Source organism: Variovorax sp. RA8, from assembly GCF_901827175.1.
Lineage (GTDB): Bacteria > Pseudomonadota > Gammaproteobacteria > Burkholderiales > Burkholderiaceae_C > Variovorax.
Window position 1 is genome coordinate 1447938 of record NZ_LR594662.1, and the last position, 56465, is coordinate 1504402.

Annotated in this window: 49 protein-coding genes (2 of these 49 cut by a window edge); 13 read left to right on the plus strand and 36 right to left on the minus strand. The window is 68.7% G+C overall.

Going from position 1 to position 56465, the window contains the following annotated elements; genetic code table 11:
- Window positions 1-1304 carry the 3' portion of an amidase family protein gene (locus tag E5P3_RS06925; protein WP_162585304.1) on the plus strand. It extends 232 nt beyond the left edge of the window, so only the last 1304 of its 1536 coding nucleotides appear in the window; its start codon lies beyond the left edge, outside the window; it ends in the stop codon at window positions 1302-1304.
- Here the strand turns inward: E5P3_RS06925 and E5P3_RS06930 are convergent.
- The 5 genes from E5P3_RS06930 to E5P3_RS06950 all read right to left on the minus strand — a co-directional run bounded on the left by E5P3_RS06930 (window position 1199) and on the right by E5P3_RS06950 (window position 5520).
- The gene (locus tag E5P3_RS06930; RefSeq protein ID WP_162585305.1) at window positions 1199-1690 is read right to left on the minus strand and encodes an H-NS family nucleoid-associated regulatory protein; all 492 of its coding nucleotides are present in this window, start codon (window positions 1688-1690) and stop codon (window positions 1199-1201) included. The two genes, E5P3_RS06925 and E5P3_RS06930, sit on opposite strands and share 106 nt — an antisense overlap.
- 160 nt (window positions 1691-1850) lie before the next feature.
- On the minus strand, window positions 1851-2471 hold the full coding sequence (locus E5P3_RS06935) for a DAK2 domain-containing protein (RefSeq protein WP_162585306.1): 621 nt from the start codon (window positions 2469-2471) through the stop codon (window positions 1851-1853).
- Complete coding sequence (locus E5P3_RS06940) at window positions 2447-3445, minus strand: dihydroxyacetone kinase subunit DhaK (RefSeq protein ID WP_162585307.1); 999 nt, start codon at window positions 3443-3445, stop codon at window positions 2447-2449. The genes E5P3_RS06935 and E5P3_RS06940 overlap by 25 nt, the downstream gene beginning before the upstream one ends.
- Window positions 3446-3448: 3 nt before the next feature.
- Window positions 3449-4429: a Bug family tripartite tricarboxylate transporter substrate binding protein gene (locus tag E5P3_RS06945; protein ID WP_162585308.1), complete on the minus strand. Its 981-nt coding sequence runs from the start codon at window positions 4427-4429 to the stop codon at window positions 3449-3451.
- 200 nt (window positions 4430-4629) lie between these two features.
- Window positions 4630-5520: a dihydrodipicolinate synthase family protein gene (locus E5P3_RS06950; protein WP_162585309.1), complete on the minus strand. Its 891-nt coding sequence runs from the start codon at window positions 5518-5520 to the stop codon at window positions 4630-4632.
- Between the two features lie 183 nt (window positions 5521-5703).
- Between E5P3_RS06950 and E5P3_RS06955 the strand changes: the two genes are divergently transcribed.
- From E5P3_RS06955 to E5P3_RS06965, 3 genes are all read left to right on the plus strand, one after another.
- Complete coding sequence (locus E5P3_RS06955; RefSeq protein WP_162585310.1) at window positions 5704-6435, plus strand: GntR family transcriptional regulator; 732 nt, start codon at window positions 5704-5706, stop codon at window positions 6433-6435.
- A gap of 107 nt (window positions 6436-6542) precedes the next feature.
- Window positions 6543-7511 (plus strand): AraC family transcriptional regulator, encoded by a 969-nt coding sequence (locus tag E5P3_RS06960; protein ID WP_162585311.1) that lies wholly within the window; start codon window positions 6543-6545, stop codon window positions 7509-7511.
- Between the two features lie 46 nt (window positions 7512-7557).
- The gene (locus tag E5P3_RS06965; protein ID WP_162585312.1) at window positions 7558-8301 is read left to right on the plus strand and encodes an autoinducer binding domain-containing protein; all 744 of its coding nucleotides are present in this window, start codon (window positions 7558-7560) and stop codon (window positions 8299-8301) included.
- 33 nt (window positions 8302-8334) lie between these two features.
- Here E5P3_RS06965 and E5P3_RS06970 read toward each other — a convergent pair whose 3' ends face one another.
- The 11 genes from E5P3_RS06970 to E5P3_RS07020 form a co-directional block, all read right to left on the minus strand.
- Entirely contained in the window at window positions 8335-9675 is a 1341-nt protein-coding gene (locus tag E5P3_RS06970) for an ATP-grasp domain-containing protein (RefSeq protein WP_162585313.1), read from the minus strand.
- On the minus strand, window positions 9675-10910 hold the full coding sequence (locus tag E5P3_RS06975) for an MFS transporter (RefSeq protein ID WP_162585314.1): 1236 nt from the start codon (window positions 10908-10910) through the stop codon (window positions 9675-9677). Before E5P3_RS06975 ends, E5P3_RS06970 begins: the two co-directional genes overlap by 1 nt.
- Complete coding sequence (locus E5P3_RS06980; RefSeq protein ID WP_232073024.1) at window positions 10907-11155, minus strand: 2OG-Fe dioxygenase family protein; 249 nt, start codon at window positions 11153-11155, stop codon at window positions 10907-10909. Before E5P3_RS06980 ends, E5P3_RS06975 begins: the two co-directional genes overlap by 4 nt.
- Complete coding sequence (locus tag E5P3_RS06985) at window positions 11152-11661, minus strand: aminotransferase class III-fold pyridoxal phosphate-dependent enzyme (protein WP_162585315.1); 510 nt, start codon at window positions 11659-11661, stop codon at window positions 11152-11154. The genes E5P3_RS06980 and E5P3_RS06985 overlap by 4 nt, the downstream gene beginning before the upstream one ends.
- Window positions 11662-11784: 123 nt before the next feature.
- A complete protein-coding gene (locus E5P3_RS06990) occupies window positions 11785-12999 on the minus strand; it encodes a PP2C family protein-serine/threonine phosphatase (RefSeq protein WP_162585316.1) in 1215 nt (404 codons plus the stop codon).
- Between the two features lie 19 nt (window positions 13000-13018).
- Complete coding sequence (locus tag E5P3_RS06995) at window positions 13019-13513, minus strand: Rab family GTPase (protein ID WP_162585317.1); 495 nt, start codon at window positions 13511-13513, stop codon at window positions 13019-13021.
- 11 nt (window positions 13514-13524) lie between these two features.
- Window positions 13525-15387, minus strand: coding sequence for an OmpA family protein (locus E5P3_RS07000; protein ID WP_162585318.1), 1863 nt, complete (start codon window positions 15385-15387; stop codon window positions 13525-13527).
- Between the two features lie 103 nt (window positions 15388-15490).
- Window positions 15491-16114, minus strand: coding sequence for a hypothetical protein (locus tag E5P3_RS07005; protein WP_068677680.1), 624 nt, complete (start codon window positions 16112-16114; stop codon window positions 15491-15493).
- Window positions 16115-16200: 86 nt separating this feature from the next.
- Window positions 16201-16644 (minus strand): ATP-binding protein, encoded by a 444-nt coding sequence (locus E5P3_RS07010; RefSeq protein WP_162585319.1) that lies wholly within the window; start codon window positions 16642-16644, stop codon window positions 16201-16203.
- A gap of 7 nt (window positions 16645-16651) precedes the next feature.
- On the minus strand, window positions 16652-17002 hold the full coding sequence (locus E5P3_RS07015; protein WP_162585320.1) for an STAS domain-containing protein: 351 nt from the start codon (window positions 17000-17002) through the stop codon (window positions 16652-16654).
- A 193-nt stretch (window positions 17003-17195) separates the two neighbouring features.
- On the minus strand, window positions 17196-18188 hold the full coding sequence (locus E5P3_RS07020) for a GlxA family transcriptional regulator (protein ID WP_162585321.1): 993 nt from the start codon (window positions 18186-18188) through the stop codon (window positions 17196-17198).
- A 47-nt stretch (window positions 18189-18235) separates the two neighbouring features.
- On the opposite strand from E5P3_RS07020, the gene E5P3_RS07025 reads away from it, so the two are divergent.
- The gene (locus E5P3_RS07025) at window positions 18236-19399 is read left to right on the plus strand and encodes a DJ-1/PfpI family protein (protein ID WP_162585322.1); all 1164 of its coding nucleotides are present in this window, start codon (window positions 18236-18238) and stop codon (window positions 19397-19399) included.
- A gap of 21 nt (window positions 19400-19420) precedes the next feature.
- Here the strand turns inward: E5P3_RS07025 and E5P3_RS07030 are convergent, their stop codons facing one another.
- From E5P3_RS07030 to E5P3_RS07050, 5 genes are all read right to left on the minus strand, one after another.
- The gene (locus E5P3_RS07030) at window positions 19421-20008 is read right to left on the minus strand and encodes an SRPBCC family protein (protein WP_162585323.1); all 588 of its coding nucleotides are present in this window, start codon (window positions 20006-20008) and stop codon (window positions 19421-19423) included.
- Window positions 19993-20739, minus strand: a complete 747-nt coding sequence (locus tag E5P3_RS07035) for a YceI family protein (RefSeq protein WP_162585324.1) — start codon at window positions 20737-20739, stop codon at window positions 19993-19995. Before E5P3_RS07035 ends, E5P3_RS07030 begins: the two co-directional genes overlap by 16 nt.
- A 10-nt stretch (window positions 20740-20749) precedes the next feature.
- Window positions 20750-21310, minus strand: coding sequence for a YceI family protein (locus E5P3_RS07040; protein WP_162589570.1), 561 nt, complete (start codon window positions 21308-21310; stop codon window positions 20750-20752).
- A gap of 176 nt (window positions 21311-21486) precedes the next feature.
- A complete protein-coding gene (locus E5P3_RS07045) occupies window positions 21487-22089 on the minus strand; it encodes a cytochrome b (protein WP_162585325.1) in 603 nt (200 codons plus the stop codon).
- Window positions 22090-22146: 57 nt separating this feature from the next.
- Window positions 22147-23403, minus strand: a complete 1257-nt coding sequence (locus tag E5P3_RS07050) for an MFS transporter (RefSeq protein ID WP_162585326.1) — start codon at window positions 23401-23403, stop codon at window positions 22147-22149.
- A 97-nt stretch (window positions 23404-23500) separates the two neighbouring features.
- On the opposite strand from E5P3_RS07050, the gene E5P3_RS07055 reads away from it, so the two are divergent.
- The 3 genes from E5P3_RS07055 (at window position 23501) to E5P3_RS07065 (ending at window position 26532) form a co-directional block, all read left to right on the plus strand.
- Window positions 23501-24478: a LysR family transcriptional regulator gene (locus E5P3_RS07055; RefSeq protein WP_174263044.1), complete on the plus strand. Its 978-nt coding sequence runs from the start codon at window positions 23501-23503 to the stop codon at window positions 24476-24478.
- Between the two features lie 90 nt (window positions 24479-24568).
- Window positions 24569-24766: a hypothetical protein gene (locus E5P3_RS07060; protein ID WP_162585327.1), complete on the plus strand. Its 198-nt coding sequence runs from the start codon at window positions 24569-24571 to the stop codon at window positions 24764-24766.
- A 116-nt stretch (window positions 24767-24882) separates the two neighbouring features.
- Window positions 24883-26532, plus strand: coding sequence for an autotransporter family protein (locus E5P3_RS07065; protein ID WP_162585328.1), 1650 nt, complete (start codon window positions 24883-24885; stop codon window positions 26530-26532).
- 48 nt (window positions 26533-26580) lie between these two features.
- Here the strand turns inward: E5P3_RS07065 and E5P3_RS07070 are convergent, their stop codons facing one another.
- From E5P3_RS07070 to E5P3_RS35735, 9 genes are all read right to left on the minus strand, one after another.
- Window positions 26581-31710, minus strand: coding sequence for a malto-oligosyltrehalose synthase (locus E5P3_RS07070; RefSeq protein WP_174263045.1), 5130 nt, complete (start codon window positions 31708-31710; stop codon window positions 26581-26583).
- Window positions 31703-33559, minus strand: a complete 1857-nt coding sequence (gene treZ / locus E5P3_RS07075; protein WP_162585329.1) for a malto-oligosyltrehalose trehalohydrolase — start codon at window positions 33557-33559, stop codon at window positions 31703-31705. Before treZ ends, E5P3_RS07070 begins: the two co-directional genes overlap by 8 nt.
- Window positions 33556-35739, minus strand: a complete 2184-nt coding sequence (glgX, locus tag E5P3_RS07080) for a glycogen debranching protein GlgX (RefSeq protein ID WP_162585330.1) — start codon at window positions 35737-35739, stop codon at window positions 33556-33558. Before glgX ends, treZ begins: the two co-directional genes overlap by 4 nt.
- Entirely contained in the window at window positions 35736-36446 is a 711-nt protein-coding gene (locus E5P3_RS07085; RefSeq protein WP_162585331.1) for a mechanosensitive ion channel family protein, read from the minus strand. The genes glgX and E5P3_RS07085 overlap by 4 nt, the downstream gene beginning before the upstream one ends.
- 43 nt (window positions 36447-36489) lie before the next feature.
- Window positions 36490-39825: a maltose alpha-D-glucosyltransferase gene (treS, locus tag E5P3_RS07090; RefSeq protein ID WP_162585332.1), complete on the minus strand. Its 3336-nt coding sequence runs from the start codon at window positions 39823-39825 to the stop codon at window positions 36490-36492.
- Window positions 39826-39837: 12 nt separating this feature from the next.
- Window positions 39838-41892 carry an alpha-1,4-glucan--maltose-1-phosphate maltosyltransferase gene (locus E5P3_RS07095; RefSeq protein ID WP_162585333.1) on the minus strand — a complete coding sequence of 685 codons (2055 nt, stop codon included), beginning with the start codon at window positions 41890-41892 and terminating at the stop codon, window positions 39838-39840.
- Window positions 41885-43792: a 1,4-alpha-glucan branching protein GlgB gene (gene glgB / locus E5P3_RS07100; RefSeq protein ID WP_162585334.1), complete on the minus strand. Its 1908-nt coding sequence runs from the start codon at window positions 43790-43792 to the stop codon at window positions 41885-41887. Before glgB ends, E5P3_RS07095 begins: the two co-directional genes overlap by 8 nt.
- A gap of 193 nt (window positions 43793-43985) precedes the next feature.
- The gene (locus E5P3_RS07105) at window positions 43986-44888 is read right to left on the minus strand and encodes an NmrA family NAD(P)-binding protein (protein ID WP_197893945.1); all 903 of its coding nucleotides are present in this window, start codon (window positions 44886-44888) and stop codon (window positions 43986-43988) included.
- Window position 44889: 1 nt separating this feature from the next.
- Entirely contained in the window at window positions 44890-45096 is a 207-nt protein-coding gene (locus E5P3_RS35735) for a hypothetical protein (RefSeq protein ID WP_162584098.1), read from the minus strand.
- On the opposite strand from E5P3_RS35735, the gene E5P3_RS07110 reads away from it, so the two are divergent.
- The 5 genes from E5P3_RS07110 to E5P3_RS07130 all read left to right on the plus strand — a co-directional run bounded on the left by E5P3_RS07110 (window position 45095) and on the right by E5P3_RS07130 (window position 47670).
- A complete protein-coding gene (locus tag E5P3_RS07110; protein ID WP_232073028.1) occupies window positions 45095-46000 on the plus strand; it encodes an AraC family transcriptional regulator in 906 nt (301 codons plus the stop codon). The genes E5P3_RS35735 and E5P3_RS07110 overlap by 2 nt on opposite strands.
- A 268-nt stretch (window positions 46001-46268) precedes the next feature.
- Entirely contained in the window at window positions 46269-46658 is a 390-nt protein-coding gene (locus E5P3_RS07115; protein ID WP_162585335.1) for a hypothetical protein, read from the plus strand.
- Complete coding sequence (locus E5P3_RS07120) at window positions 46655-46873, plus strand: RHS repeat-associated core domain-containing protein (protein WP_162585336.1); 219 nt, start codon at window positions 46655-46657, stop codon at window positions 46871-46873. The genes E5P3_RS07115 and E5P3_RS07120 overlap by 4 nt, the downstream gene beginning before the upstream one ends.
- Window positions 46874-46887: 14 nt before the next feature.
- Window positions 46888-47088: a hypothetical protein gene (locus E5P3_RS07125; protein ID WP_162585337.1), complete on the plus strand. Its 201-nt coding sequence runs from the start codon at window positions 46888-46890 to the stop codon at window positions 47086-47088.
- A gap of 225 nt (window positions 47089-47313) precedes the next feature.
- Complete coding sequence (locus E5P3_RS07130; RefSeq protein WP_162585338.1) at window positions 47314-47670, plus strand: hypothetical protein; 357 nt, start codon at window positions 47314-47316, stop codon at window positions 47668-47670.
- Between the two features lie 52 nt (window positions 47671-47722).
- Here E5P3_RS07130 and E5P3_RS07135 read toward each other — a convergent pair whose 3' ends face one another.
- The 6 genes from E5P3_RS07135 to E5P3_RS07160 all read right to left on the minus strand — a co-directional run.
- Window positions 47723-49276, minus strand: a complete 1554-nt coding sequence (locus E5P3_RS07135; protein ID WP_162585339.1) for an amidohydrolase family protein — start codon at window positions 49274-49276, stop codon at window positions 47723-47725.
- Window positions 49277-49401: 125 nt separating this feature from the next.
- Window positions 49402-50910, minus strand: a complete 1509-nt coding sequence (locus E5P3_RS07140; protein WP_162585340.1) for a CYTH and CHAD domain-containing protein — start codon at window positions 50908-50910, stop codon at window positions 49402-49404.
- A 34-nt stretch (window positions 50911-50944) separates the two neighbouring features.
- Window positions 50945-51196: a hypothetical protein gene (locus E5P3_RS07145; protein ID WP_068675619.1), complete on the minus strand. Its 252-nt coding sequence runs from the start codon at window positions 51194-51196 to the stop codon at window positions 50945-50947.
- 102 nt (window positions 51197-51298) lie between these two features.
- Window positions 51299-51682: a hypothetical protein gene (locus E5P3_RS07150; protein ID WP_162585341.1), complete on the minus strand. Its 384-nt coding sequence runs from the start codon at window positions 51680-51682 to the stop codon at window positions 51299-51301.
- 171 nt (window positions 51683-51853) lie between these two features.
- Window positions 51854-54421: a cyanophycin synthetase gene (gene cphA, locus E5P3_RS07155; protein WP_162585342.1), complete on the minus strand. Its 2568-nt coding sequence runs from the start codon at window positions 54419-54421 to the stop codon at window positions 51854-51856.
- 43 nt (window positions 54422-54464) lie between these two features.
- Window positions 54465-56465, minus strand: the 3' portion of a protein-coding gene (locus E5P3_RS07160) for a cyanophycin synthetase (protein WP_232073030.1). It continues 240 nt past the right edge of the window; 2001 of the gene's 2241 nt are visible here — the last part of the coding sequence; its start codon lies off the right edge, out of view — the gene reads right to left on this strand; its stop codon occupies window positions 54465-54467.

Consider the following 56465-nt stretch of genomic DNA (forward strand, 5'->3'; position numbering starts at 1 on the left):
CGCTGCGGGCCCGCGCACCGCAGGAGATGGGGTGCCTTCACGGCGTGCCCATCACGATCAAGCTCAACGTCGACGTGGCGGGGGAGGCGACGACGAACGGCGTTCCCGCTTTCGCCGACCGCATCGCGCCCGCAGACAGCGCCGTGGTGGCCAACCTGCGGCGCGCCGGTGCGGTGATCCTGGGCCGCACGAACGTGCCGCCTTTCTCCTTCCGGTGGTTCACCGAGAACCCGCTGCATGGAAGGACCTTGAATCCCTGGAGCGCGGACATCACCTCTGGCGGCTCGAGCGGTGGCGCGGCGGTCGCCGCTGCTTCGGGCATGTGCGCCTTGTCCCATGGCACCGACATTGCGGGCTCCATCCGCTATCCCGCCTACGTCAACGGGGTGGTGGGCCTGCGTCCGACCCCCGGTCGGATCCCGGCCTATCAGCCCACGGCCGCGACGCGCTTTCTCGGGTTGCAGCTGTTCTCGGCGCAGGGAGTGCTGGCGCGCCGCGTGCAGGATGTCGAGCTGGGCCTGCGCGCCATGGCGGCCGAAGGCGCCAGCGATCCGACCTGGATCGCTGCGCCGCTGGACTTCCCGGACGATGCCGCGCCCGTGCGCGTGGCCTGGGTGGATGAAATCCCCGGCACGCGGCTGGCGCCCGAAGTCAAGGCCGCGATATCGCAGGCTGCGCGCTCCCTCGAGGCAGCGGGCTATCGGGTCGAGCGGGTGGTGCCGCCCGGCATCGACGAGGCCCTGGAGATCTGGCTGGCCGTGGTGATGAACGAGGTGCGACTGGGCATGCTGCCGGCCGTCGAGGCGATGCGTGACGCGAGCATCCTGAGCTCGGTTCGCTCGATGACGGCCTGCGCCCCGGCCCCGGAATTCCACACCTACGCCACGGCCCTGGCGCGGCGCGACGTGCTGCGCCGCGAGTGGAACGAGTTCTTCGAGCGGTATCCCCTGCTTCTCATGCCGACGTCCTGCCGGGCTCCGATGCCATGGGACGAGGACTTGCAGGGGCCTGAAAAGATGCGTGCGCTCCTCACGGATCAATCTCCGTTGATCGCGGTCGCGGCGCTCAGCTTGCCGGGACTCCATGTTCCGACCGGGCTGCAGGCCGGCCTGCCGACCGGCGTGCAGCTGGTCGCTGGAAGCTTCCGCGAACTGCGGCTGCTCGAAGCGGCCCGGATCATCGAACGCGACCCGGTTCGTCAGGCCTGCATTTCCTCGAGCGTCTTCCCCGCGTCCAGCGCCTCTTTCAACCAGCGAGGCTTCGGGCCCATGCCGGACCACGTATGCCCGGCATCGTCCTTGTAGGCAATCTTCGCCTTGCGCTTCTTTGCCGCCTTGCGCTTGCCGCCACCTGTTTCCAGGGAGGGCGCTTGCGTTGCGAATTCCTCGAGTGTCCTGCCGGCGTCGAGTGCATTGCGCAGCCAGCCGGGCCGCTTGCCCATGCCTGACCACGAATTGCCCTGGCCATCGCTGTATTTCGCTACGCGGATGGAGGCTGCTGGCTTCGTCGCCTTTCTCTTCGCACCGTCGGGTGCAGCACCAAAGCCCAGTTGCGCGGCGGAGAGCCCATAGTGCTTGATGGCGACCTTGATACGGGCGACGACTTCATCGATTTCTCGCACGCGAAGCTTTTCAGCCTGGCGCTGGAGAGTCTCGATCTGCTTCTGAATCTGCTCGTAACTCTGAGTCATTCGATTTGAATTCCAGGATGTGAAGAAGACTCGACTTTAATCTTATTGGCGAGCCCTGCAAAACTGGATACCCGGGAAGCGGCAATTCTTCGAGCGAATGTGCTTCGCAATGGGCACGTTGCGAGAACCGATCAATGACCGCTGTGGGGGCGGTCCGCCGTCACAGGCTGTCGATCATGCGCTGCAGGGCCACCATGCCGGGGTCGTCGAGCCCGATGGTCTTCTCGGCGAACATGCGCGCGCGTCCGATGCGGTTCGGCTTGTCTCGAAGCGCGTCCAGTGCGGCACGCGATGCGGCGCTGGCCACGCGGTGTGCATCGGCATCGTCAGGCGAGGACGCGAGGGCAGTTGCGACGGCATGCAGGCCGTCGAGCACGGTCTTGTCGCCCAGGCTTGCGCCGCCGCGTGCGGCGAGCGCCGCAACGACCTCCGTCAACAAGGCGGCGAGGTCCGCGCGGCTGAGCGAATCGACGCCTGCGCAGCGCTTGGCGCAGGTCATGAGGGCCACGGTCAGCAGCGTGCCGAAGCTCGAGCCGGAGGCCTTGGCGCACGCCTGCGCGCAGCGCCTGAAGATGCCCTCGAGGCTGTCGGGCAACTCCGGCAGCGCCGCTTCCACCTGGAAGGCGCACTTGTCGAGCGTGGCTCCGAGGTCCGCGTCGCCGAGGCGGCCGTCGAGCGCATTGAGTTCGGGCGCGGCCGCATGCACGCCGGCGCACCAGCGGGGCAGGGTGGCCGCGAGCCGCGCCGCGTCGAGCATCAACGCACCCTCCAGAAAGGACATTCGGCCGGGGCGGTCCACAGCGCCTCCAGCTCGGCATCGAGTTTCATCACGCTGAGCGAGGCGCCGGCCATTTCCATCGAGGTGGCATAGCGGCCCACCAGCGGCCGGACGATCGCGACCCCGCGTTCGGCAAGTACGGCCGCGACGCGGGGGTACACGATGTAGAGCTCTTCCGCCGGCGTCGCACCCAGGCTGTTCACCAGCACCGCGACGCGATCGCCTGTCGCGAGATCGAGCTCGGGCAGCAGGTGCGAGAGCATCTCGTCCGCGAGCGCATCCGCCCGCTTGAGCGGGCCGCGCCAGATCCCGGGCTCGCCATGGATGCCCATGCCGAATTCGATCTCCTCTTCGCCGATGGCGAAGGAAGCCCGGCCCGACTCGGGCACGACGCAGGGTGTGAGCGCCACGCCGATGGAGCGGCATGCCTCGTTGGCCTTGCGCGCCAGCGCGGCGACCTGGTCGAGCGTTGCGCGCGTGGCTGCCTTGGCGCCCGTCACCTTGTAGACGAGCACCAGCCCGGCCACGCCGCGGCGCTTGTCGCGCTGCGCAACAGGCGCGCTCGCCACGTCGTCCGTGACGCGCACCGAAGCCACCTCCATGCCCTCGAGTTCCAGCATCTCGGCCGCCATGTCGAAGTTCATGCGGTCGCCGCCGTAGTTCCCGTAGAGCTGCAGCACGCCGGCGCCGCCGTCGGCCGCGCGCATCGCCTCGATGCAATCGTCCATGCGCGGGCCGGCGAACACGTTGCCGACGGCGCAGCTGTCCAGCAGGCCCTCGCCGACGTAGCCGAGAAAGACCGGCAGATGGCCCGAGCCGCCGCCCGTCACGACGCCGACCTTGCCGCCGATCGGTCCCCCGCTGCGCACGACCACGCGTGCGCCCTCGCCGCGGCGCCGCAGCTCGGGGTGGGCCAGGCACAGGCCGTCGAGCATCTCGTCGACATAGGCGTCGGGGTCGTTGAGGATCTTTTTCACGGGTCAGTCCGCCTTGAGCCGGCCGTCCTTGGTGGCCTGCGTGGCCAGCGCGTATTCGGTGTCCAGGATGCGCGCGAATTCCTGCGGCGTGCCGGAGAAGGCGACGCTGCCGAGCTCCCGGGCGCTGTTGACAGTCTGCGGGTCCTTGACGGCCTGGGCGAGCGCGGCGGCGAGCTTGTCCTGCACGTCCTTCGGCGTTGCGCTGGGCGCCAGCACGCCGACGTAGGTGGTGCCGTCGAGCTCGCCGAAGCCCTGTTCCGCCACTGTCTGCACGCCCGGCAGCGACGGGTCCTGCGTCGGGCCGAGGACCGCCAGCGGCTGCAGCGTGCCGGCCTTCACATGCTGGAGCGAACTCGTCACCTGGTCGAAGTGCACGTCGACCTGGCCGCCGATCAGGTCGACCAGCGCCGGGCCGGACCCCTTGTAGCTGACGACGGTGAACTTGGTCTTGAGCAGGCTCTCCAGCTGCAGCAGCGCAAGATGGTTCGGCGTGCCCGGCCCGGAGTGGGCCGCAGTCAGCTTGCCGTCGCCCGAGCGTGCATAGGCGGCGAGCTCCCTGAAGTTCTTGAAGCGGGTCTCGTTCTTGCGCGACAGCAGCACCATCGAGCTCTTGTTCACCAGCCCGATCGGCGCGAAGCTCGATCGGCTGTAGCTGGTCTTGACCATCTCCGGCACGGTGACGATGACGCCGGCCCCGCATAGCAGCAGTGTGTAGCCGTCGGGCGCGGCGCGTGCGACCTGCATCGCGCCGATGGAGCCGCCCGCGCCGGCGCGGTTGTCCACGATCACCGACTGGCCCAGCACCTTGCCCAGCGCGACGGCCACCGTGCGCGCGACGATGTCGGTGTTGCCCCCGGGCGCGAACGGCACGACGAGCGTGAGTGGCTTGCTGGGGAAGGCCTGTGCCCAGGCGCTCGTGCCCAGGAGGCTACCGGCGGCAGCGGCCGCCCCGAGGTTCAGCAGTTTGCGACGTTGAATGTTCATGGTTGCTTGTCTCCGATAGCTGTGTCGAGGGAAATTGGGATGCGTATGTCAATGCTCCACCGCGCTTGGCCCGACGCGCGATGCATAACCCGCGCACGCCAGTCGGGGAACACCGCGGAACCGGCTTTGCCGGGCCGCTGGTGTTGCCCCCGGTGAGGGGGTTGGCGGACCACACGAAGTGGGCGAGCCTGGGGGTGAGCCTAGTTCTGGAAGCGCAGGACGTCGTCCAGTGCGCTCTTGATCCTTGCGAGCTGCGCCTCGCTCGTCGGCGGCATCGGGGCGCGCGGCAGGCCCGCGTTGCAGCCTTGCAGCGTGAGGGAGGTCTTCAGGTTCGCGGGCAGGTTGTCGGCCACGATCGCGTTCCAGAACGCCAGCATCGACTTGTGCATCTCCAGGGCCTTGGCATGGTCGCCCGCCTGCACGGCATTCCAGAGCGCGACGCACACGCCCGGCAGCGCGGCCGGGGTCGCGGCGATCGTGCCGTGCGCGCCCAGCGCGAACGACGAGTACAGCAGCGCATCCACCGCCGAGAAGACCTTGCAGCCCTCGGGCACGCCCAGGAGCAGGTCGGCCATGAGCTTGAGGTCGCCCTGGCTCTGCTTGATGCCCTGCACGCCGGGCAGCTCCTTCATGAGCCGGATCATCTGCGCCGGGTTCAGGTAGTTCCACGGCACGACGTTGTAGATGATGACCGGGATGTCGACGGCCTCCGTCAGCGCCTTGAAGTGGCGCAAGGTCGCGTCCTCGTCGGGCTTGAAGAGGTAATGCACCGGCGTGACCTGCAGCGCCGCGATGGGCAGGTGCGAAATCGCCTTGGCGCGGTTGATCGCGTCGCGCGTGCTGTTGGAAATGATGCCGGCAACGATCGGCACGGCGCCCGCGACTTCTTCCGCGGTGATTTCCAGGAGGCGCTTGAACTCGTCGATCGTGAGCGTATGGCCTTCGCCGCTGCTGCCGCCGGGGCACAGTCCGTGCACCTTCTTGTCCAGGTTGAAGCGGATGACCTTGCGGAAGGCGGCTTCGTCGATGTCGCCGCCGGCGGTGAAAGGCGTGACGAGCGGCGGAATGACGCCCGAGAGATCAAGACCCATGAAGAGGCTCCAGGTTTGCGGTGGTGAAAAGGGGTTGGGTGGCGCCGCACGCGATGCGCGGCGCGGTGAGGCCCGTTGCTTGCACCGCACTATAACCCGACTAACATGTCAGATGTAGTATGGTAGTAACCCTAGTGTGTTCATCAGTCGTCGCGGAGTGATGTTTGCCCGTACCATCCGGGCATGAACACCTCCGCCATCGCGCCGCCCGAGTTGCAGAACGCGTCTTCGCGCCGGGGCGCCGAGTCCGAGCCGGTCACGCAGCGAAACCGGGCCTACCAGGGGTTTCGCCAGCAGATCATCGATGCGCGGATCCGGCCCGGGCAATTCGTCTCGCAGCGCGAATTGATGCAGCTACTCCAGATGCCGCTGGCCGCCGTGCGCGAGCTGGTGCCCAGGCTCGAGGCCGCCGGGCTCATCAAGGCGGTCCCGAAGCGGGGCCTGCAGATCGCCACGGTCGACATGAAGCTGATCCGCAACGCGTGGCAGGTCCGTGCCATGGTGGAGCGTGAAGCCGTCCTGCACTTTGCGCGCGTGGCCAGTCCCGAGACCATCGCCCGGCTCATTGCGGACCACGAGGCCATCCTCGAGCGTGCTCTGCAACCTCGGCCCGACGATGCACTCGAGAAAGACGCCCAGGCGGTCGACTGGGGACTGCACGACACCATGGTCGACGCCATCGGCAACGAGATCCTGTCGGAGATCTATCGCGTCAACAGTCTGCACGTCCGCTTGATCCGCTACGACGCGGATTCGATGCGCCCCGTGCAGGTCGTGCCGGCCATGCGCGAACACCTCGAGTTCCTTCGCGCCCTGGCCGACCACGACGCCGAGGGGGCGTTGAAGCACATGATGGCGCACATCGAACAGTCCAAGCACCGGGTGCTCGGCGGCATGCTGCGGGTGGGGCAGTAGCGCACGGGCCCGACGCGGCTTGCAGGATCGTTGCGCATGTTTGCACGATCCTGCAACGCGCAAGCCTCGTTCGAGACAAACGGCGACGAGCTGCTTAAGCTCGGCGCATGCTGACATCCATCCAGAAAGCCCCGCACGAGGACCGCTCCTCCGAGCAACTGCAGGTCACCGTGATGCGGGCCGAGCTTGCCGCGCAGATCGACCGGCTCACCGGCGGTGTCGACGGCCTCTATGAGACGGCGGTTCCGCGATTTCTGCTCGCGCGGGTCTCGCACATGCAGCATCCGGCGCATGTGGTGCACGAGCCGGCCTTCTGCGTGCTCGCGCAGGGCAGCAAGCGCGTGCTGCTGGCCGACGAGGTCTACATCTACGACAGCGGCCAGTACCTCGTGGTGGCGCAGAACCTGCCCGTGTCCGGCCAGGTGATCGACGCCTCGCCGGACGCGCCGTACCTGGGCCTGAAGCTGAGCTTCGACGTCAAGGACATCGCCGCCGCGGCGCTCGAGTTCAGGTTCGGCGAGGCCGTTCCCGCGCGCGCCTCGCCGCGCGGGATCTACACCGGCGAGCTGTCCACGGCAGTGCTCGACCCGGTGCTGCGCCTGGTCAAGCTGCTGGCCTCGCCCGAGGACGTCGCGGCGCTGGCGCCGCTGGTCATTCGCGAGATCCTGTACCGGCTGCTGAGGTCGCCCGACGGTTGGCGGCTGGCGCAGATGGCGATGGTGGACAGCCACAGCCAGCGCATCACCCAGGCCATCAGCGTACTCTCGCGGCGCTTCCAGGAGCCGCTGCGCGTGGAGGCCCTCGCCGAAGAGGTCCACATGAGCGTGTCTTCTCTGCACCACCACTTCAAGGCGGTCACAGCAATGAGCCCGCTGCAGTTCCAGAAGCAGCTGCGACTGCAGGAGGCACGGCGCATCATGATCGGCGAGAACGTGGATGCCGCCACCGCCGGCCATCGCGTGGGCTATGAAAGCCAGTCGCAGTTCAACCGCGAGTACAGCCGCTTCTTCGGCTCGCCGCCGGCACGGGACGTGAAGCGGCTGCGGGAGCTGCAGCTCGGGCGCGTGACCAGTTGACGGGCTGCGCTGCCTTAAGATGCCTCCATAAAGCAAGGAGGCCCGAATGGGGAAGTGGCAGTTCGATTTTCCGCAGCCTGACCATGGAGCGTGGAGCGAGGCGGAAATCCTGAAATGGCTCTCGGGCGCCGCGAGGGCCTTTGAATTCGAATGCTGCTCTATCGGCATCCGATTTCCGCTTCCCTTGACGAGCCCTCGCATCAGCGTCCTCAACAACTATCCGCGCGCATGGTGGGAGAGATACCTGGAGAAGAGCTACCACGCCATCGACCCTTCCGTCGTTCACTGCACCGCATCGCAACGGCCCGTGGTCTGGAGTGACTCCTTGTTTCGGCCAGCGAAAGAGTTCTGGGATGAAGCCCAATCGTTCGGCTTGAGGGTGGGGCGGGCCCAGTCGTGTCGTGATGGATTGGGCATCGTCAGCATGCTCACGTTCTCCCGTTCCAGTGAGCCCTTGAGTGCTGTCGAGCTGGCGTCGAAGGAGCGGGAACTGCGCATGCTCACCGAATGCGCTCATCGGCTGATGCTGCATGCATTCCGCTCCAGGCTGATGGGGGCGATGCGGTCTGCCTTGACGGAGCGAGAGGTCGAGATCCTGCGATGGGCTGCCGACGGCAAGACCGGAAAAGACATCGCGCTGATCCTCGATATCTCGCTTTCAACCGTCAGGTTCCATCTGAAGAATGCCACGAGCAAACTGGACGCGGGCAACATTTCGGGGGCGATCGCTCGTGCCATGGTGCTGGATCTGTTGCAGGGCCCGAGTCCATCCTTGTGCAAGGGCAACTGAGAAGGCCCCTGCTGAGAAGGCTCCAGCGGGCGACTAAGACGCGCGGAGGGCCTGCATGGGAGGCTTCGATGTCTCTTCGATGTACTTGGCCAACTCCACGCCGAGCACGGCGTCCAGCTCTCGCAGAAATTCATCACCTTTCAGCGCTGACGAATGTGGATTGGCGCCATGCACGATCACATGCCCGAGCGCTGAAAGATTGCTTTCGAAGCGTGGCAGCGGCATCCCGGGAGTCAATCTGAGTGTGCAGAACGAGATGCCGTAGCGATGCAAGAGGGCATCGAGTTCTTCCTGCATGAAGTCCTCGGACACAAAGCCTTCACTCTTCGCGCCAATCAGCACCACGGTCGCCGAGCCGCGCAGGGCGTCCTGGTCGACCGCAACATCTTCGGCGAGGTAGAGGCGGAGCAGCATCTCGAACGCATCACGGTCGGAAAGCGCCTGATACACCTGAGGGCCGACGCCACCCATCATGCGGCCATTGATCTCCACCAGGCACGGGCCGTCGTCCGCATACAGGATCTCGACATGGTATAGCCCGAAGTCCAGGGCCAGGCATTTGAATACATCGCTGACATACTGCTCGAGCTTCGCGAGCTTGTGTCCCTCCAGACCCGACGGCATGGAGTAGCCCATCTCAAGCAGATCATTGTGCTGCGAGCGGTAGCGAGTGGTGGTGGCAAAGCACAGCACTTCCCCGTCCTTCACGATCACCTCGGACGAATGCAAGGAGCCCGTGACGTACTCTTCGAGGATGTAGTTGTTGTTGACGATCAGGTTGATCATCGGGTCTGATTGCTTGCGGGCAGCGTCCAGCGTGGCGACGAAAGCAGCAAGTTCCGCATCGGTCTTGCATACCGCGGAGAACTGTTTCCCGAATCCTCGGGTCGGCTTGACGACCAATGGCGCGTGGATGACACGCCCCCGGTCGACCAGCAAATCTGCCTCTGGCAACACCTGGTGACGCGGAGAGCGCAGTCCCGCCTCGGCGAGCTTTTGGCGACAGCGGTCTTTGAAGACGGCGTTCTGCAGCGCCTCTGCATCGGGCGCAGGGAGGCCCAGCGTCTGCGCCGCCTGCGCGACCGGCAGGATGGCGGCTTCCGAGGTCGTGATCAGTGCGTCGATGGCATGTGCCTCGGCAATCTGCCTCAGCTCGTTCACCAGGCGACCGTCCGTGACAGTCGGCACGACCACATGCCGGTCTACGTGGACAAGATGAGGCGTGATGCGATCCCGATCCTTGGTCGAGATTGCCAGGAACGAGGAGTCCTGCGGCTCGACAAAAGTGACTCGGCAGCCAATATCCTTGGCAGTCTTGAACGCCAACAGGCCCGCCAGCGTGCTGTCCACGACAACGACGTGTCGTTCGATCATCAGTTTCTTTCAGGAGATGCGGCGTACAGCGAAGCGCGACTGGCGGCCCGCCACCGGACGAATTGAGCCGCGCCGAAGCCGGTCGCAAAGAGGGCCGCCGTTGCCGCCAACCCGAACCACTTGACCGTGAAGGCGCCAACGAATATGGCCAGCATCATGCCGGCGTAGACCAGTGCGTACTGAAGCGCGGCCACCATCGGCATCTGGTGTTTCGGTGTTGCTGCCATGATGTCCGCCTGCAGCCGAAAGAACGCCAGCTCGAACAGAAAGAAGTAGGCGAAGTACAGCGGATAGCTTTCAGGCCAGCTTCGTCCGATGCAGGCTGCAAACATGGCAGTCGCGCAAGCCGGGTAGATGTAGCGCAGGTCGAACGCCGTGCCTCTCCTGCTCATGAAATAGAAGTACAACGCACCCGCCACCGCGGCCAGGCTGGCGACGATTTGAAGAAGGCCCACGTATTGCTGGGAGAGGCCGAGATGGTAAGCAGGCAACGCCACCCGGGAGATGTTGTAGAAGCCCTGGAAGAAGGAGCCCAGCAAGACAAAACTCACCAGACTTCGGCGCAGCGCGGGCAACTCCCGCACGAGCTGGAGGCCGTTGGCCAGCCGGAAGGAGGCGGCTTGCCCGGGCGGCGTTTTGCCTGCCGAGGGGGGCAGCAGGAAGGTGCAGAGTGCGGCACATGCGAACAGGGAAATGGTGGCGATTGCCGTGGCGCCTGCAGTCATCTGGCTCGGGAAGAATGCCATGATGGCGCCAGCCACTGCGCCCGCAATGAACTGTGCCGTCAATGTCAGAGGCACGGTGAACTTGATCTCGTCGGTCGAGAAGTACTGCTTGATGACGACGATGCGGGCCACCCGCTGGATCGCGTCCAGTGCTCCGATCACGGTGGCCCCGATCAGGATGACCCAGGTGTTCAAGGTGGAGAACTGAAAGAGCACGAGGCATGCCGCCGCGCCCAGCGCGTTGGTGAGTCGCAGCAGCATGCGCACCTCGAATCGGCCAGCCAGGCTGCTCAACTGGAGCGCCAGGATCACCGGAACCACCATGGGCGCAAACAGCACGAACTCGGAAACCAGCAGACTGTCGAGTTCGCGCAATGCGTGGTGCGCAAGGAAAATGTAGACCAGCACGCTGGCCGAGATGGACGACAGGTTGATCACCCACAGCAAGGCCGTGAGCGACCGCTTGCCGATGACGGTGCCGGGTTTCGCATCTGCCGACGGCATGGTCATGCAGGGACTGGATCGTCAATGTGGATCGCGCCCTGGTTTCGCTCGAATTCCTCGCCATAGCGGCGACGCTCCCAGGCATTGAACGCAATGATCATGATGTCGCGATGCCCGCCCTCATCGCTCGCCGGCAGAATATGGGATGCGTTGTGCCACATCTTGTCGTCGGCCATGATGATGGCTTCGTTCTCGCCCAGAATGTCCTCGAAGAAGCAGGGGCCTCCGCCCGTAGGCATGAGCTGGCTCACACCCCCGGTGATGTTGTGCCGCGCGAAAACGCTCCGGAAGTCATGCCATGGTAGGCGCCGTGGAATGCGATGACACTTTGCCGGCCCGTCGCGATTCTGAAAAGCTTCAGCGCTGCCGCCACGGCATCTGAGCCGGTGGGTCCGCAGAACTGGATTCGTGCGTCTTCCGAGAAGGCGGCGGGCAGGGTCTGGAACAGCTGGTCGACGAAGCTCAGCTTCGCTGGTGTGGCGATGTCCAGTCCTTGCAGAATGTGCCCCGAACTCAGAAACGAATGCACCCTGTCCATCACTTCAGGATGGTTGTGGCCCAGTGGGAGCGCACCGGCGCAGGCGAGCAGATCGATGTATGCCCGGCCTTCGATGTCCCAAACCCTGGACAACGAGCCGCGGGCGATCATGCAGTCGAAGGTACGTGCGTATGTTCTTGCGCTGGACTCTTTCCGTGCAATGAATTGGATCGCCTCTTCATGCTCGGCAGTGGTCGCCAGCATCTCTGTCTTGTTCATGTGGAAATCCTGCCCCGGAACTCCGGGAGGAGCGGGATTTCATCACCGATCGCGTTCTGCCGAAACTATCGAAAAAGATAGGATGCGACGGCCACTGCACGTTCCAGCAGCCTGCACCGGCGCTCACAACACCATCTCGATGACGGTGAAGTCGTCCTCGAGCGCACCGGGCCCGTGCATCTCCCGTGCGAAATCCAGCAGCGTGTCGAGCTCGGACTGTCCATCACGCACCGGCCGCGCGAGCACGTCGGTGAAGTCGGAGAACGTGAGCATGGACCCGTCCGGCCGCGTGATCTCGTAGGTCCCGTCGCTGAACACGAACAGCCGCGCCGGCGACCGCAGGATGCACTGTTCGTCGCCATAGAGCGCGGCCGGCGAGAGGCCGATGCAGGGACCGCTTGCCTTCAGCGGCCGGCATTCACCGGGAGCCTCGCGCGTGCCGGGCACCAGCATCGCCGGTGGGTGGCCGGCCGAGGCGTAGCGCAGCCGGCCGGTGCCGCGGTGATAGACGCCGTACCAGACGGTGCAGAACAGCTCGTTGTGGCGTTCCATCTGGTAGGCGAGGTTGAGCGCGGCGAGCACCTCCGCGGGCCGGCGGAAGTTGGTCCGCGGCAGGGCCTCCGAGCGCAGCGTGTCGGCGACCGCCACCGACAGCAGGGCGGCGCCCACGCCGTGGCCGCAGACGTCGATCAGGTACAGCGCGAAGTGATTGGCGTCGATCCAGTGGTAGCCGAAGGAATCGCCACCCAGCTCGGTGGAGGGCACGAAGCGCCAGTCGACCGTCATCGGCTCGGACAGCGGTGCCGGCAGGATGGCGAGGACGTAGCGCTCGGCGTCGCGCAGTTCCTGCTGCAGCCGGTCGTGGGCGCGTTGCAGGGCTTCGCGCGACGCGGCGAGCTCGCGATGGGCACGGGTGAGTTCCTGGTTGGTTGCCTCGAGCTGCTCGATCAGCCTGGCTTCGCGCTGGCTGAGCAGGGTCATGTCGTAGGCCTTCTGCTGGACCCGCTGCGCTTCCTCGTGTTCCGTCGTCACATCGAGCAGAACGATCCAGACCGTGGCGTCATCCGCGAAGAAGTGGACGTCGGCCACCCGGCCGCTGGGCATTTCCATGGAACGAAGGAGAAAGGGGTTCTCCGCCAGCGGCAGCAGGCCTTCGAGGAAGGGGATCTGGTCGCAGGCGGAATCGCCGGGCTGGATACCGGCCAGGCCGTAGTGCGCCAGCTCGCCCCCGGCATGCACCAGCTTCTGCGCCTCATCGACGGCCAGGTGCGCAAGCACGCGCTGCCCATGGACCAGCACCATGAGCGAGTCGGAAATCCGCTCCGGCAGGTCCAGCATGGCCAAGGCCTGACAGGCTCTAGCGCGCCAGGAGCGCCGCCAGGTCCTGGAAGCTCGCCTCGACCCCGTCGCCGGTCTTGGCGCTGGTGCGGCGGAAGGTCCACCCCGCGGCCTGCAGGGTCTCGATCCGTTCCGGCGGCAGCGCCCAGTCCTGCACGAGGTCCGCCTTGTTGAGCAGGGCGAGGAAGGGAATGCGGCCGACCTCCGCGTTGACGCGTGACTGGATCGAAGCCGCGGTCTCCAGGGTTTCGGGCCGCGTGCCGTCCACCACCAGCAGATAGCCGGCCGCGCCGCGCAGGTAGCTCAGCCGCACCGCCGCCATGTCGTCCTCGCCGGCGATGTCCCAGAGGATCAGTGCGAGGGGCTCGGTGCCGAGGGTCATCACCTTCTTGTCGATCTTCACGCCGACCGTGGTGAGGTAGGCGTCGGAGAAGATGGTGTCGACAAAGCGGCGTACCAGGCTCGTCTTTCCGACGCCGAATGCACCGAGCAGGCAGATCTTTTTTTGCAGCATGGGGAGATGTCCTAGTCGCTGGTCCCGACCACGAAGGACACGCGCCGGTTCATCGACAACTCGTCGGCGCTGGCGCCGGGCCGAAGCGGCTCCAGCGGGCCCGCGCCGCGCACGGAGAGCAGGTTGGGGTCGATGCCCCGCGCCCGCAGCATGGAGCGCACGACCTCGGCGCGCCCGAGGCTGAGCGCCAGGTTGGCCGTGTCCTTGCCGGTGGCATCGGCGTGGCCGACGATCGTCACGCGCACCGAGAAGCCGAGGCCACGGGCCACGCGCACCAGCTCGCGCAGTTCGGCCGCCACGGTGTCGAGCTCGATGCCCTGCTCGGCCGTGGGCCGCGGGGCGTTGTTCTCGAAGGGGATGACGTGGGCCTGGATGGCGTCGCGCAGGCGGATGTAGTTCGGGTCCTGCACGTCCTTGAGGGCGCTCAGGTCCACCGGCGGAGCGCCCGCGGGCAGGCTCTGCACGAAGGCCCGCGCCTTGTCCATCCAGTGCTGCGGGGCACTGCCGTCGGCGCGAATGCCGCCCGCGTCCTGCGACAGGCTCACGGTCGGGGGCGGATTCAGGGTCGCCTGCAGGCGCTTCAGCATGATGGCCGGATGGAGCGCCTGGTAGGGTTCCCAGCGTCCGACGATGAGCGCCGGGTCCAGCTTCGCGGGTTCCAGCAGGGCTTCCGGCGGCATGGCCAGCGGGTCGCGCAGTCCGGACACCCACCACTTGCCGTCATGGCGATCGGCGCCCATCACGACGATGCCGGGTTGGTCGCGCAGCGCCGCGACGTAGTCGTCGACGCGCTGGCTCTCGATCACCCGCTGCCCGATCCACCAGCCCAGTGCCAGGAGCAGTGCCAGGGGAATGACCCAGAGCAGCGGCGACAGCCTTTTCTTCGACTCGGCCGACTGGGACCACAGGGTGGGCCGCAGCCGCTGCTGTGCACCCTCTTCGAAGGGGGTGGTATCGCCTTCGAATTCATCGAGTTCGGTGCGCCATTGGTCGTGGATGGCGGCCAGCGTCTCCACCAGGCATTCACGCAGTGCCGGGGGCGGGTTGCCGTGGATCACCGCGGCGAGGAAGGCCGATGGTCCTTCCTCGCACCACAGCAGCAGGTCGCCCAGGCGCAGGCTGTCGATGCTGCGGCCCTTGGCGCCGCCCTCGGCGGATTCGTCGAAGGAATCGCGCACGAAGTCCTGGATCGCCGAGAGCATGGCAGACACGAGCTGGGGGTCGCGTGTCGTCGCGTCTTCCGCCGCCTCGTGCGCCAGCAGCAGGCCGGTCTTGCGATGGACCAGGAACAGGTGCTCGACGCGGAACACGGCGGTGTGCCTGAGCACCACGTCGGCAAAGGCGCTGCCGCTTCGCCAGGCTTCGAGGCGCCACTTGAGGCCACGCCACGAGAGGCTGTGCTTGAGCGCCTGGTTGAGCGACTGCAGCTTGCCTTCCAGGGTCTCGGCGATGGCCTTGCGGATCGCCGGCCCCATGACGGGGTACAGGATGTCGACCATGGTGTCCGGATTTTTCCGGATCGACGCCTGGGTGGCGCGTTCGACGGTGGGGGCGAGCACCTGGCCGAGGCGCGCGTCCTGCGCCGCCAGCTCGAAGGCGGCGGGCAGCACGGCGCCCACCGCATCGGCGAACTCCTGCGGATCGTCGAACTTGCGTTGCAGCCTCGCCAGCGCTGCCTGCTCGCGTTCGAGCAGCACGTCGCGCAGCGCCTCCAGGCGCGGGTCGACCGCCGGGCGGGGAGGCAGCGTCGCGACCACCGTCGGGTCGACGCATCGCGCCAGCTCCAGCAACAGCCCGGCCAGCCGCTGGTTCGGACTTTCTTCGGAAGCACCGCCGGGCGCGCTGGTCGCGGCCAGCGGCAGGCGCGCTGTCACGTGGCCTCCTCGGCCCCAGGCTCCCGCTGCGGCCGCGCACGGCGCCCTGGCGCACCTTCGCCCTCGGCTGCGGTGCCATTCGCCCTCGGAGCGGCCGCGCGGCTCAAACGCGCTCGCCGTTGCCGCCCTTCGGCGACGTGTCCTGGTTCAGGCATTTGGCAATCTCGACGAACAGCCCCGCGAGCAGGTTGCGGTCGGTCTTGACGTTGCTGAGCTCGGAGAACATCCGCTCGATGGTGGCGCGGGTGTCTTCCTGGCGCTTGCGCATGTCGTCGCGCAGGCCCTGGACCTCATGGCCGAGGCTGTCGGTGAACTCGCGCCCCTGGCGCGCGAGCTGGTCGGACAGCTGGGCAAGACGCTTTTCCAGCGCCTGCGTCTGCTCCCGCAGGTTGCGCTCCAGCTCCTTGTCGGCGTCGGCGCGCAGGTCCTTTTCCTCGCGGAACTGGCCCGCGACCGATTCGAGCTGCTTCTTGATCGTCCCCTCGAGGTTGGTCAGGCTTCGGGACGACTCCGCCTCGAGGTCGCGCAGCCTGTGCTGGAAACGATCCTCGAGGACCGAGAAGCGCTTGTCGTAGTCCTGCATCTGGTTGCCGAACAGCAACTCGCGCATCTTGTCGACCCCCGAGGCCTCGCCCTGCCCGTTGGGCTGGGTGGCGAGGGCCGCCTGCGCGGCCAGTGCGCTCTGGGCGTCGATGGTGGGGAGGGGGGATTTGGCTGCGGTTCCCATGGCTTGTTTCCTCGTAGTGGTTGCTATGTGAAGAGTGGGGCCGTGGGGGCGGCGCCCGCGGGATGGTGGATGTCGGGGTGCCTCGGTCAGGGCGGCGCCGTCGGCCGGAAGAGGAGCGTCAGGTGATTGCGGCCGTCTTCGCGGCGGTAGTGCATGCCGTCGGAGAACCGGCGAACGATGGGGATGCCCCAGCCACCGACGTGCGCGTCATCGAGGCTGCTCGCGCGCCCCGGTTCCGGGGGCTGCAGCGGGTCGAAGGGGCGGCCCTCGTCCTCGACTTCCAGGGCCACGTCCTCGCCTTGCCACCGAAGCCGCAGGAAGATGCTGCAATGCGCCGCCTCGTCGCCGCTGCCGTGGGTCATGATGTTGGTCACCGCCTCGGTCGAGCACAGGTCGAGCTGCTGCGCGACCCGGCTCGGAAGCCGCTGGCGCTGCGCCCAGTCCTGCACCCACGCGCTCACGCGCGAGAGCTCGCGCAACTCGGAACCGACGATCAGGGAGGCCTGGGACTCCCTGTCGCTGGAGGACATCAGGGCCTCACTCGGCTCCCGCCTTCAGCGCGCTGAAGGCGGTGTCGACATCGGGGTACAGGGGAATGATCGTGTCGACCCCTGCAACCTTGAGCACATCCGCCACCAGCGGCGGGGGGCCGGCCAAGGCCATCTCGCCGCCGCGCTGCTTCTGGGCTCTCGCGTTGGTGATCAGGGCCCGAATGCCGATGGACGCCAGGAACGACACCTCGGACATGTCGACCACGGCGAGGAGTTTCCGGGTCGCGACGAGCGCTGCGAAGCGCATGTCGATCTCTTGTGTGCCGGCGCTGTCCAGGCGCCCGATCAGGCTGATTTTCTCGATGCCCTCAGCCAGTTGCTCCGTCCTTAGCTCCATGCCACCTCCGTATTGGATGTATCGATGAGCGCTGAACCGGCAGTCGTCCTCCCCCGCTAGGATCGCTCCACCCGCGCAGTTCTCTGGACCGAAGCACGGGGTGGTGAGCGTCCTGCGATCAACAAGCAGGAACTTTTGTAGGATACGCGCAAAGGTTGGCAGCGTCGACAGCCATTGGTCGTAAGCACAAGCCCTAGCTGCCCTCGCGCCAGGCCTGCGGCGTGAGGCCATGCTGCCGCGCGAAGGCACGCTGCAGCGCGTCCACCGAGTTGAAGCCGCTGTGGCTCGCGATCCGGTCCTGCGTCCAGCGCGTGCGCCGCAGCAGCTGCGCGGCTGCGGCCACGCGGGTCTGCTCGACGAAGCGAGCCGGGGTGCAGCCGGTCTCTGCCACGAAGGCGCGCGCGAAATGCCGCGGACTCATCTGCACGCGAGCGGCCAATGCCTCGACCGACAGCGCCTCCTGCGGGTGCGTGCCGATCCACGCGACCAGCTCGCGCAGGCGGTGGCTGGCCGCGGCCTGGGCCTGCAGCGTCGGGCTCAGTTGCGACTCGCCGGCGCCGCGCAGCATCGGCAGCGCCAGCGTGCGGGCGATCTCCATCGCCACCGCATGGCCCAGGTCGTCCTCGACCAGCGCGAGCGCGAGCTCGATGCCGGTGGTGACGCCGGCCGAGGTCCACACCGGGCCGTCGTGCACGTAGATGCGCTCGCGCCGCACGCGCACCTGCGGCCGCAGCGCCTGCAACTGGTCGCAGGCGCGCCAGTGCGTGGTGGCCTCGCGGCCGTCGAGCAGGCCGGCTGCGGCGAGGGCGAAGGCGCCGCTGCACACGCTCGCGATGCGGCGGACCCGGGGCGCGATCTCCGCGAGCCAGTCCGAGATGCGCTGCTCGACGATCGCCGCGCGCACGCCGGGCTCGTCGCCGCCGGCCACGATCAGCGTGTCGATCGCGGCAGGCAGTTGCCGCAGAGGGCGCGTGCCCGCGAAGCTCAGCCCTCCGTTCGTCGACACGGTGCCGCCGGCAGGCGAGGCGATGTGCAGCCGGTAGTGGCCGGGGCGCATCTGCTCGGCCTTGCTGAAGACGCTGGCCGGGCCGGCGACGTCGATCGCCTCGACGCCGTCGAACGCGACCAGCACGATGTCGCTGGCAGAAAGCGCGGCTTCTTCGTCCTTGTGGGGCAGGGCGGGCATACGTAGGCTCAGCTTCTCAGGGACATCGCAGTGACGGAAGGGCGGCCATGTGGAAGCGGGTGCGGGTGCTGATCGGGGCAAGTATTGCAGCCTTGGGGCTGGCGGGCTGCGGGGCGGGCGCACCGGAGGCGCCCGCGCAGGATGACGCGGCCACGATCGGGCGCGACAAACAAGCCTTCGTCGAGGCCTTGAAGCCGCGCGCGCCGGGCCGGCCGGTGGTCGCGTTGCTCGCCTTGAATGAAGGAACCGAGATGACCGACCTCCTGCTGCCGCATGCGGTGCTCCAGCGCGCCGGCGTGGCCGAGGTGCGGATCGTGGCGCCGCGTGCCGGCCGGGTGAGCCTGTATCCCGCTGCGCTCGAAGTCGAGGGCGCGCAGGACCTGACCGGCTTCGACCGGGTGCATCCATCCGGCGCCGACTATGTGATCGTCCCCGCGATGCGCACCGACGACGATCCCGCCGTGACGGCCTGGCTGCAGCGGCAGGCGCGGCAGGGCGCGCGCGTGATCGGTGTCTGCTCCGGCGCGCGCGTGGTGGGCCAGGCCGGCCTGCTCGATGGCCGGCGATTCGCGGGCCACTGGTACGACCGCAGCACGCTGCTGCGGCGCCATGCGGGCGCCACCTACGTGCCGAACCGGCGCTACGTGGTCGACCGCGGCGTCGCCACCACCACCGGCATCACCGCCTCCGTGCCGGCCATGCTGGCGCTGGTGGAGGCGATCGGCGGGCGGGACAAGGCCCGGGCCCTCGCGGCCGAACTCGGCGTCGCCGCCTGGGGCCCGGCGCACGACAGCGCGCCCTTCAGGCTCGATGCAGGGCGGGCGTGGACCTATGTGGTCGACAAGGCCGCGTTCTGGCGCGATGAGCGCTGGCGCGTCGAGGTGCAGGGCGGCAGCGACGACATCGCCCTGGCGCTCGCCGCGGACGCCTGGTCGCGCACCGGCCGCGTGAGCGTGGAAGCCGCGTCGGCATCGGGCCCGGTGCGGCTGAAGAGCGGGCTGGTGCTCGTCGCGCAGCCGGCGGCCGGCGGGTCGCCGCGCGTGCCGCTTTCGCCGGCGCTCCGGCCGGTGCAGCAGCTGGACCGCACGCTGTGCGAGATCGCCGAGCGCTATGGCGCGGTGCGGCGCGACCGGGTCATGCAGGAGATGGAGTACCCGCGGCCGGAGAGCGCCTGCCCGCGCGGAGCATCGTCCCCAGCCCCGGCCGCGTAGCTCGGTGCTTCGACGCGTGCCTCAGCGCGCCTTGCCGCGGACCGACGCGTCGCGGCGCACGATCTCCTGCACCAGCGCGCGGAACTGCCGGTCCATCGTGCTGCGCACGGCCATCCGGCTGACGAAGGCCGGCACCTGGAAGCCGGGCACCAGCCGGCCCGAGTAGCTCAGGCGCACCTGGTTGCCGGGCAGGCTTTCCACGGCGTAGTGTCCCTCCATCGACTGGAGATTGCCGCCGACGGCGTGCGCCACGATGCGCCGCGGCGGCGACTCGCGCACCGACAGCCGGACCTCGACCGGCTGCCGAAAGAACAGGAATGCGAACTCGCCGGTCTGCTCGATCAGCACCTGGTCGCCGTCGCGGCGGATCACGCGCGAGCTGCTCATGTCGGGAATGAAGTCGGCCAGGCGGTCGTAGTCGGAGATCACGGCCCATACCGTGCGCGGGTCGACCTGCATGTCGGCAGAGGCGGTCACGGTGATGAGCTCGCCCTGGCCGTCGGTCTCGACGCTGACCCGGTCCGCGCTCGCGGCCGACGCGCCGCGCAGCGCGCCGGTGAGCTGCAGGAGGAAGAGGGCGCCGGCACGCCGTCTCACTGCATCGACCATGGGCTCGCCGCGTCCCGGGCGCCGGCCGGGCGGGCCTGGAGGCTGAAGCGCAGGCTCAGGCGATCCTGCACCTGGATCGCGCCGCCCAGGACCGAGAAGGGCACGATGCCGAACTCGGACTGGTCGAACTCGAGCGTGCCGGCGACGTTCAGCTCGCCGTTGGCCATCGCGATGCGCACCGGGAGGTCGAAGCTGCGGGTCGTTCCGTGCAGGGTGATCGTGATGCCGAGCCGCGCGTCGGCCGTCATCGTCGCCGGGCCGCTCACCCGGATCAGCGCGAAGGGGAAGTGCTGCACCTCGAGCACCTTGTCGAGCATGTTGGCGCGCGTCGCGGCGACGTCGGCGTCGCTCGGCTGCGTGTCCAGCCCCGCTTCCGCACGCAGTGCCGGCTCGTCGACCGAGAGTTCGGCCAGGGGCAGGTACAGGTCCGCGCGGCCGTCACCGGGTGCGATCAGGCCCTGCACGTGGCGGCTGGCGATGACGTGGTCGTGCCCCAGGCGTGCCAGCGACCCGCCGCGGCGCACGGTGATCACGGCCAGCGACCGTGCGGGTTCGATGCGATAGACCGGCTGGCCCCGGGACAGCGCCTGCTCGTAGAAGGCGCGCGGGAAGTCGGCCGGGGCCGCGCGGACCGACGACCCTTCGCCGGGCGGCGCCTCGCGCCGTAGCGACGTGCAGGCTGCCAGCAGCGCGGCCAGCAGAGCCAGGGCGAGGAAAGGTCGCCGCAGCATGGGCCCTGCTTCAGGAAGCCTTGCGCAGTCGCACGCGGAACCTGATCGTCACGTCGGGGCCGATGACGTCCGTCGCCGCCCACTCGCCGGTGCCGATGCCGAAGGGCAGCCGCTTGACGGTGAACTCGCCCTGCATGCTCGCCGTGTCCGCCGCGCCGTTCCAGGTGAAGGGCACCTCGATGGCTTGCTGCACCCCCTTCAGCCTCAGCGTGCCGCGGGCGAGATAGCTGTTGGCCTGCGCGCGGCGGATTTCGGTGGCGCGGAACTCGGCCTGCGGATGGCGGGCGAAGTCGAACCACTCGGGGCCGGCGATGGCCTTGTTGATGTCCGCATTCGCCATGTCGGCGCTCGCGACGCCGATGCGGACCTCGAGGCGGCCATCGGCGGGGCGCTCGGGGTCGAAGTCCAGCCGCACCTCGAAGTCCTTGAACACACCCGGTGCCGGCGTCTTCTCGAAGGTCGCGGCGAAATCGAGCCGGCTCGCGGCCGGATCCATCTTCCATTCGGCGGCAAAGGCGGGCGGCAGCGCGGCGCAGGCGAGCAGCAGGGCGAGGCAGGCCGTGCGGCTCATCGGAGTACCTTCGCCTGCGGCTGCGGTGCCATGAGCCTTCGGAGCGGCCGTGCGGCTCATCGGAGTACCTTCGCCTGCGGCTGCGGTGCCATGAGCCTTCGGAGCGGCCGTGCGGCTCATCGGAGTACCTTCGCCTGCGGCTGCGGTGCCATGAGCCTTCGGAGCGGCCGTGCGGCTCATGAGGGGTGTCTCCGGGCCGGCAGCATCCGCGTGAGCACCTCGTCGCGCTGAATGAAGTGGTGCCGCAGCGCCGCGCCGATGTGCACGGCCAGCAGGGCGGCCAAGGCGATGCCCAGCGAGAGATGGACGGTCGCCGCGAGATCGGACGCGGCCTTGTCGGCCGCCGCGATCGCCGGCAGCGGCCATTGCCGGAAGATGCGGAAGGGCATGCCCGAAGTGGACTGGATGACCCAGCCGCTGAGCGGCAGCGCAAGCATCAGCCCATAGAGCAGCACATGGCTGGCGCGTGCCGCGATGCGCTCCCAGCCCGGCATGTGCGCGGGCAGGGCCGGCGCCGCAGGTGCGGCGAGTCGCCACGCCAGGCGCAGCAGCACCAGCGCGAGCACCAGCACCCCGATCGACTTGTGCCAGACGAAGAGGTCCAGCTTGGCCGGCGAGAGCCGCCAGGAGACCGCCAGCCAGCCGAGCGCGAACTGGACAAGGATCAGCAGCGCGACCAGCCAATGGAAGAACTTGACGCCGCCGTTCCATGCGGCGGGCGCCGGCCCTGCCTGCCGGCCGGTGTCGACGGATCTGGCGGATCTGGCTTTAGGCCGCATCCTGCGCTTGTACCGGCTGCGCCGGTTGCGTACAAGGGGCTGTGGGCGCCTTCGCCCTCAGGCCGGCTGCACGCCCGCTTGCCGTGCCGGCCACAGCCGCACGGCCAATGCCGCGCCGGCCGAGGTGGTCGCCAGCGCCGTGACGCCCATCCAGCCCCATGCGGCCAGCAGCAGGCTGCCCAGCGCCGCGCCGAGGGCCATGCCGATGAACATGCCGACGAAGAGCACGGCGTTGAGGCGGCTGCGCGCGGCAGGCTCGATGCCGTAGACCAAGGTCTGGTGCGCGATCAGCGCGGCCTGCATGCCGAGGTCGAAGCCGATCGCGCAGAGCACCAGCAAGCCCAGGCGGGCCTGCGGCTGCAGCAGCGGCGACAGCGCCATCGCGGCGAAGGAGACGACGACCAGCCCCGCCCCCAGCCGCGTGACCCATTCCGGCCCGCGGCGATCGGCGATGCGCCCGGCGAGCGGCGCGGCCAGCGCCCCGGCAGCGCCCGCCAGGCCGAAGGCGCCGGCGGCAGCAGCGCCCAGGTGGAAGGGCGCGGCATGCAGCATCAGGGCCAGGGTCGACCAGAAGGCGCTGAAGCCGATCGCCAGCAGCCCCTGCGCCAACGCCGCGCGGCGCAGCGCCGGATGACGCCGCCACAGCGTGGCCAGCGAGCCCAGGAGCGCGCCGTAGGCCAGCTGCGTCGTGGGCTGGAAGCGCGGCAGCCGCTGCCAGGCGGCCAGGCCGACCAGCGCGATGCTCGCCGCCGCCGCGACGAACACCGCGCGCCAGCCGAAGTGCTCCGCCACGAAGCCGCTCGCCACCCGCGACAGCAGCACGCCCAGCAGCAATCCCGTCATCACCGTGCCCACGGCCTTGCCGCGATGCGCTTCGGGCGCAAGCGTGGCGGCGGCGGGCACGACGTCCTGCGCCAGCGTTGCCGACAGCCCGACGACCAGGCTGAGGGCCAGCAGCACGCCGATGGAAGGCGCGACGCCTGTCAGCAGCAGCGCCGCGCCGAGCACCCCGGCCTTGATCAGGATGATGCGGCGCCGGTCGTAGCGGTCGCCAAGCGGCGCCAGCAGTCCGATGCCGAGGGCGTAGCCCAGCTGGGTGAGCGTGGGAACGAGGCCGACGGCGCGATCGGAGGCGCCAATCTCCGCGCCGAGCACGCCGAGCATGGGTTGGCTGTAGTAGAGCGACGCGACCGCCAGGCCGGCCGTCGCGGCGAGCAGCAGGAGCAACGATGCCGGCAGGGCCTGCGCCTCGACCGGGCTTGCCGGAATCGGCGCGGCGCCCACCGGAGCATGCGAACAATGAATACCAGACATGGAGTAAACCCTAGGGATTGCGTTGGAAGAGGAGTTTGAGGGCTAAGCTTCATAGGCGGTAGCCGGAAGGCCCGCACAACGGATATACGTCGACCGCATGAAAGAACACGTCGCGCCTACGGGCACCACCGATCGCATCGCGCTGATGCAGACCTTCGTCCGGATCGTGGAGGCCGGCAGCCTGTCGGCCGCCGCGGCGCAGTTGGGTTCGACCCAGCCCACGGTGAGCCGGCGCCTCCAGGCGCTGGAGCGCTCGCTGGGCGTGCGCTTGCTGCGGCGCTCGACCCATGCGATGAAGCTCACCGAAGACGGCGAGCGCTGCTTCGAGCGCGCCAAGGAACTGCTGGCGAACTGGGAGGCCTTCGAGGCCGACTTGCGCGGCACCGGCGACGAGCCAGAGGGCAGCCTGCGCGTGATCGCGCCGCATGCCTTCGGCCAGCAGCAGCTGGTCGAGCCGCTGGCGCGCTTCCTGCGCCGCCACCCGCGCGTCACCGTCGAATGGCTGCTGCACGACGACATGCAGGACTTCGTGGCCCATGGCGTCGATTGCGCGATCCAGGTCGGCGAGGTCCGCGACCCGTCGGTGGTGGCGGTCAAGCTGGCGGAGGTGCCGCGCATCGCGATCGCAGCGCCTTCGGTGCTCGAGGGCCGGCCGGTACCCAGCCATCCCTCCGAACTGGCAAGCCTGCCCTGGCTGGCGCTGCGCACCTTCTACCGCAACGAGATGACGCTCACGCACGCGGCGAGCGGCGAAACCCTGCGCTTCGCGATCCGCCCGCGCCTGAGCACCGACAGCCTGCTGGCCATGCACAACGCTGCGCTCGCGGGACTGGGGGCGTGCGTGGTCTCGGCCTGGCTGCCGATCGAGGACCTGGCCCAGGGGCGCCTGGTCCACCTGGCGCCCGAGTGGCGCGCGGCGCCACTGCCCGTCCACCTGATCTACCCTCACGCGCGCTTTCAGCCGGCCCGGTTGCGCCGCTTCATCGAGGCGATGCGGGAGGCCTTGCCCGCGATTTTCGGGATGGACGTGCCGGCGCCGGTTGGCAAGGAGGCACGGTTGCGCCGGCCGCTATAGCCGAATCGGGGCTTCCTGACAAGAGCACTTCTGAAGGAGGCGCCGCGCAGGGCTGCGCGCCACACTCCCGCCCCGAGGACCCCAGCAGCCATGACGAAGAAGATCCAGCTCAATGATGAACAGTGGCGAACGCTCGAAGCGTTGCGCGACGCTCTCGTCAAGCGGCGTCCCACCCACACCATCAAGGTCTCCAGCCGCCTGCGTTCCAACGGGCTGGTCACCACCGACCACCAGGGCGCCTGCGTGCTCACCGACCAGGGGCTCAGCCGGTTGAACCAGGGGCGCTGAGCGCTCGACCGCTTCCTCCTTTCGACTTACGTCGATGAGCGCCGGGTCGAGCCCCTGAAGCTTTCCTTCGGTCCTGAACAGAGACCGAAATCTCTCTTTTTGTCGCGTCCGTCTAAATGCGCCGCTCGAGGTTTCTAGGATTCGACGGTCGCCGATCCACCACGGGCTCACCCCTGCGGCCTGAGCATCCGGCCAGTGCGCTGGCGAGGGCCACCGCCCCGGCGGCATTGCGCTGCGCGCGCATCGCGCGCAGTCCGATCCCGAATGGCGAGGTCTTCATGAACTTCACCGTCACCGGTCCTTATGCGGGCAACAACGGCCTCCTGCGCCTGGGCGCCTTCCTCGGAGACAGCGCCAGCGCGAGCGATCGGCTGATCCTCAGCGGTCCGAGTGCCGTCGCCGGCGGGCGCACCACCGTTCAAGTCGTCAACCTCGGCGGCCTGGGGGCGCTCACCACCGGCAACGGCATCGAACTGGTGAGTGCGCTCAACGGCGCCACCACCACCGCGCAAAGCACCAAGGACGCCTTCGCCCTGCAAGGCGGCCACGTGGACGCCGGAGCGTACGAATACCGCCTGCAGCCCGGCGATGCCGCGGGCGCCGGAGAGAACTGGTACCTGCGCTCCACCAGCACCATCATCCCGCCGCCGGCGCCTCCGGCTCCTCCGGCCCCACCAGCCCCACCGGCTCCTCCGGCTCCTCCGCCGGCATCCCCGGCACCTGTTGATCCGTCACCGCTGCTGCCGCCGCCGACTCCATCGGCCGCCCCCATCCAGGTGCCGACCTACCGCGCCGAAGTGCCCCTGTTCGCAGCGCTTCCCGAGCAGCTGCGCCAGGGCAACCTGGCCATGCTCGGCAACCTGCACCAGCGCATCGGCGACGACGACGTGCGCACAGCGGCCGGCGCCCAAGGCACCGCTACAGCATCCGCCACCGGCGAGCGTCGCGCCTGGGGCCGTGTGCTCAGCACCGGCCGCAATATCCAGCAAGGCGGCACCGTCAGCCCGCACAGCGAGGGCCGCCTGAGCGGCCTGCAGGCCGGCACCGATCTCTGGACCAACGCCCACTGGCGCGCCGGCGTCTATGCCGGCCAGCTCGACGGCGACATGCAGGTCAAGGGCTTCGCCCGCGGCATCGCCAACCTCGCCGTCGGCAGCAACGACCTGCGCAGCCAGTACCTGGGCGGCTATGCGACCTATACCGACACCAGCGGCTTCTATGTCGATGGCGTGCTGCAGGCCGGGCGCCATCGCTACGAGGTCAAGCCGCAGGCCAGCCTGCGCACCAAGGGCAAGGCCAGCAGCCTGAGCGCCTCGCTGGAGCTCGGGCAGTCCTTCGCGCTCGGCGAGGGCTGGCAGATCCAGCCGCAGGCGCAACTGGTGCACCAGCGCCTGGACCTCGACGACGTGGACATCGCCGGCGCGCGCGTGCATCAGGCGCGCGACAGCAGCTGGCTCGCCCGCGTGGGCGTGCGCGTCAAGGGCGACATCGCCACCCCCGCAGGCCGGCTGCAGCCCTATGCGCGGGTGAACCTGTACCGCGCCTCGGGCGGCAACGATGTCACCCGCTTCACCAACCCGGCGGCCAGCACGGCCATCGCGAGCAGCAGGGGCGGCAGCTCCACCGAACTGGCAACGGGCTTCACCTTGGGGCTGAGCGAATCGACCAGCCTCTACGGCGAAGTGGGCAAGCTGTGGGCATCCGGCGGAGATACCCGCGTGAAGTCGCAACTCAATGCCTCCGCGGGGCTGCGGGTGCGGTGGTAGCGCCCCGTCGAAGCGCGCGATGTACAACCCGGTGAAGCGCCGATGCCGTCAGGGCTTGGCCCACAAGGCCGCACCGGGGAAATGGGCGAAGGCGGCCGCCATCCGGATCACGCCGCCATGCACCACGAGGGTCTCGCCGGTGAGCACGTTCTCGAAGCGCGTGCCCTCGGGCACCTCCGGCAGGCGCACTGTCGTGTCCTCCCACACTTCGCCGAGCGGCGGTTCGCTGATGGCAGCGAGCGAGCTGAACAGGCGTGCCGCGATCAGCACCAGCACCCGATCCTCATGCCGGCGCATGAAGGCCACCACGTGCGCGGCCTTCGCCCCGTCGACCTGTAGTCCCCGGTAATCGCCTTCGCGGAACAGCGCGGGCTGCTCGCGGCGCAGCGACAGCATGCGCCAGGCAACCCAGAGCTTGGCGCGTCCATCGCCGGCGGCAGCAGACACCAGCGCGGCGACGTGGGCCGGCAGGTCGCCGGCCCGGACCATCGCCTCGAGCTCGTCCAGGCAGCGCACGCGCAGTGCGTAGTCCACCGGGCGCCGGTTGTCCGGATCGACCAGGCTCAGGTCCATCAGCTCGTTGCCCTGGTACACGTCCGGCACGCCGGGCGAACCGAACTTCAGCAGCGTGAGCGAGAGGCTGTTGAGCGCCCCGAACCAGGCCAGCGTGCGGGCCAGCGTCTGCAGGTCGTCGACGAAGCGCGGGTCGGCCTCGCGACTCAGCACTGCGCGCACGAAGCCTTCCAGCGCCTGCTCGTAGGCCTCGTCGGGGTTCGTCCATCGGGTGTGGAGCTTCGCCTCGCGCGCCGCCTTCTGCATGTAGCCCACGATGCGCTCGGTGTAGGGCTCGCGGGTGCTGTCGTCCAGGCCGCCGGCGGGCAGGGTGCCGAGCAAGGTCTGGTAGAGCAGGTATTCGTCCGTGGACGAAGGAGCACCGGAGGGCGCACCACCGGCTTCCAGCTTCCGGCGGATCCCGCGCGTCAGCGCGCGCCAGCGCCGCAGCGCCAGGCGCCAGGTCCCCGGCATCTCCGACAGCACGTCGATGCGGCAGCGCACGTCCTCGGAGCGCTTGTTGTCGTGGGTGGAACTGGCCAGCATGGTGTGCGGCCAGTGCCGCGCGCGGTCGGCGCTGGCTTCGTGGAACTGGTCCACCGTCATGCCGAAATGCGCCGGCTCGCCGCCCACCTCGTTGAGCGCGCTCAGCGGAAAGTAGCGGTAGAAAGCCGTGTCCTCCACGCCCTTCGCCGTGACCGGCGCGCTGAACTGCTGGAAGCGGATCGCCAGGTGCAGCACGCGCCGCTGCAACGCTTCTTCGGCGCCGGGCACGGCGCGCCCGAGCAGGGTCTGCTGCACGAAGTCGTAGATCGAGACGTCCGCCTCCCGGCTGCCGCGCCGTGCCTCGCGCGCGGCCCAGGAGATGAAGCGCTCGTCCTGCTGCGAGGGCGCCTCGATGATGTAGGTGCGGTAGACCGGCAGGCAGGCCGCGATTTCGCCCAGCGCGCGCTGCAGCGCATTGAAGGTGTAGTCGCGCGTGCGCCGGTCGGCGCGCGCGATGCGCAGCAGCTCGGTGGACAGCACCGCCAGCTCCGAGGCCAGCGCGCTGCGCATGATGTCGCGCTTGCCGGCGCGCGCCAGGGCCTGGAAGCTGTCGCGCACGCCGGTGAAGTTGCGCCAGATCTTCTCGAACTTCTCTGCCGCAGCGGTGTCGATGAGCACCCCGTTCGCGACGTTGGCGAAGCGATAGCCGGTGGTGCCGTGCACGTGCCAGTCCTCGGGCACTTCCTCGTCCTCGGCCTTGATCTTCTCCGCCACCACGTAGAGCGGCCGCGCCGGCCGCCCCTCGGCATCGCGCTCGGCCAGCACCAGGCCGGCGCGGCGGGCATAGCCTTCCTGCAGCTGCCGGAAATAGCGCGCGGGGTCGTAGAGGCCATCCGGGTGGTCGATGCGAAGCCCGTCGACCTGGCCGGAGGCGGCGAGGTCGAGTGCGAAGGATTGGGTCGCTTCGAACACCTCCTCGCGCTCCATGCGCAGCCCGGCCAGCGAGTTGATGTCGAAGAAGCGCCGGTAGTTGATGTCGTCCGCCGCCACGCGCCAGTAGGCGAGCCGCCAGGCCTGGACCTCGATCAGCGCGTGCAGCTCGTCGCGCGCGCTCGGCAGGTTGAGCTCGGCCGCGCGCGCGGTGATGGCGCGCACAACGGCCGGCTGGCGGGCCGCCAGCTGGGCCAGCTGGGTCTTGAGCAGCTCCTTGTCGCGTGCCCGCTCGGCGCGCGCCGGGTCGTCGCTCGCGTCGTGGCCCAGCAGCCGGCCGAAGGCGGAGGAGATGCCCGCCAGCTGAGCCGCGAGCGCCGCCTCGTCGAGCTGCGCGGCGGCGCCGCCGAGCACCCGCGGATAGCTCTCGGGGGCCAACGGAAAGCGGTGCTCGAAGTAGTACACCGCCAGGCTGCCGCTGCCTTCCTCGAAGCGCAGCACCAGGTCGCCGCTCATCAGCACGTCGCCGTAGTGGTCGCCCAGCACCGGCACCAGCACCTTGCCCGCGAGCTCGGGATTGAGCGGCTGCCAGTCGATGTCGAAGTGCTGGGCGTAGAGCGAGGCGGGGCCGTTCTCCAGCACGTCCATCCACCACGCATTGTCGGCCCCCATCACGCCCATGTGGTTGGGCACCAGGTCCACCAGTTGGCCCATGCCGTGTACGCGCAGCGCGGCGACGAAGCGCTCGAAGCCTGCGCGCCCGCCGAGCTCGGGGTTGACCTGGTCGTGCGCCACCACGTCGTAGCCGTGCATGCTGCCGGCGCGGGCGCGCTGGATCGGCGAGCAGTACACATGGCTGATGCCCAGGCGGGCGAGGTAGGGCAGCACGCGGATCGCGTCGTCGAAGCGGAAGCCCTTGTGGAACTGGAGCCGGTAGGTGGCGCGCGGGATGCGCGCCTGCATCGAGCCGCGCTGCGAGGCGTCGGCTACGCGCGCCTGCGGGCGCAGCCGGGCCAGCGTGCGGCCGAGCGCATCCAGCGCCTCGCTCGCGGCCAGGGCATGCAGGTCGGCCGGCAGCTTGCGCTGCCAGTTGGGCTGCTCGTGGGTCGTGCCGGGCATGTTGGCCTGCTCGACCACGCCGAGCACGTCTTCGAGCTGGACCATCATGAGCAAGGCAGGCGCCTCGGCCAGGAAGGCGTGCACGGCCTCGACCGTGCGCGGCGCGAGCCGAGACTCGCTGCTGGCCTGCGCGATCTCCTCGGCACTCAGAAGGCCGGCATGCCGCACCGCCAGCAGCAGCTGCACGCGCTGGCGTGCGCGATCGAGCAGCTGCTGCTCGAGCTGCGCCTCGTCGGGAATCAGGCCGAGCTGCAGGCGCAGGCGCAGGTCCTCCCCGCACCACCAGCCGGCCAGCGTGGGCAGGTCGTGCGTGCCCACCGCGGCCAGAGCCTGCGCGGGGTAGGCGGCGGCCGGCTTGAAGGCGCCGTCCGCCTCGCGCTCGAAGAAGAGCAGCCGGTAGGACAGGATGTCGAAGCGCGCGAGCGCCTCGCGCATCTCGGGCTGGACGGTGCCGAGGTCTTCGCCGATCACCAGGCAGCGGTGGCGCTGGCTTTCGAGCGCGACGATGGCCAGCATCTCGTCCAGCGGGTAGCGCACATAGCCGCCCTCGCGCGCGGTGCCGCCAGCGGGAATCCAGAACAGGCGCATGAGGCCCATCACATGGTCGATGCGCAGGGCGCCGGCGTGGCGCATGTTGGCGCGCAGGGTGTCGATGAAGAAGCGGTAGCCCTCGGCGCGCAGGCGATCGGGCCGCAGCGGCGGCAGGCCCCAGCCCTGGCCGGAGGGGTTGAACTCGTCCGGCGGCGCGCCCACGCTCGCCTCGGCGGCGAACAGGGCGCCTTCGCTCCAGACATCCGAGCCGCCGCGGTCGCTCGACACCGCGAGGTCGAGGTACAGGCCGATGCCCAGGCCGAGCGCCTTGCAGTGCGCGTTGGCGCGCGCCAGCTGGCCCGCGGCCAGCCACTGCAGGTACTGGTGGAACTGCACGCGCTGCGCGTGCTGCCGCGCGAAGGCCTCCACCGCGGGACTCTCCGGGTCGCGATAGTCCTCGGGCCAGAGCGGCCAGCCCCAGACCGCCGCATCGGCCGCGTGGAAGTGCGCCTGCAGCGCTTCGAACAGCGCATGCCGCCGCAATGACTCGCCGCCTTCGGCAACGAAGGCCAGGAAGGCGAAGCCCGTGTCGTCCTGCGCGTCGCGGCCGTCCTGCGTCAGGCGGCAGGCGCGGAAGTGCGCGAACAGCAGCTCGAGCACCTCGAACTTCGCCTGCGCGACACCGGCGTAGTCCACCAGCGGCAGCTCGCGCAGCGCCGCGAGCCGGGTCTGGAATTCGAGCGAGCCCACCAGCCGGCGCGCGGCTTCGCAATGGGCGAAGTCGGGCACTGCCTCGACATCGATGCAGAGCACGTTGAGCCAGCGCCGCGAGGACGGACTGTACGGGCTCGCATGCGCCGGGTTGTGCGGAAAGAGCGCGTGCAGCGGATTGAGTCCCACGATGTCGGCGCCGCGCGGCGCCATCTGCGTGATGAGCTGCGCGAGGTCGGTGAAGTCGCCGATGCCCCAGTTGCGGCGCGAGCGCAGCGCATACAGCTGCAGCGCCGGGCCCCAGACCCGACCGCCGTCGCGCAGCGCGGCCGGGCGCCAGCAGCGCTCGGGCGCGCTGATGAGGAGGGTCTCGCCCTCCAGCCCTTCGATGCGCAGGCGGTGGTAGCCCATCGGCAGGCCGCGGGCGAACGGGACCTGGCGCTCGCACCAGCGCGTGCCGTCGATCTCGACGGCGGCCGTCTCCGGCAGTGCGGCGGTGTCGATCTCGCCCTGCTGCTTCCCGCCGTCTTCCTCCCACAGCTGCCAGCGCAGGCGCCCCATCGACGCCGGCATGCGCAGGGGCAGTGCCCAATCGGCGCTGGACGCGCGGATCACCCGCACCGGCGGCAGGCCGCACGACCAACTCGCGCGACGCTCGGCTTCCAGCAGCGCGCCGGCTTGCGCGCCGTCGTGCAGCCGCACGCCGAACTCGGCCAGGAGCGCGAGCAGGGTCTCGCGCGGCACCGGCTGGTGCGCGCCCCAGATGTCGTGGTAGTCGAGTGCGATGCCGAAGTGGGCGCAGAGCAGGGCGATCGCTTCCGATGCACCGTCGTGCGCCGCTTCAGTCAAGGCCGGGCTCCTGCAGCGTCACCAGCACGGCGCCGCGCGCCAGGCGCAGGGTGCCGCCACCGTAGCCGTCGCGCTCGACGGCGTTGATATAGAGGGTCTCTCCCGCCGGCGGCGCGACCCCCTCGACCGGCGCGTCGCCGAAGTGGGCCGTGAGGTGCAGGCGCGGGCCGTCCTCGCCGCGCGTCGTGTCCGCCAGCGTCCAAGCGACGCGCAGCAGGCCGCCCTCGGCGTGGAAGCGTCCCGGGCCGCACTGGCCCGCGAGCAGCGGCACCAGCCGCTGCCGGCGTAATGCCAGCATCTCGCCCAACTGGACGCGCCAGGCCTCGTGCAAGGGGTCGTCCCACTCCTCCCAGTGCAGCTTGGAGGCGAGGAAGGTGGATTCGGCATTGGGATCGGGAATGCGCGCGCGTGCCGCCTCGTCGGCGAAGGCCGCGAAGCGGCCGAACTCCTCGCGCCGGCCCTTGGAGACGGCGGCCGCCAGCTCGGGACCGAAGTCGCAGAAGTACTGGAAGGGCGTGGAGGCCTCGAACTCCTCGCCCATGAACAGCATCGGCACGTGGGGCGAGAATACGAGGCAGGTCCAGGCGGCGCGCACCAGGGCGATGTCGCCGATGGCCTGGATGCGTTCGCCGAAGGCACGGTTGCCGACCTGGTCGTGCGTCTGCAGGTAGGAGACGAAGGCGGCCAGCGGTAGCCGGCTGGCGTCCTCGCCGCGCCGCTCGCCGCCGCGGAAGGCCGAGGGCTGGCCCTGGTACACGAAGCCCTGCGCCAGCGCACGGCCGAACTGCGCCACCGGGTCGTCCGCGTAGTCGGCGTAGTAGCCGTCGGTCTCTCCGGTCGCCAGCACGTGGGCCGCATGGTGCAGGTCGTCGTTCCACTGCGCGGTGCCGCAAGACGGCAGCCCGAGCGCGTCGCGCGCGAGGAAGGAGGCCTGGTTGGCATCGTTCTCCAGCACCACGTGCACATGCCGCTCCCGGCCGGGGCCGCTTCGCAGCGCCTGGCAGATCTCGTGGACGATGTGCAGCGCCCAGTCGTCGCGGATCGCGTGGATCGCATCCATGCGCAGGCCGTCGAAGCGGAACTCCTCGACCCAGTACAGCGCGTTGTGGATGAAGAAATCGCGCACCGTGCGCGCCCCATCGCCGTCGTAGTTGATGGCCGCGCCCCAAGGCGTCTGGTGCTTCGGGTTGAAGAACTGCGGGCAGTAGGCGTGCAGGTAGTTGCCCTCCGGTCCGAAGTGGTTGTAGACCACGTCGATCAGCACCATCAGCCCGAGGCCGTGGGCGGCGTCGACCAGCGCCTTGAGGTCCTCGGGCGTGCCGTAGCTCGCATCGGGCGCGAAGGGCAGCACGCCGTCGTAGCCCCAGTTGCGCCGTCCCGGGAAATCGGCCAACGGCATGAGCTCGATCGCGGTGATGCCCAGCTGCGCGAGCGCGGGCAGCCGCGCCCGGGCCGCGGCGAAAGTGCCCTCGGGGGTGAAGGTGCCGACGTGCAGCTCGTACACAACGGCTTCCTCCCAGGGGCGCCCGCGCCAGTCCTCGTGCTGCCAGGCATGGGCGTTCGGATCGACGACGCGGCTCGCGCCATGCACGTCGTCGGGATTGAAGCGCGAGGCCGGGTCGGGCACGCGCAGGCCGTCGGGCAGGCGGAAGCGATAGGCGTCGCCGTGCCGTGCCTCGGGCAGGTCCAGCCGGTGCCAGCCGCCGCCATGGCGCAGCATCGGGTGTGCGGAAGGCGCCGCGCCAAGCTCCAGCACCACCTGCTCGACGCCCGGCGCCCACAGCGCGAAGCGCACGCCGCCGCCTTCGAGCAGGCTGGCACCGAAGGGCATGGCGTGAGCATGGTTCATGCCGGTGCCTCCGAAGGTGCTTCGAAGCTCGCCCGGGCCGTGCGGGTCATGAGCACGAAGGAGCGGCTCTGCAGCCGGTAGCCCGGCTCGGCCCAGGGCTGCGGCAAGTTGGCGCTCGCCTGGCCTTCCTCGGGCGGCAAGGCCCCGGTCGCCGTGTCGATCAGCAGGTGCCAGGGCTCGCCTGCCGTCGGCAAGACGAAGTCGAGGTCCTCGTGGTGGGCGCTGAAGAGCAGCAGGAAATCGTCATCGCGCACGGCCTCGCCGCGCGGCCCGGAGTCCGTGATGCCGAGGCCCGACACCAGCATGGCCAGTGCCCGCGCCTCGCCGTCGTTCCAGTCCTCGGGCGTCATCTCGCCGCCATCGGGGCGCAGCCAGCAGACGTCGTTGACCGTGCTGCCCTCCGGCGGCCGGCCCGTGAAGAAGTTGCGGCGGCGAAAGGAAGGGTGCGTGCGGCGCAGGGCAATGACGCGTCGCACGAAGCTCGTCAGCGCCTCGCGCTCGTCATCGGGACTCCAGTCGAGCCAGGTCCTTTCGTTGTCCTGGCAGTAGGCGTTGTTGTTGCCGCTCTGCGTGTGGCCGCGCTCGTCGCCGGCCAGCAGCATCGGCACCCCTTGCGACAGCAGCAGCGTGGCCAGCAGATTGCGCATCTGGCGCGCGCGCAGCGCAAGCACAGAAGGGTTGGAGGTCGGGCCCTCCTCACCGCAGTTCCACGACAGGTTGTGGTTGTTGCCGTCGCGGTTGTCCTCTCCGTTGGCTTCGTTGTGCTTCTCGTTGTAGGAGACCAGGTCGTGCAGCGTGAAGCCGTCGTGCGCGGTGACGAAGTTGATGCTGGAGTTCGGATGCCGGCCGGACCAGCCGTACAAATCCTGCGAGCCGGTCAGGCGCTGGGCGAACTCGCCGAGCTTGCCGCCGTCGCCTTTCCAGTAGGCGCGCACGCCGTCTCGGTAGCGATCGTTCCACTCGGCAAAGCCATAGGGGAAGTTGCCCACGCGATAGCCGCCGTGGCCCAGGTCCCACGGCTCGGCGATCAGCTTCACCCGGTTGAGCGTGGGGTCCTGGCGGATGGCATCGAAGAAGCCGCCCAGGTCCTCCACCTTGCCCGACTCGCGCGCCAGTGCCGAGGCGAGGTCGAAGCGGAACCCGTCGACGTGCATTTCCTCGACCCAGTAGCGCAGCGAGTCCATCACCAGCTGCAGGGCGCGCGGATGCTCGAGGTTGACGGTGTTGCCGCAGCCGGTGAAATCGTCGTAGAAGCGGCGGTTCTCGCGGTTGGTGATGTAGTAGGAGGCGTTGTCCACGCCGCGCAGCGAGAGCGTGGGCCCCATCTGGTTGCCTTCGCAGCTGTGGTTGTAGACCACGTCGAGGATCACCTCGATGCCGGCGGTGTGCAGCGTCTTCACCATGGTCTTGAATTCCTTGACCTTCTGCGAAGCGCTGTAGCGCATCTCGGGCGCGAAGTAGCACAGGGTGTTGTAGCCCCAGTAATTCTGCATGCCCTGCTCGGCAAGGTGGCGGTCGTTCAGGAAGGCATGCACCGGCAGCAGCTCGACGGTGGTGACGCCGAGGCGCCGGAGGTAGTCGACCACCGGCGCGGAACACAGCCCGGCATAGGTGCCGCGCAGCTGCGGCGACACGTCGGGATGCGTCATCGTGAAGCCCCGCACGTGCATCTCGTAGATCACCATGTCGTGCCACGCGATCTGCGGCGGCCGATCGTCGCCCCAGGTGAAGGCCGGCTCGAGCACCCGGCCCTTCGGCATGAGCGGCGCGCTGTCGCGGCGGTCGAAGGACAGGTCCTGGCGCTTGCTGCCTACGGTGTATCCGTACAGGGCGTCGCTCCAGCGCAGCTGGCCCACCAGGTCCTTGGCATAGGGGTCGATGAGCAGCTTGTTGGGATTGAAGCGATGTCCCTCCTCGGGCTTGTACGGGCCATGTACGCGATAGCCGTACGCCAGGCCGGGCCGCGCCTCGGGCAGGTAGCAATGCCAGACGTCGTCGGTGCGCTCGGGCATGGTGATGCGGTGGCGCTCATGGCGGCCCTTCTCGTCGAAGATGCACAGATCCACCTTCGTCGCGTGCTGCGAGAAGAGAGCGAAATTGACGCCTTCGCCATCCCAGTGAGCGCCGCGCGGATAGGGGCGGCCGGGCCAGACAGTGGTGATCAGATCGTTGGTTTTCATCGGCGAAATTTGCGCTCTTCGAGTCGTTCTGCGGGGTCTTTGCTCTCGCGTGGCCACCATTGTTCGATGCGTTCGGCTGCCCAGTCCTTGCCGCCCAGGCCGAATGCCAGGGCCAGCGCGAAGACCACCCCGGCCAGGATGACCAGGAAGCTCTCGCGCACGATGTCGCCGCCGACCTTGATCTGGTCGAGCGCGATGAGCACCACGAAGACCAGGATCGCGTACTGCGCCAGCTTGCCGAGGAAGACGGCGTCCTGCAGCTTGACGTTGCGGCAGTAGGCAGTCACCGTGTCTCCGACGAAGCGCGCGAAGTACGAGCCGAAGGCCAGCACCAGCACCGCGACGAAGACATTGGGGACGAACCACATCACCTTGCCGATCAGGTCGCTGATGTAGGTAAGCCCCAGGCCGTTGAACGCAATCAGCAGCGAGGCGAGGATCACCAGCCAGTACACCAGCACGCCGAACACGCTGGTGGTGTCGCCGCGCATGCCGCCCTGGCGCAGGAAGCCGTCGAGGCCGGCGCGCTCGGTGAGCACGTTGAAGTTGATGGCGTGCAAGGCCTTCACCACGGTGAAGCGCGCCAGCTTGGCGAGGAGCCAGCCGGCGACCACGACCACCACCGCGATGAGCAGGCGCGGCAGGAAGGCGCCGATCTGGAACAGGATGGCCCGCAAGGGCTCCAGGTGGATTCCGAAGCTTTCCATGATGCTTTTCTCCGTTGACCCGTGCGTGCTCGGCGGGCGTTCGTCAGGATGCGGCGTCGCGACCGGCCAGCGCCAGCAGGCCCTGCAGCGGGACCTGGACCCAGTCGGTGCGATTGTTCAGCTCGTAGCGCAGCTCGTACAGCGCCTTTTCGAGTTCGAACAAGTCCAGCAGTTGCAGGTCGACGGGCGTCGTGGGCTCGACTTCCTTCATGGTCTTGAGATAGGCGGACAGGAAGGCCTCCCGGCTGGTCGTCTCCCACTGGCGCACCGGCAGCTCCAGGCGGTGCAGCTCGTCGGCGTTCTGCGCCACGCGCTTGAGCGCCGACCAGCGCGCGTAGTTGAAGGAGCGCAGCATGCCGGCCACGTCGCGCAGCGCCGAACCCTTGGCCCGGCGCTCCTCGAAGGCGCGCGTGGGTTCGCCCTCGAAATCGATGATCACGAAGTCGTTGTCACTCACCAGGACCTGCCCGAGGTGATAGTCGCCGTGGTAGCGCGTCTTCAGGCCATGTCCGTTCCCGATTGCCGCGGAAGCCCGCGCCGCGAGCCGCCCTTCCTGCGCGAGCAGTGCCTGGGCGTCCTCCTGCGCGGGGCCGGGCAACTGGGGCAGGCGATCGCGCAGCATCGCCAGCGTCGTCGCGACGTCAGCGCTCGCATGCTCGCGCATGGCCTGGATGTCGTTGGCTGCCAGGGGTTCGGGGTCGAAGGCCGGATCGCCGGTGCGGCGCGCGAGTGCCAGGTGCAGTTCCGCGGTACGGCGGCCGAGTACCCCCATGAGCGCGGCGAAGCCGCCATGGGCCTGCGCCGGCGCGACCGTGGCAAGCGTCTCGGGCGCGGTGCGCAGTTCCTCGAGGAAGCGCTCCACGTAGCCCAGCGTGTACACCCACCCGTCGCCCTGGTTCTTCACGTAGCGCTGGACCATGGCCAGGGTCGCGGTGCGGCCGTCATCGCCGATGTATTCGAGTGCGCCCAGCACCGGCACGCAGTTCGGGTAGTGCACGACGCTGGTGAGGAAGCGCCCCATCTCGACCTCGGGGTTGATGCCGTCGCGCACGCGCCGGTAGGCCTTGAGGAAAAGGGTCTCGTCGAAAGTCACGACCGTGTTGCTGCTCTGCGCAGCCGGGCGGCCGACGGGCAGGGCGGCGAGGTCGGCTTCGATGCGGCCGAAGGCCTCGGTGGGTGTGAAGCGCAGGCGCCCCTTGGACGCCTGCAGTTCCATGCCGTCGCGCACGGCGCACACCATCGCGCGGCAGAAGGCCTCGTCGTAGAAGGCATCGGCCATGACGCCGACATTGGCCTGCTGCCGCACCTTGGCGACGCCTGCCTGCGTCAGGCGGTTGAGGCGGTCTTCGTCCTGCTCCTCCCAGGCCAGCGCCAGCGGCACGAAGTAGGCCGACGCCTCGGGCGGCCCGTCGAGCGAGACCAGGGGCAGCATCCAGCTGAAGCCGTCGCCGTCCCACACCGCATGGTCCACCAGGCGGGCGCGCTCGACCGCCGAGCCCTTGGCGCCGTACCAGCGCTGGATCTCGATGAAGCGCGGAAGGGTGTCCGTCTCGAACTGCGTCAGCATGCGCTCGGCCATGCCGATGCGCCAGGGCATCACGCGGTCGCGGAAGAAGCTGGTCCAGCCGTCGAAGAGCACCAGCGTGGGGCGGTCCTGCAGGCCCACGCCTTCCTGGTGCCAGCTGGGCATCTCGGCGTCCTGCGCGAGCCGGAACCAGTAGAAGCCGTAGGAGGTCAGGGTCAGCAGGTAGGGCAGCTCGCCGATGGGCGGGAAGGAGGTGCGTCCCAGCATCTCGACCGGGATGCTGCCCTTGTAGGCCGAGAGGTCCAGTTCCACCGGCTGAGCCGCGCGCGAGAGATTGAAGACGGTGAGGATGGTGTCGCCCTCGTATTCGCTGAGGTAGGCGAGGATCTTGCGGTTGCCGGGCCGCAGGAACACGCGCCGGCCGCGGCCGAAGGCCCGGCTGGTCTTGCGCACGGCGAGCATGCGCCGGGTCCAGTTCAGCAGCGAGCTGGCGTCGCGCGCCTGCGCCTCCACGTTCAGGGCCTCGTAGCCGTACATGGGGTCCATGATCGGCTGCAGGTAGAGGCGCTGCGGGTCGGCGCGCGAGAAGCCCGCGTTGCGGTCGGGGCTCCATTGCATCGGGGTGCGCACGCCGTTGCGGTCGCCGACGAAGACGTTGTCGCCCATGCCGATCTCGTCGCCGTAGTAGATGATGGGCGAGCCCGGCATCGACAGCAGCATCGCGTTCATCAGCTTCACGCGGTCCATGTCGTTTTCCATCAGCGGCGCGAGGCGGCGCCGGATGCCGACGTTGATGCGGGCGCGCAAGTCGGCGGCGTACATGAGGTACATGTAGTCGCGCTCCTTGCTGGTCACCATCTCGAGCGTGAGCTCGTCGTGGTTGCGCAGGAAGATGGCCCACTGGCAGCCCTCGGGGATCTCGGGCGTCTGCTGGACGATCTCGACGATGGGGTGGCGGTCCTCCTGCGCGATCGCCATGTACATGCGCGGCATCAGGGGGAAGTGGTAGGCCATGTGGCATTCGTCGGCATCGCCGAAGTACTCGCGCACGTCCTCGGGCCACATGTTGGCCTCGGCCAGCAGGAAGCGGTTCTTGTACTGCGCGTCGATGGCTGCGCGCAGCTGCTTGATCACCACGTGGGTTTCGGGCAGGTTCTCGTTGCTGGTGCCGTCGCGCTCGCACAGGTAGGGGATGGCGTCGAGCCGGAAGCCGTCCACGCCCATGTCGAGCCAGAAGCGCATGGTCTTGAACACCGCCTCCAGCACCCGCGGGTTGTTGAAATTGAGGTCGGGCTGGTGGCTGAAGAAGCGGTGCCAGTAGTAGGCCTTGGCCACCGGGTCCCAGGCCCAGTTGGAGGTCTCGGTGTCGGTGAAGATGATGCGCGTGCCCTGGTAGAGCTGGTCGGTGTCGCTCCACACGTAGAACTCGCGCTCGGGCGAGCCCGGCGGCGCGCGCCGGGCGGCCTGGAACCACGGATGGTCGCTGGAGGTGTGGTTGATGACCAGCTCGGTGATGACCCGCAGGCCGCGCTTGTGGGCCTCCTCCAGCATGATCTTGAAGTCGGCCAGCGTCCCGTAGTGCGGGTGCACGTCTTCATATTCGGCGATGTCGTAGCCGTCGTCGCGCAGCGGCGAGGGGTAGAAGGGCATCAGCCAGATGGTGTTGACGCCCAGGTCCTTCACGTAGTCGAGCTTGGCGGTGACGCCCTTGAAGTCGCCGTAGCCGTCGTCGTTCGAATCGAAGAAGGCCTTGACGTTGAGCTGGTAGATGACCGCATCGCGGTACCACTGCGGATCGTCGGTGCTGTCGATCTCGACGGTCTCCAGGAGCAGGTGCGATACCGGTGCGTTCATGTCAACAGGCCCCTAGAGGAAGTAGTCGAAGTCGCGTTCGTCGCGTACCCGCCGCCGCACCACGAACACATGCGCCGGCACGCTGTGCGGATCGAGCCGGATGAAATGGCGGCTGCCCTGCCAGAGGTAGCGCTGGTTGCTCAGCAGGTCGTGCATCTGGAAGGGATGCGCGGGCTCGCAGTCGACGAAGTCCAGGTCCAGCTCGAGCCAGCCGGACTGTACGTTGTGCGGGTCGAGGTTGACGACTGTCACGATCACGTTGCTGCCGTCGGCCGAGCGCTTGGCATAGGCGAGCAGCTCGCCGTTGTCGATCTGGAAGAAGCGCAGGCTGCGGTCTGCATGCAGGGCCGGGTTCTCGCGCCGGATGTGGTTGACGCGCGCGATGAAGGGCGCGAGGCTTTGCGGATCGTCGTGGTTCCAGCGGCGCAACTGGTATTTCTCGGAGTTCAGGTATTCCTCGCTGCCCTGCTCACGCGGCAGGTGCTCACGCAGCTCGAAGGCGGGGCCGTAGATGCCGTAGCTCGCCGACAGCGTGGCCGCCAGCACCAGGCGGGCCATGAAGACGGGGGTTTCGCCGCCCTGCAGCCGCTCGTGCAGGATGTCGGGCGTGTTGGGCCACACGTTGGGCCGGAAGTACTCGCTGCCGAGGCCCTGCGAGAGCTCTGTGAAGTACTCTGTGAGCTCCTGCTTGGTGTTGCGCCAGGTGAAGTAGGTGTAGGACTGCGAGAAGCCCAGCTTGGCGAGCCGGTGCATCACCTTCGGTCGGGTGAAGGCCTCGGCCAGGAACAGCACGTCGGGGTGCGCGCGCTTGAGCTCGGTGATCGCCCATTCCCAGAAGGGGAAGGCCTTGGTGTGCGGGTTGTCGACGCGGAAGATCTTCACGCCCTCGGCGATCCAATGCTCGAACACGCTCTTGAGCTCGGTCCAGAGCCCTTGCCAATCCTCGGTCTCGAAGTTGAAGGGGTAGATGTCCTGGTACTTCTTCGGCGGGTTCTCGGCGTACTGCACGGTGCCGTCGGGGCGCCAGCGGAACCAGGCGGGATGGGCCTTGACGTAGGGGTGGTCGGGCGCGCACTGGAAGGCGATGTCGAGGGCGATCTCCAGGCCGTGGCGCTGTGCCTCGGCCCGCAGGTGCTGGAAGTCCTCGCGGGTGCCCAGCTCGGGCAGGATGGACTTGTGGCCGCCTTCCTCTGCGCCGATGGCCCAGGGGCTGCCCACATCGCCGGGCTGCGCCGCGAGCGCGTTGTTCTTTCCCTTGCGCTGGATGCGCCCGATCGGATGGATCGGCGGGAAGTAGAGCACGTCGAAGCCCATGGCGGCGATCGCCGGCAGGCGCGCCTCCACGTCCTTGAAGGTGCCGTGCCGGTCGCCTTCGGGCGCGGTGGAGCGAGGGAAGAGCTCGTACCAGGTGCTGAAGCGTGCGCGCTCGCGGTCGGCCACGAGCGGCAGCTCCACCGGGTGGTGCGTGGCCAGGCGGCGGTCGGGATAGCGCTCGGCCAGGACGCAGAGCGCCTCGTCCAGTGCGAAGGCCTTGAGGGCTGTCGCGTCCATGCTGTTCTCGACCGCCGCGGCCTCCAGCTCACGGCTCCAGCGCGCCAGCGCCTGGGCATCGGCAGCTTTCGCGCGCCCGGCCCGCTCGGCTGCGGCGGCGATTTCATGCGCGCCCACCTGCGAGGCGATGCGGATGTCTTCCGGATCGACGCGGCGCGCCATGTCGTGGCGCCAGGATTCGAAGGCGTCGACCCAGGCGGTGACGGTGTAGCGGTAGCGGCCGATCGCGGGCGGCGCGAATTCGGCCTCCCAGACGTCGTTGCCCAATGCCTTCATCGGAAGCTCGGCCCAGTCCGCGTCGGCCTCGGCGCGCCAGCGCAACATCACGCGCAGCACGTCGTGGCCGTCGGCGAAGCAGTGGGCCTGCACGCGCAAGGCCTCGCCGGCCACGCGCTTCACCGCGAAGCGGCCGCCGTCGACGTTCGGCAGCACCGCATCGATGACGGCACGCACGCGGCCGTCCTCGCCGTCCGTGCGTTCGATCTTCGGGGCGGGCGATGCGGCGGCCTTAGGCATGGGGGTCGTGCTCCAGGATCAATGTCGACAACGGTGGCAGCGTGAGACAGAGCGAATGCATGCGGCCGTGCGAACGGACGGGCGAGGCCTCGACGCCGCCGAAGTTGCCCCAGCCCGCGCCGCCGAATTCGCTGGCGTCGCTGTTGAGGCGCTCGCGCCAAAAGCCGCCCCTGGGCACGCCGAGCAGGTAGTTGGTGCGCGGCACCGGCGTCATGTTGCTGACGACCAGCAGGGGCGCCCCTTCGCGCGGCTTGCGCAGGAAGGCGAGGACGCTGTGCTCGGCGTCGTCGGCCACGACCCATTCGAAGCCGGCGCCGGAGAAGTCGAGCTCGTGCAGCGCCGGCGTGGTGCGATAGACGCGGTTGAGCTGGGCCACGAAGCGCTGCAGCCCCGCATGGCCATCGAGCGCGGCAACCCACCATTCGAGCTCGCCGTCGTGGGTCCATTCGCGGCGCTGGCCGAACTCGCCGCCCATGAAGAGCAGCTTCTTGCCCGGATGCCCCCACATGAAGCCGAACAGCGCGCGCAGGTTGGCGAACTGCTGCCAGCTGTCGCCCGGCATCTTGCGCAGCAGCGAGCCCTTGCCGTAGACCACCTCATCGTGCGAGAGCGGCAGCACGAAGTTCTCGCTGAAGGCGTAGACCAGCGAGAAGGTCATCTGGTGATGGTGGTACCGGCGATGCACCGGGTCCTCGTGCATGTAGGCCAGGCTGTCGTGCATCCAGCCCATGTTCCACTTCATGCCGAAGCCCAGGCCGTCCATGTCGGTCGGGCGCGAGACGCGTGGCCAGGCGGTGGATTCCTCGGCGATGGTGACGGTGTCCGGGTGCTCGCGGTACACGGCGCGGTTGAGGGTCTGGAGGAACTCGATGGCCTCCAGGTTCTCGCGCCCGCCATGGCGGTTGGGGATCCATTCGCCGTGCGAGCGCCCGTAGTCGAGGTAGAGCATGGAGGCGACTGCGTCGACGCGCAGCCCGTCGATGTGGTACTTGTCCAGCCAGAACAGGCCCGAGGAGACCAGGAAGCTGCGCACCTCGTGCCGCCCGTAATTGAAGATGCTCGACTTCCACTCGGGATGGAAGCCCTGCATCGGGTCGGCATGCTCGTAGAGATGGGTGCCGTCGAAGTAGCCGAGGCCGTGCTCGTCGGTGGGGAAGTGCGAGGGCACCCAGTCCAGCAGCACGCCGATGCCGCGCTGGTGCAGGTGGTCGACGAAGTACATGAAGTCCTGCGGCGTGCCGTAGCGCGATGTGGGCGCGAAGTAGGCGGTGGTCTGGTAGCCCCAGGAGCCGTAGAAGGGATGCTCCGTCACGGGCATCAGCTCCACGTGCGTGAAGCCCATCTCGCGCACGTAGTCGGCCAGCAGGGGGGCGAGCTCGCGGTAGTTGAGGAACTGGCCGTCGCGGCGCCGCCAGGAGCCGAGATGGACCTCGTAGGTGGACATGGGCGCATCCAGCGCATTGCGCGCGGCGCGCGTGGCCATCCAGTCGCCGTCGCCCCAGTCGTAATTGAGCGACCAGGCGCGCGAGGCGGTGGCCGGCGGCGTCTCGCAGAAGAAGGCGAAGGGATCGGCCTTGTCGACCTGGTAGCCGTTGTGGCGCGAGCGGATGCGGTACTTGTAGGCCTGGCCGGGCGCGACCTCGCAGGCGGCGCCGGTCCAGATGCCGCTGTCCTCGTGCGCCTGCAGCGGATGGGCATCGCCGTTCCAGCCGTTCCAGTCGCCGACCACCGACACCGAGGCCGCATTCGGCGCCCAGACCGCGAAGCGGGCGCCGCCCTCGGCGCGGAGGTGGCAGCCCAGTTGATCGTAGAGACGGGAGTGCGTGCCCTCGCTGAAGAAGTAGCGGTCCTGGGCACTGAAGGCGGCGGAGGTGATGGGCACTGCGGGCGTCCTTGGCATTCGAGGGCCGCGGCCATGCGATGAACGCAGCCGGATCGGCGTTGAACGGACCGTTGTAGGTGCACCGCGGCGTCCCGGCAATGACCGCGGCCGCGCTTCAGCTTGTCGGACAGCGTCGCGACTTTAGAAGTGGGAGTGGACATCCGGATGCAGAGGAGGCAAGGGTTCGCGACCCCTGCGTCCGTTCCCGTATTCAGATCCGGCGATAGGCAGCAGCGAGCTCGGGGAGGAAATCCTCGAAGCGCGTGGGCGTCGTGTTCGCAGGCGTGCGGCCTGCGCGCGGGCCGACCCGCTCTTCGTTGAAGGCGCGCGTCATTTCCAGGTAGAGCGCCACGAAGCTGGGCGACAGGCCGGCGCCGACCAGCGCATCGTCCATCTCGGCCTCGGACAACTGGACATAGGGCAGCGCCGGCTGCCCGATGGCGGTCCCGAGCAGGCGGGCAATGTCCCGATGGCTCAGGTCGCGCTGGCCCAGGAGCTCGCGCACCGCGATGCCGGTCCAGTCGCACGCCAGCAGCGCCTGGGCTGCGGCCGCGGCGATATCGTCGGCCGCGATCATGGGCACGGGAAGATCGGGCGCGACGGTGTCGGCCAGCATGCCCGCTTCCTTGATGGTGCCGAGCGCGTCGTAGAGGTTCTCGAAGAAGGAGACCGGGCGCAGCAGCAGCAGGTCGATGCCGGCGATCTCGCGCAGGCGCTGCTCCTGCCGGTGCAGGCCGGCAATCAAGCCGGTGCCCTTGGGCACATCGGCGCCAAGGCTACTGAGCACCACCACCCGTCGCACGCCGCTGGCCTGCACGGCCTGCGCGATGGCCTCGCCTTCCTCGTCCTGCCGGGCTGCGTAGTCCGTTGCCTGGCGGTCGGTCGCCAGCAGGGTGTAGACCCCGTCGGCACCGCGGAAGGCTTGCGCGAGGAAAGCCGGGTCGCGGCTGTCGCCGGGCAGCACCTCGGCGCCGGCGCTCGTCAGCACAGCCAGCTTTTCGGGGTTGCGGCCAATGGCGCGGACGCGGGCGCCCGCCGCCAACAGGCGACGGGCGATCTTGCCGCCGGTGTGGCCGGTGGCGCCCATGACGGCGAAGAGAGGAATGGTGCTCACGTCAGGACTCCGGAGGTGGGTTGGACATGGCGTCTACTATGGTCGGCAGGTTCAGGCTGATCAATGCCTCAGCGTCGCTGATCGATGCTCGTTCGTCCAAGGCGGCTGGACGGACAGGTAGAGTGACCTCCATACTTGCCGCATGCAGATCGGCGATGCCTTCACCCCCGTGGACCCGCTGGGCGAAGCCCTGCATTTCCTGCTGCATGAACGGTGTCTTCTACTGCCGCTCCGAATTCAGCGCGCCCTGGGGCCTGACGCTGCCGCCCATGGCGCACTGCCTGATGTTCCATGTGGTGACATCCGGGCCCTGCTGGCTCGAGCTCGAGGGGCTGGAGCCGCAGCGGCTGGCGCCGGGCGACTTCGCGCTGGTGCCGCACGGCGCCGGCCACCGCTTGGTGAGCGAGCCGGGCGCCGAGGTGGCCGGGCTGTTCGACCTGCCGCGCGAGCAGCTCAGCGAGCGCTACGAGGTGCTGCACCACGGCGGCGGTGGCGCGGCCACCAGCCTGGTCTGCGGCGCGGTCCGCTTCGATCACCCGGCCGCGCAGCGCCTGGTGCAACTGCTGCCCGCGGTGATCCGCACGGACGCCGGGCGCTCGCCCGAGGCCGAATGGCTGGGCAGCACGCTGCGCTTCATGGCGGCGGAGGCCAGCGCCCTGCGGCCGGGCGGCGAGACCATCATCACGCGCCTGGCCGACATCCTCGTGATCCAGGCCATCCGCTCGTGGATGGCGCGCGACCCGGCTGCGCGCACCGGCTGGCTCGGTGCCCTCCAGGACCGGCAGATCGGCCGCGCCATTTCCCTCATCCACCGCGAGCCGGCGCGGCCGTGGACGGTAGCGTCGCTGGCGGCCGAGGCCGCGATGTCACGCTCCGCTTTCGCCGCCCGTTTCACGTCGATGGTCGGCGAGCCGGCGATGCACTACGTGGCGCGCTGCCGCATGCACATCGCGCTCACGCTGCTGCAGGAGAAGAATGCGCGGCCGGTGGAGCTGGCGAGCCGGCTGGGCTACCAGTCGGAGGCCGCTTTCAGCCGCTCGTTCAAGCGCTTCATCGGCATCTCGCCGGGGGCAGCGCGGCGCGGGCAGGTTGCCGTGCCGCCTGCGTTCTGAGAAGTCGTCGTTAGCAGCCGCATTGGCTTTCAATTGTTAATCGATTGGAAGCTGAGAGTAGAAGCATTGCGGCACGGAAGAGTGTCGGCGCCAAACCGTTCATTGAGAGTCGACTGATCAAGGCGCCCCTGCGCGACGACAGGAACGAGCGATGAAGTGTTTCCGTCTTGCTGAGTACGCGGCGTCGAAGAGAAAGATGCGGTTTGCATTTCATTTTTGAGCGTTCATCCATGGAGATGGACGCGCTGAAAAATGCGTTCAAACCTGTGTGGGCAAGCTCCCATTGACCGTGCTACCGGATGAAGGCTATGCGTACCGCCTGAACGTGAGCCCCAAGGCGATCAGGAACGGTGCGTATCTGCGCACACTCACTCGCCGCCAGTATCTCGGCGTTCTCATTCAGCAGAACGCCATCGCCATCGGTGCCCGTGGCGACCTGGACAGATCCATCCGCTACTTCGAATCCGCGGCCGAGCTCGATCCCCGGAACGTCTATTTTCCGAGAAACCTCCATGCACTCTGGATTCGCAAGGCCAAAGCCGCGTCATCCTTGGAATGGGCCGGCAAGTATCGCGAGATTGCCTATCGGTACTACGACCAGGCCTATGAGATGGGATGGACACGCGATCCTGATGCAAATACAAGGGGGAAGAAATGAAACTGATGCGCTCGCTGGCATTCATGCTGGCCTTGCTGTCGCTGCTCGTCACGAATGTGGTGGCACGCGAGTACTCGCCCACGACGGGGCGCTACATCCAGTTCGATCCGACCGGCCTGGATGGAGGCTGGAACGGATACGCGTACGTATCGAGCGATCCACTTGGTTGGTATGACGAGCGATTCCTTCCTGGGGACAAGATCCCGGGATATTGATAGTGGAGCTGACCATGGTCGAAGTCGCGACAATTTCTTTCCGTGACCTGGAGTCCCAGAGTGATGCCATCGCGGTACTGCGTGCCAATGAAGAGGTCATTTGCCTTTGCCTATCCGTAGCATCAAATGGTGACATCGAAGTTGCGATGAACAAGGCCGTAGCACAAGAGCTGCTCGAAGCCCTTCGCAAGGCTGTGGAAGGCTTCAGTCCCTGACTTGCCACAAAGGACTGTCGGGTTCGAGGGCGAAACTTCGTCTTTTGCGCTGACGCAGATTGCGTTGTTCAGCGGAGATGCTGCAGCGCTTCTTTGAAGAGGCTGGCTGGATAATTGAGTGGCCGCAATGATTCCTTGCGACGCCGTGAACACCCCCGTGGGGTTGATGCACAGGTAACCACTCCTCGGTTGCGACGCGAACAAGATTGACCTCAGGGACTTCCGATGAACGACAAATTCGATGCGCCTGCCCCTTGGGATGCCACCTTCGCGGCCAGGCTCCCCGGAAAACTGCTGCTCGTCGGCCTGACCTACCTTGACGTCGAAGGCAAATTGATCGACAAGCAGCAAATCTTCGGCCGCGTCCTGTCTGCCACGCCGGGCGGCGGCATCTCTCTCCGGCTGGAGGGGCGCCGCGCGGGAGAGCACTACGCGCTTCTGCCGGACACGCGCTCGTTTTGCAAGGCCAAGCCCGGCCAGTACCGGCTGCACGCAACGGGCGAGGTCGTGGTCAATCCGGACTACACCGTCACATTCTCGATTCGAAAGCAAGCTCGCCGTCCACCGGCGACGATCCACTGATGCGCCTCGACGGTCCAGGTTATCGGAGTGGCGCTGTCTTGGCGCGCCAGCGTCAATTGGGACGGAAGAGGTCCTGCGGGATGCCTGCCGCGTTGAAAAGGTAGTCGCGCGAGGCTTCCAGGTCCCGGCGCAGCCGGCGCAGGTCGACGTCGAGCAGCTTGCCTTTCCACTTGCGCACCTTGCCCGCGACGATCACCGTCTCGACGTTGGAGCGCTCCATCAGCGACACCACCGCACCCGGCACGACGTTGAGCGGTGCCACGTTGATCGCCTCGGCGTCGAGGATGATGATGTCGGCCTCCTTGCCCGGCGTGAGCGAGCCGGTCTTGCGATCGAGCCGCAGGTCGCGCGCGCCCTCCATCGTGGCAAAGCGCAGCACATCGCGCGTGGTCAAGAGTTCCGGCAGGGCGGGTGGGTTGTTCTGCTCCAACGCCATCTGGTTCACGAAGGCCTTCTGCAACGCCATGGCGCTGCGCATCTGGGTGAACATGTCGGCCGTCAGGGTGCATTCCACGTCCACGCTCAGCGAGGGCTGGATGTCCAGGGACAGCGTCTTGAGAATGGGTGGCATGCCATGGCGCATGTTCATCTCGATCGGGACGGCGAGCGAGACGCCCGCGCCTGCATCCTTCACCTTTTGCCAACTCATGTCGGACATCCCGGTCATGTGAATGAACAGGTTGTCAGGGCCGAACTGGCTGGACGCTGCGAGCGCATCGAAGGTCGGACCCATGCCGAAGCTGCCGACGATGTGGGCCACTACCTGCAGCCCGAGCTGGCGCCCGAGGGTCCAGGCCACCGCGAAGCCCGGCAGGTAGATCTCGCCGCCCATGGTCATGGACAGGAGCTGATCGTCGGAGCTGAAGTATTGCCCCTTGATGCGGGCGGCATCCGCCGGGTACTGGTTGCCGGGGACGTTGCCCGCGCTCTCGAAGTAGCCGAGCACGCTGCGCCGCCCCGAATCGGCCAGGCCCTTGATCGCGGCGTCGGAGTGCTGCGGCGAGTGATGGATCTGGGAGATGTCGTGCACCGTCGTGACACCCGCGTCGATCTGGCTGAGCGCGCCGAAGAGCTCGCTGATGTAGACGTCCTGCGGCCGATACACCGGAGCGAACTTGCCGAGGATGTGCTCGAAGTAGTTGATGGCGCCGTGCGGCTTGCCGTCGTTGAACAGCAGGCCGTCAGCCAGGAAGCTGCGCAGCGCGGTCTCGAACTGATGGTGGTGCGTATCGATGAACCCCGGCATCACGATCTTGCCGCGGGCGTCGATCACGGCGCCGAACGCTGGCAGGTTCGGTCCGACGGCGAGGATCTTCTTGCCTTCGACCAGCACATCGGCCTGGACGAAATCTCCCACTTTCGGGTCCATCGACATGACGTGGCCGCCGTGAATGACATAGCGCCGTCCGTGTCGGCCGCTGTCCCTGGGGGAATCGTCGTCGTCCTGCGCTGCAGCAACGCGCTCGGTGAACAGCCCCAGCCCGGCTGCCGCGGCAGCGGTCCCCGCCGTCCCGGCCTTCAGGAAATTGCGCCGTGAATAGCTCGCAGAATCGTGTGGCGAATGGGAATGGTCCTGCGGCCTGCCTTGATCGCACAGTTTGCACATAGGGATGTCTCCTCCAGTGTGGAGTCTTCCGAAATGACGGCTCCTGCGATCTTTCATAGGTGGAGCGACCCGCGGTGTAAAGCAGTGTTACATCGCCTTCCGGACTGAGGCGCCGGCTGCTGCCGCTAGGACTTCCAGAACCGGCGCGCCTGCGCGATCTTGTCCAGTGCCGCCCGGCATTGGAGCGCACCCGGGGGCTGTCGCGCCAAGAGCCAGCCGACCGCGAACCAGGCTCGGCCATCGTGGCCGGCCGCCTCGCGGTAGGCGCTGATCGCCACGGCCGCGTCGTTGTGATCGCCCAGGGCATCCTGCGCGGGGCGCAGTTCATTCAGGTAGCGCGCGGCACGGCCCTCCCCGAAGATCGGGGCGACGAACTCGGCCAGGTAACGCAGGCGCTTGAGCCGCTTGCGGACCCGGTGCTGTGCCTCGGGCTCCAGCGCGTCGAAACGCCGGCCGTCGCGCACCACCTGGCGGTGCAGCTTCGACAGGCGCGCGCGCAGCTGCTTACGGGCCGATTCGCCGTGCTGCCCGGCCGGGGCCGCGCCGGCGGGTTGTTCCTCGGGCGGCAGCGAAGCGGCGATCAGGCTGATCAGCACCAGCTGGAAGTCCTGGCCACGCACCACGGCGGCGGGGTCGGGCTCCGGCTCGGCGGGCTTGGGCCAGGTGACCGGCGGGCCGCCGACCGCTTCGATCTGCGGCTGCACCGTCTGCTGCAGGTGCTCGCGATCGCGCTGCCGGCCCAGCGCACGGAAGGCGTCCACCAGGGCGGGCTCCCAGGCCGGGTCTATGGCCGGCGCGAAGTCGGCCATCTCGCGCAGGGCGGTGCGCAGCCGACGGATGCCGACGCGCAGTTGATGCACATGCTCGGGGTCGGGGCTGCCGGCGGCCACTTCGCTGGCATTGGGCAGGATCTGCGCCAGGCAGGCACCGATCACGGCGCCGAACACCTGCGGTCCGTCCATGTGCTTGTTCAGGGCGGGCGGCTCGGCCTTGACCGCCTCGCCGTACTCGATGCCCTTGGCCAGCCGCTCGCCGCGCGCGGCCTTGGAGACCGTGTCCAGCGAGATCCGGTAGCGCAGGCGCCAGCGGCGCGCGAGCTCGAGCAGGGATCGCGGGCTGCCGCTCTTGAGCTCGATCTCGAGCTCGCATATGGCATGCACGCGGTCGCCCGCGCGTACCTCGCCGCGGTCGAAGGCGAGCTCGACCCGGGCATCGCCGGTGCGCATCTCGCGCAAGGTGCGGCGGATGTCGGTGGCGTGGAGCGGCATCAGCCGTGCCTCGGCCGGCTCCTGGCCGGCGTCACGCAGCGCTTTGTCGATGAGCGCGCCGACCGGCGTGCCCGCATGGCGCTCCAGGCGCGGCAGCGGCACGTCGCCGGCCTTGGCAGGCTCGATCGCGACGTTGTGCTCGTGGCGCTCCAGCGCACTGCCGCCCGGCGCCTTGGCGGTCTGCACCCAGCGCAGCCCTTCCTTGCGGATGCGCAGCACGATGCGCTGCGCCGCCAGCGTGCCATCGGCGGTGTCGTAGTAGAGGGCCTGCAGGCGTTCCCGCGTCGAGCGGCCGCGCGCAACCGCGCTTTCGACGGCCGCGCGGTCGTGCGGATCGACCTGGAACTTGAGCTCGAATTCGGTCACATCTTCTTCAGGCGGCAACCCGCCGGCAGCGCGCTCAGCCCGGGAGCTCGCTGACTTGCAGGGACAGGTCGAAAAGCTTGGACTTGCTCGCGTAATACCGGTCGAGCCGCCATTCCTTCAGGATGTCCATCGCCAGCTGGAAGCTCTTGTAGTCGAGGTCATAGAGGGTGACCAACTCGAAACTGCGCTCGGATTCGAGCGCCAGGACCAGGCGGGCGAGGATCTGGGCCGATTCGTTGGCCGGGTCCGTCTCGATGAAGCGGCGGGCGACCTTGATGGCGTTCATGGGCTGGGTTCCTCCTAATGGACCCGGAACTATAGCCAGCCCTACTTAGTCTTTTGTGACAGTCTGATGACAGTGTAGGTCTTAGGTTTTCCCTTGACGGGATCACTGAACCGGCGTCGGGATCGGCGTGACGGTCTCGCGAATCAGGCCGCCACCCAGCACGCTGCCTTCGACCGAGGTCCTGCCGGTGCCGCGCATGCGGGCCTCGCAGGCGGAGCGCTCGGCAGGCGGCTGCAGGGCGCAGCGGGCCAGGGCGTTCTGTTCGTAGCTTGTGGGAGGCGCGCTGGTCAGGCCGCCGCGCCGGGCTTCGTAGCGGGCGGCGCCCGCTTCTCGCAGGCAGGCATTGCGATCCTGCAGAACGCCGTCGCAGGCGGCGCGCTCGCGCAGGTATCTGGAGTCGGTGCCCTGTGCTGCGCCGAGGGACGGCAGCGCGAGGCTGCTGGCGGCAAGCACGAGGGCGAGGCTGGAACGAATGGTCTTGTTCATGTAGGCACTCCTTTCGGGATTGGCGCAGCATGCGCCGGCCGAAGGGGCAGTCTCCGCCGTTCTCGGGGCACGGGCTGTGGGACTGGGACGGCTCGCCGCCCGGCGGCCGTGCCGCGGCTTCATGTGGGACAGGTCCCGCACGCCGGCCGGAAGCGCGCCGGCTTTCGCGCTTCAGGCTTCGGCGATGCGCTTGGCCAGGTGAGCGAGCGCTTCCTCGACCTGGTCGACCAGGATTAGCGACAGGTCGCCCGGCCGCAGCCGCTCGAGCGCGGTGTCGATGGCGATGAACTCGCCGCGGATCTCGTCGATGGCGCGGGTGCGGGTTGCACCCTCGAGGCCCTGGCGCAGCAGCGCCATGACTTCGCCGTCGGCCCGGCCACGCTGGGCGGCATCCTGGTAGAGGATCACGTCGTCGAAGGCCTGGCCGAGGATGGCGGTCTGGTCGCGGATGTCGCAGTCGCGGCGGTCGCCGGCGCCGCTGATCACCACCGAACGCTTTTTCGCGGGCATGGTGTCGACCGCAGCGACCAGTGCCCGCATGGCATCGGTGTTGTGGCCGTAGTCGGCGATCACGGTGGCGCCGCGGTAGTCCATCACGTTGAAGCGGCCGGGCACGCCGGCCGCGTCGTTCTTGAAGCTGGCGAGGCCGCGGCGGATGCTGTCCCAGTCGAGGCCCACGGCCCAGGCGGCGGCGACGGCGGCCATCACGTTGTCGACCTGGAAGCCGATGCTGCCGTTGCGCGTGATCTGCACGTCGCGCAGCGGAATGCGCTCGCGCCACGAACCCTCGGCCGCGGCCAGCGTGTCCTGGTCGACGTAGACGGTGCGCTTGCCCTGGGCGCGATGCGTGGCCATGACCGGGTGGTGCCGGTCGCGGGCGAAGAAGATCACGTTGCCCGGGCAGCTCGCAGCCATGGCCGCCACGTTCGGATCGGCCGCGTTGAGCACCGCGTAGCCATGGGGCGCCACGTTGCGCACGACCACGCGCTTGAGCACCGCCAGGTCCTCCACGGTGGTGATGTAGTTCAGGCCCAGGTGGTCGCCGCTGCCGATGTTGGTCACCACCGCCACCTGGCAGCGGTCGAAGCCGAGGCCTTCGCGCAGCACGCCGCCGCGCGCCACCTCGAACACGGCGGCGTCGACGTCCGGATGCAGCAGGACGTTGCGCGCGCTCTTGGGGCCGCTGCAGTCGCCGCTGTCGGTCTGGCGTCCGTCGACGTACACGCCGTCGGTGTTGGTCATGCCGGTGCGCAGGCCGCTGCCGGCGAGCAGGTGGTTGATCAGGCGCGCGGTAGTGGTCTTGCCGTTGGTGCCGGTCACCGCCACCACCGGGATGCGGCCGTCGTCGCCGGGGGCGAACAGGGTGTCCATCACCGCCTCGCCGACCGCGCGGCCGCGGCCGAAGGAGGGCGAGATGTGCATGCGCAGGCCGGGCGCGGCATTGACCTCGACCACACCGCCGTGCTGTTCCTCGAGCGGGCGCAGCACGTTCTCGCAGACCATGTCGACGCCGCAGATGTGCAGGCCGACCATCTGGGCGGCATCGACCGCGCGCGCCGCGACTTCGGGGTGCACCGTGTCGGTCACGTCGGTGGCGGTCCCGCCGGTCGACAGGTTGGCGTTGTTGCGCAGTACCACGCGCTGGCCCAGCGCCGGCACGCTGTCGGGCGTGAGGCCCTGGGCCTCGAGGCGGCCGACGGCGATGTCGTCGAGCCGGATCTTGGTCAGCGAGGTGGCATGCCCTTCGCCGCGGCGCGGGTCCTGGTTGACCAGGTCGACCAACTGGCGCACCGTCTGCCTGCCGTCGCCGATGACCTGCGGCGGGTCGCGCCGCGCGGCGGCGACCAGCCTGTCGCCGACCACCAGCAGGCGGAAGTCGAAGCCCGGCAGGAACTTCTCGACCATCACCTCGCCGTAGGCCGCGGCCGAGTCGTAGGCGGCGGCCAGCTGCTCGCGCGTGGCGATGTTGACGGTGACGCCCTTGCCCTGGTTGCCGTCCTGCGGTTTCACCACCACCGGCAGGCCGATCTCCTGCGCGGCGGCCCAGCCGTCCTCGACGCTCGTGACGGGGCGGCCCAGGGGCACCGGCACGCCGGCGGCGTTGAGCAACTGCTTGGTGAGCTCCTTGTCCTGCGCGATCGACTCAGCCACGCCGCTGGTGCAGTCGACTTCCGCGGCCTGGATGCGGCGCTGCTTCGAGCCCCAGCCGAACTGCACCAGGCTGCCGCTGGTGAGGCGGCGGTAGGGAATGCCGCGCGCCACGGCGGCATCGACGATCGAGCCGGTGCTCGGGCCCAGGCGCTCCGATTCGTCGAGGTCGCGCAGCTCGGTGATGGCGGCGTGGGCGTCGAAGGCGGCGCCGGCCTGGGCGGCGGCGATCAGTTGCTCGGCGAGCTCCAGGGCACGCCGGCCGACGGCCTCCTCGCTGTACTGGAAGGCGACTTGATAGACGCCTTCGTCGACGGTGCGCGCGGTATGGCCGAAGTTGACGGCGCAGCCGGCCTGGGACTGCAGCGCGACGGCGGCGTTCTCCAGCACGTGGGCCAGCGCCAGCGGCTGGCCGAGGACGATCGGGTGCAGTTCGCCGATGGTGGGGAAGAGGGCGCGCAGGCGGCTCTCGAAGCCGGGCAGCCGTCCGACGGCGTTCTCGTCGCCGCTGCAGGTGACGATGGCCTCGATGCAGGTGTGGCGGCTCCAGAGATTGGGCCCGCGCAGCGCGCGAATGCGTTTGACGTCCATAACGATGAGGCGAAGGGGCGATTCGGGAGCCGGGCGCTGCCGGTCAAGCCATTTGTTGTTGGGGCGAAAGAAGGGTCTGGGACAGCTGCAGCGAGGCGAGGGCGGCCTGCAGGTCGGCTTCGAAGGCTTCGATGCCGGCGCCGATCAGGCTCAGCGGAATGCCCAGGGCCCAGGCGGCGGCGACGGCGGCCAGCAGGCTCTCGAGGTCGACGCCCGCATGGGTGGCGCGCCAGATGGTCAGCCGTCCCAGCCCGGGCAGGAAGGATTCGCTGCTGCCGTTGGCCAGGACCACCCGGTCCTGCCGCACCAGCACGGCCTTGCCGCCCGCCTGCTGGTGCTTGAACAGCGCCTCGGCCTGCGGATTGGTCGAATACAGGATCACCTCGCCGTCGCACAACGGCGCCAAACCAGCGACGCGCATGTCCACCGCATTGAGCACGGCCGTGCCTTCGGGCAGCACCACGTCGACCTGGGTGCGCAGCACCTTGACCATCTGGTCGCTCTCGGTGATGTCGAACTCGCCCAGAGCCTCGGCGCCTTCCAGGTCGGTCACGATGCCGACCTCGCAGCGGTCGTAGGCCAGGCCGTCGCGCAGGATGGTGCCCGCGCCGTTCTCGATCACCACGGCCTGCACGGCGCGGTTCATCAGCAGGCGGCGGCCGGCGTCGAAGTTGGCGCTGTCGCGCGCGTCGACGCGGCGCCGCTCGAGGAACAGGCCGTCGCGGCACGCCAGGCCGGTGTGGCGGCCGCCCAGGCCCACCAACCAGGCGACCAGGCGCGCCAGCACGGCGGTGCCGCGCGAGCCGGCCACGCCCACCACGGGAATGCGGCCGGGCGCTTCATCGGGGAACAGGTGGTCGCAGATCGCGCGGCCCACCGGCCGCGGCGAGCCCACCGCGGGCTTCAGGTGCATCAGCAGGCCGGGGCCCGCGTTGACCTCGACGATGGCGCCGCCCTGCGCCGCCAGCGGGCGGGCGATGTCCTGCGCCACCAGGTCGATGCCGGCGATGTCCAGGCCCACCACCCGCGCGGCCAGCACGGCGGCATGGGCGACCTCCGGATGGACCTGGTCGGTGCAGTCGAAGGCCATGTTGCCGTTGCGCTGGATGGTGACCACCCGGCCCGCCGCCGGCACGGCCGCGGCGTCCAGGCCCTGGCGCTTGAGCTCGAGCTGGAGCTTGGCGTCGGTCGCGATGTCCAGCACGTCGAGCGGGAATTCCTCCTCGGCGCCGCGCCGCGGGTCGCTGTTGAGCTGGCTGTCGATCAGCTGGGCCACGGTGGAGCGGCCGTCGGCCGTCACGGTGATGATCTCGCCGCGCGCGGCCGCCACCACCTGGCCGCCCACCACCAGCAGGCGATGCTCATGGCCGAGGACGAAGCGCTCGACCATCACGTCGCTGCCCTCGGGCTCGGCGACGGCAAAGGCGGCTTCCACCTCCTCGCGGGTGTTCAGCTCGAGCGAGACGCCGCGCCCGTGGTTGGCGTCGGAGGGCTTGACCACCACCGGCAGTCCGATGTCCTCCGCGGCTTCCCAGGCCTCCTGGGCGCTGGCGACCACCTGGCCTTCGGGCACCGGCACGCCGCAGCCGGACAGCAGCGTCTTGGTGAGCTCCTTGTCGCTGGCGATGGATTCGCCGATCGCGCTGGTGTAGTCGGTCTCCGCGGTCCAGATGCGCTGCTGATGGGCGCCGTAGCCCAACTGCACCAGGTTGCCGCTGTTCAGGCGCATGTGCGGGATGCCGCGGTCGGTCGCGGCGCTGACGATGCAGGCCGTGCTCGGGCCGAGGTAGCAGTCCTCGACCTTGGCCTTGACGGCACCGACCGCGCGCTGCACGTCGGCGGCGTCGAAGGGGGCGTTGTTGATGGTGGCCATCAGCAGGCGGTGGCCCTCGGCCAATGCGACGCGGGCGACCTGCTCGTCGCGCGCCCGGAACACCATCCGGTAGACGCCGTGCTGCGAGGTGCTGCGGGTCTGGCCGAAGCCGGTGGGCATGCCGGCCAGGTTGAGCAGCTCGATCACCACGTGTTCGAGCACATGGCCCGC

Bases quoted from the DNA above. Each gene is read 5' to 3' on its own strand.
- E5P3_RS07055 (WP_174263044.1), top strand. From the start codon at position 23,501: ATGAAAGAACACGTCGCGCCTACGGGCACCACCGATCGCATCGCGCTG.
- E5P3_RS07085 (WP_162585331.1), bottom strand. From the start codon at position 36,446: ATGGAAAGCTTCGGAATCCACCTGGAGCCCTTGCGGGCCATCCTGTTC.
- E5P3_RS07130 (WP_162585338.1), top strand. From the start codon at position 47,314: ATGAACGACAAATTCGATGCGCCTGCCCCTTGGGATGCCACCTTCGCG.
- E5P3_RS06955 (WP_162585310.1), top strand. From the start codon at position 5,704: ATGAACACCTCCGCCATCGCGCCGCCCGAGTTGCAGAACGCGTCTTCG.
- E5P3_RS35735 (WP_162584098.1), bottom strand. From the start codon at position 45,096: ATGCAGCAGGAAATGCAGGGCTTCGCCCAGCGGGTCCACGGGGGTGAA.
- E5P3_RS06945 (WP_162585308.1), bottom strand. From the start codon at position 4,429: ATGAACATTCAACGTCGCAAACTGCTGAACCTCGGGGCGGCCGCTGCC.
- E5P3_RS06990 (WP_162585316.1), bottom strand. From the start codon at position 12,999: ATGCTGGACCTGCCGGAGCGGATTTCCGACTCGCTCATGGTGCTGGTC.
- E5P3_RS07060 (WP_162585327.1), top strand. From the start codon at position 24,569: ATGACGAAGAAGATCCAGCTCAATGATGAACAGTGGCGAACGCTCGAA.
- E5P3_RS07025 (WP_162585322.1), top strand. From the start codon at position 18,236: ATGTGGAAGCGGGTGCGGGTGCTGATCGGGGCAAGTATTGCAGCCTTG.
- glgB (WP_162585334.1), bottom strand. From the start codon at position 43,792: ATGCCAAGGACGCCCGCAGTGCCCATCACCTCCGCCGCCTTCAGTGCC.
- E5P3_RS07015 (WP_162585320.1), bottom strand. From the start codon at position 17,002: ATGGAGCTAAGGACGGAGCAACTGGCTGAGGGCATCGAGAAAATCAGC.
- E5P3_RS06950 (WP_162585309.1), bottom strand. From the start codon at position 5,520: ATGGGTCTTGATCTCTCGGGCGTCATTCCGCCGCTCGTCACGCCTTTC.
- E5P3_RS07065 (WP_162585328.1), top strand. From the start codon at position 24,883: ATGCGCCGCTCGAGGTTTCTAGGATTCGACGGTCGCCGATCCACCACG.
- E5P3_RS06975 (WP_162585314.1), bottom strand. From the start codon at position 10,910: ATGACCATGCCGTCGGCAGATGCGAAACCCGGCACCGTCATCGGCAAG.
- E5P3_RS07045 (WP_162585325.1), bottom strand. From the start codon at position 22,089: ATGCGGCCTAAAGCCAGATCCGCCAGATCCGTCGACACCGGCCGGCAG.
- cphA (WP_162585342.1), bottom strand. From the start codon at position 54,421: ATGGACGTCAAACGCATTCGCGCGCTGCGCGGGCCCAATCTCTGGAGC.
- E5P3_RS06930 (WP_162585305.1), bottom strand. From the start codon at position 1,690: ATGACTCAGAGTTACGAGCAGATTCAGAAGCAGATCGAGACTCTCCAG.
- E5P3_RS06995 (WP_162585317.1), bottom strand. From the start codon at position 13,513: ATGCTGCAAAAAAAGATCTGCCTGCTCGGTGCATTCGGCGTCGGAAAG.
- glgX (WP_162585330.1), bottom strand. From the start codon at position 35,739: ATGAAAACCAACGATCTGATCACCACTGTCTGGCCCGGCCGCCCCTAT.
- E5P3_RS07095 (WP_162585333.1), bottom strand. From the start codon at position 41,892: ATGCCTAAGGCCGCCGCATCGCCCGCCCCGAAGATCGAACGCACGGAC.
- treZ (WP_162585329.1), bottom strand. From the start codon at position 33,559: ATGAACCATGCTCACGCCATGCCCTTCGGTGCCAGCCTGCTCGAAGGC.
- E5P3_RS07020 (WP_162585321.1), bottom strand. From the start codon at position 18,188: ATGCCCGCCCTGCCCCACAAGGACGAAGAAGCCGCGCTTTCTGCCAGC.
- E5P3_RS07135 (WP_162585339.1), bottom strand. From the start codon at position 49,276: ATGTGCAAACTGTGCGATCAAGGCAGGCCGCAGGACCATTCCCATTCG.
- E5P3_RS07050 (WP_162585326.1), bottom strand. From the start codon at position 23,403: ATGTCTGGTATTCATTGTTCGCATGCTCCGGTGGGCGCCGCGCCGATT.
- E5P3_RS07005 (WP_068677680.1), bottom strand. From the start codon at position 16,114: ATGGGAACCGCAGCCAAATCCCCCCTCCCCACCATCGACGCCCAGAGC.
- E5P3_RS07120 (WP_162585336.1), top strand. From the start codon at position 46,655: ATGAAACTGATGCGCTCGCTGGCATTCATGCTGGCCTTGCTGTCGCTG.
- E5P3_RS06960 (WP_162585311.1), top strand. From the start codon at position 6,543: ATGCTGACATCCATCCAGAAAGCCCCGCACGAGGACCGCTCCTCCGAG.
- E5P3_RS07010 (WP_162585319.1), bottom strand. From the start codon at position 16,644: ATGTCCTCCAGCGACAGGGAGTCCCAGGCCTCCCTGATCGTCGGTTCC.
- E5P3_RS07040 (WP_162589570.1), bottom strand. From the start codon at position 21,310: ATGAGCCGCACGGCCTGCCTCGCCCTGCTGCTCGCCTGCGCCGCGCTG.
- E5P3_RS07110 (WP_232073028.1), top strand. From the start codon at position 45,095: ATGAACGGTGTCTTCTACTGCCGCTCCGAATTCAGCGCGCCCTGGGGC.
- E5P3_RS07125 (WP_162585337.1), top strand. From the start codon at position 46,888: ATGGTCGAAGTCGCGACAATTTCTTTCCGTGACCTGGAGTCCCAGAGT.
- E5P3_RS07150 (WP_162585341.1), bottom strand. From the start codon at position 51,682: ATGAACAAGACCATTCGTTCCAGCCTCGCCCTCGTGCTTGCCGCCAGC.
- E5P3_RS06970 (WP_162585313.1), bottom strand. From the start codon at position 9,675: ATGATCGAACGACACGTCGTTGTCGTGGACAGCACGCTGGCGGGCCTG.
- E5P3_RS07035 (WP_162585324.1), bottom strand. From the start codon at position 20,739: ATGCTGCGGCGACCTTTCCTCGCCCTGGCTCTGCTGGCCGCGCTGCTG.
- treS (WP_162585332.1), bottom strand. From the start codon at position 39,825: ATGAACGCACCGGTATCGCACCTGCTCCTGGAGACCGTCGAGATCGAC.
- E5P3_RS06935 (WP_162585306.1), bottom strand. From the start codon at position 2,471: ATGTCCTTTCTGGAGGGTGCGTTGATGCTCGACGCGGCGCGGCTCGCG.
- E5P3_RS07145 (WP_068675619.1), bottom strand. From the start codon at position 51,196: ATGAACGCCATCAAGGTCGCCCGCCGCTTCATCGAGACGGACCCGGCC.
- E5P3_RS06985 (WP_162585315.1), bottom strand. From the start codon at position 11,661: ATGAACAAGACAGAGATGCTGGCGACCACTGCCGAGCATGAAGAGGCG.
- E5P3_RS06965 (WP_162585312.1), top strand. From the start codon at position 7,558: ATGGGGAAGTGGCAGTTCGATTTTCCGCAGCCTGACCATGGAGCGTGG.
- E5P3_RS07030 (WP_162585323.1), bottom strand. From the start codon at position 20,008: ATGGTCGATGCAGTGAGACGGCGTGCCGGCGCCCTCTTCCTCCTGCAG.